Below are 46,154 nucleotides of genomic sequence, written 5' to 3'. Positions count from 1 at the left end.
GATCTCGTCCCGCACCCGGCGAAAGACCGCCATTTGCTCTTCCTCGGTCCCGCTGGCGTGCGCCGGATCGTCAAAGCCCCAGTGGTGGCGGTGGCGCTGGCCGTTGAAATCAGGGCAGGCCTGGTCCGCGTTCCCGCATACCGTGATGACCGTGGTCACCCCTCTTGAACTCCGAAAAGTGCTTCGACCGGTGCCCGGAGATGTCGATCCCGATCTCAGCGAGCGCATCGATCGCCATGGGATGGACGTAGCCGGCGGGTTTCGATCGCGCGCTCCGCACCTCCACCAGATCGCCCGCGACTTCACGCAGGATCCCCTCCGCCAGATGGCTGCGGCAGGAATTGCCGGTGCAGAGGATCAGGATCAGGGGCTTGGCACGGGCGGATGTTGGCATGGGCCGGTGGGAGTGGGATATGCGGAGATGATACAGTGACGGCAATTTCCCCATGGTGGTGACAGAAGAAAGCGGAGGGCAGGGTGGGCCCGGAAACTGTCGGTCAATCGACGGCCGTCTCACGCGTCCGATGAAGTCCGTAGCTCCCGATGTCCGATTCCGCCGGGAACTTCCGCGCGAAGAAGCAGCCGCTCTCGCTGATCCGGGCCGCGACCCTGGGCGACACTTTGTTGAATTGGTTCGGGTGCCCCTCGCTCCGCTCCCAATCCGTCCAGGTCACGGAACGGTTGGCAAAGTGGCTCAGCGGCGCGTGCCCGGCCGCCGCCATGACGGTGGCGAAGTAGCACTCGTCCGGTGCGAAGGTCTCCTCGAAGGACTCCGTACGGTCGTCCGCCACCAGGATTTCCGCGTCCGCCCGGTTGAGAATCATCCATTGGTCCTGAAAATGGGCCAGCTCCTTGCGGATTCCCGGCAGTTTCTCGACCCGCTGGGCCTTGAGCAGGTCCCGTTTCCGCATGTCCTCCCACGGCGTCACCCGCAGGCGGGAGCGGGGATCGTATTTCAGCGACCGCAGCAGATCGTGTAGTGGGCGGACCGGCACGCAGCTTTCCGAAACCAGCGCGAAATGCGTTAGGTCGGGATGCTCCAGCCCGGCGCGCAGCATTGCCAACGTAGCCCTTACCAGCGAGACCCCGCCCCATTCCGTCGCCACCCGTTCCTCGATCCGATGGCTGGCGAGGAAATCCCCTCCCGTCAGCGTTTCGGGATGCTTGACGTGGGCGAAATGCCGGACCCTGGAACGGTCGCCGTTCACCCACTCGCGCCAGATCTCCGGGTGATGGACGGGGCCGCGGGTAAGATAGAGCAGGCCGACCACCGGATCGACGGGCTCGGGATCTTCGTCGTCGGCGTCGATTTCCGCGATCCCAAGCACCGGAGCTTGTCCGGCAGCCGGGCTTGCTTCCGGTCCGCCGCAGCATCGTCCGGCGGCAAAATACACCAGCTCGCTGCGGGGATTCCCCCAGGTCACGTATTCCACGTCCAGCGCCAGAAGTTGGGACCGGGCGGTCGACGGAACGAAGGTCAGCATGCCTTCCTGGGCCAGTCGGGGATAGGCGGCCACGGTCATGAAGAATTCATCGAAGCCGTAGCTCGGCCACTCGTGCGATTGGATCGGCAGCGGACCACAGTTCGGCATGATGACCATGTGCTCGGCGGTGCCACGGCGGGCGTGCCAGGTGAAGGCATCAAGCAAGCGCCGGACTTCAAGATGACCGCCTTGCACGCCGAACTGGCAGCCCATGAAGGGCAGATAACACACCTTTCGGTCGCCCGTCGTGTCCGTCGGCACCGGCACCCGCCACGCCGCGACCCCGGCTATCTCCATCGTGCGGGTCCGCTCCAGGTCGCCCTCCAGATCGTTCAGGCGGTCCACGTCGGTCACCGTCACGAGCTTGCCTTCCTCCTCGAAAGGCAGGAATCGCCACAAGCCGCCGGGCGCGAAGCGGAGGCTCGGGCTCTTCATCAGATGGACCTCGCAACCGGCGCCGGCCAGCTCGTCGGCGAGGAATTCGAGGTCGCTCGCGAGATGGACCCGGATCGAGAGTTCCGGGAACTTCTCCAGCAGGACCGGCGTCAGCTCCAGCAATGGTTTCACGTAGTGGTCCCACGGGTTGAAGCGCTTCGCCAACCCCAGCTCGACCGCGTTCATCATCAGCTCCCGTGTCGGCACCGGCAGGTCCGGGTCGCCTCCCCGCACGTTCTTCCAGAACAGTGAAAGGCTGACGATCTCGCGACATTCCGGCCGGGGGTTGATGACCCGGGCGATGCCGTACCATTCCTCCAGCTCCTGCCGCTCGGGCAGGGTCGCTTCGGCTTCGAATTCGTCCACCTGGTCTTCGGTGAACACGGGGAATACTTCAGTCCAGCTCATGGGTAGATGTTTGCTAGTAGATGGCAGTGCGGGGTCGGACTCGCTCGGCCGGCCGGGTCGACCGCTCCGTACTCGATCCACGCCCCACCAGAAGTTCAGCCCGTCACCAGTTGCTCCACGCGATGAGTCGGGCGCGGCTGGCCGGGCTGGAAGGATGCCTTGGCTTTGAAGTTCACTCCCGCTTGGGACCCCAGCACCCGGTCTACCGCCTCATCCAGCAGCTTCGGGTCGCCCTCCGCGCGCAGATTCACCAGCAGGCGGCCTTCCGAGACAGGGATTGCGTGGGATTCCGCGAGACTGACCTCGTCCTCATCCATCACCTGATGCGCCCGGCTGCGGCCGTCCGGGTGTTCGAGCGAGGTCTTGAAATGAGCCACCTTGCAGCCCGAACCCGCAAGATGTCTCGAGATCGCTGAACTCGTTTCCAGCAGCCAGGCATCCGCCGCCGTGGGATGTTCGAAGTCCACGGCGATCTCGGCATTGTACCAGCCCAGCATCGCCTCGCCACGCCCGTAGCGGTCGTAGTCCATCTCCATCAAGCCCGCGGGCAGGCTGGATTCGCTCATCAGTGCGCCGAACCACTCGTCCAGACCCTCGCCAGTCTTGCCAGAGACCACGAACACCCGCTTGCCGGGGAACTGGCCCTCCAAGCGATTGAGCAAATCGTTGAGTTGTTCCTTGGTCAGCAGATCGCGCTTGTTGACCACCAGCCACTCCGCCTCCTCTATCTGCTTGCGGTAGATGTAGCCGACGTCGCGGTGGAAATCCCGCGGGTCGCGCCGCCCGCCCAGCGAGGCAAGGGCACGTCTCCCGTCCAGCACCACGGATAACGGGCACAAGTCGAGCGGCAAGCCATAGACTCGCTCCAAGGGCTGCAACACTGTCGCCATCAGGTCGGTGCAACTCCCCACCGGCTCGGCTACGATCACGTCCGGCTTCGATTCATCACTCATTCGTTCGAGGATGTTAACCAGGTCGTCCAAGCGGCAGCAGAAGCACCCACCCGTCACCTCCGCGACAGCTTCCTGCGGTGACATGACAAAGGTCCCGGTGTCGATAAGTCCGGAACCTTGGTCATTGGACACGAGACCTAACCGGAAATCCCTGTAGCTCAGCCACTCCGAAAATTTCCGGATTAGGGTAGTCTTGCCTGCCCCGAGAAATCCACCGATCAGAGACAGCCGCCGCACACCGTTTTCACTCGTCATGCAAAAGTTCTTGCCATGCCCCCCCACCCATGTGTCAAACACTATGTGATCATAGAAAACCACCATGAACCAATCCATTACCCGCCGGTCCTTCATGAAGCGCAGCGTCGTTGCTGCGGCTGCAGTTTCCAGCCTAACAATTTTTTCAGGGCTTGTGAACGCATCAAGTGGCGGTAAATACAAAGTTCCGGTATTAACAAAAACTTGCAGCGTCTCCGAATGCTACACTGTCAATGTCGATGGGTTGGTGTGGATTGAGTGTGCTGTTGAGTGCTACATTAAGGATGATAGTGGGAATGTGGTGGATAATTTGAACGGATCGCTTGAATGTGACGTTTATGGTAATATTATTGATGATGTGCCGCCAAAGTTTTCTCCCTGTGATAATGCTTCAGGAAATAATATTTAATTGAAATATGATAAAGAGGCTCATTGGTGCGGGAGGTTTTTGCATCATGCTTGGATGTCTGTGTCTGTTGCTGCGAAACTCCGAGGATTCGAATTCGAATTCTGGAGGAGTGAGCAATGACGAATTGCATGACTTGCATAGCATGTCCACTCGCAACTTTAGTGACGCTAGCAATCATGAGAATCAGTCGCGGAGAAAAATTCGAGAGGTCTCTCGTTCTGCTTCAGACTTCTTGCGTAAGTTGAGCAGTTGGTCTGATCGCGATGATCCAATGTTGCTGTGGAAGGCGTTGGACACTCTTGAATTGTCTGAATTGCCTGATGCTTTAGCTGCTCTTGAAAGTGCATCGCTGAATCCAAATCTTCGCCTTTCGCTGATGAAGGCAGCTGTAGCCAAATGCTCGAATCAGGGAGAAATTGGGAGCGTTTTGGAAATAATCGAAGGGGGGAATTACGAAGGCGATCTGCTTCGAGAACTAACTCTCGCTGCATTCTCCGGGTCTAGCAGTTCGATGGATGAACTATTTTATGCGGTGGGGACATTTACTGAATCAAAAGCTCGAGAAAGTGCATTGGCGGGGCTTCGTTTTAGGCTGATTCGCGATAAGTTTGTTGATTTGAAATTTCTGGATTTTTCTAAAACTCCCGCCGATGTGGCGAGAATTGCGATTGACGCTGTTGGAACGAATTTGGCTTCACTATCCAGCTTTGACCAGAGGCGAATTTTCAAGGAGGTTGTGGAAGTGGGGATGGCTATTGACGCGTCGAATCGAGACGAGGTGTCAGTATTAGATGTTTTTTTGTGGAAGTCGGCCAAGTCGGTTCCATTTGATGTTTCCTGGGAAATATATCATAACAATATCGATGTTTCGACGGAGATGAGGAAGATGATTGCCGTGGAAATGGTTAAGGTGGATCCCCAAAAGGCAATTGAGGCGGTGATTGAACGCAACGATAATACTGAGGATCTTTCCTTGATCATAAATGCGTGGAGATCAGGCGACCCGGAGGCTTTTGCAATGTGGGCCTCGGCTGATCCCGTTGCGCAGACGGGGATTATTCGCGATTTACTACTTACCCACAAGGCGTCGACGGCGGGTATTGCTGATTCTTGGGATCTTGTCAGTCAAATAGAGGATCCTGTTCTTAAGAAGACTATTGAAGGAAAAGTCTGGTCTCGGGAGCGGAATCTCTTGCATCGCGCAGTTGAAGAAAATCCAGAAGGCGCATTGATGGACATTGTGGCTGGCAAGTCTAGTTTTAAGGACTACTGGTTGGAAGAGGCAATGACTGTTTGGATGGATTCTGATTCTCAGAGAGCTTCAGACTGGTATCAAAATATTAGGAACTCAATTCCACCGTCTAAATCTCAGTATATTTCAGCTTCTTTTGCGAAGATCGCGGCGTCTCAAGGTGACATGTCTTCTGCGCGGGAATGGGCGAATTCGATATATGACGCCAAGACAAGAAAGCGAATTGAAGCGGAAATCGAGAAAGCCGGCGCAGCGGCGAATTGACGGCTCGCGGGCCAAGTTCCTCATGCGCACCGTCTTTGTGGATTCTGAATTGGGATACGGCATCGCCGTTGCCCCGAAGACCGGGACCTTGAGTATCATCCGCATGCTTTTCGAGATGCGCTGCGGACACCCGCCCGAACCGGGGGAGACGGAATGGTTGGAGGAACTGGGGATGGCCCATCCGGCTTCGGAGGCATTCGCGGCGGGGATCCCGATGATCGCGGTGCACCGGGATCCGTACGAGCGGATCCGCTCGGCCTACCAGCACCGGGTGGTGAGGGAAGGTGAAGCGCCGGCTCGGTCGTTCCGGGCTTTTTGCGAACGCTTGGATTATTACCGGGGCTATCCTTCGATCGCCTGGCACACCGACGCGCAGACACATTGGCTCGGTGACAGCGCGGAGCCCTATGCCGCGGTTTTGACGTTGGAGCAGCTGGATCAATTGCCAGCGGTCGTGAGCGGGTTGATCGGCCGGCCCGTACCGGCGATGGGCCGGGCCCACCGCATGGACGAAAAGCCGGAGTGGGAGGAGGGCTTGCAGGGAATGCTTGCACCCTGGGTCGCCGGCGACCTGCGGGCGGGCTGGAACGGAAAGACCTCGCGGGGTCTGCCGGAGGGAGCTGCCCGATGAAGGAGCGCTTCCTGATCCTCTCCCGCCGTCCGGGTGTCGTCACGGTTGGCTTGCAGGCCATGCTGGAGGGGCTCGGCGAGGTGGAAGTGGTCGCCGATGAGCCGGGCCACGACGCCGTCCGGTATTCCGACGCGGAAATGGCTGGATATGAGCATCTTTCCGGTTTTTCCCGCGGTGCCGGCCGCTGGCCGCGTGGGCGCGGGCGTGGATGCACTTGAATCGGACCATGGGCGGAAACCCGGCCAACGTGTGGTTCATCGAGGACGATGTGGCGGGCGGTAGAGAGGATTTCTCCAAGCTGGCCGACGCGACGGTGGCGATCGACGCCGAATTTTCAGCTCGCGCGGTGAAGTCGCGGCGGACGATTGGGGCTGGCACCACTGGGGACATGCGCGCGACGTCTTCCAGCAGGAGTGCCGGTCCTTCAATCCGCTCTGCCGCTAGAGTGCGCGGCTGCTGGCCACCGTGCTGGAGTTCCGGCGCTGCCACGGGCGCTTCGTGTTCCAGGAAGTCCTGTTCGCCATCGCTGATGGCGGAACACGGCCTGTCCTGTCTGGACTGGGCCGAGGCCCCCGAGACGGCGGGACTTTTGGGGGACACCGGGTGGAGGTGTTCGAATACTCGCGGGAACCGAAACGGCTGCATTTCGAGATCAACGAATGCAACCGGGTGAACGCCTGGACCCGGGCGGTGGATCACTCTCACTGGCTGGAGCAAGATGTGGAGATGGCGGTGATCGGCCGCAAGTATCCCTGCGAGTGGGACGGGACGAACGTGAGGTTCTGCCCGAAGCCCTTCGGTGGAAACCCGGAGCTGTTCCGGCGGTACTGGGAGGCGGCGAAGGCGGAGCGCGGGGTGACCTTCGTGGGCCGTCTGGCGACCTACAAGTATCTGGATAGGGATGATGTGGTCGTGCAGGTGGTGGCAAAGGTTGTAGCGCACCCGGGACCGCCGGTCCTCAGGCCGGCTCGAAGGGCCCTTCAATACTCGCTCTAATCCTCACTGCCGGTCTGAGGACCGGCGCTCCCGGGGAACGAAATGCCGGGGCGGTGGCGTTGAAGCTTTTCGTGAACTGAAAGCTTCCTTGTCGGGCTGATAGATCTCAGCATCCGAACCGGTAAAAGTCGCCAACAACGATCACTTTTCGCTATGAAAACCACCGAATTTAACCGTCGTCGATTTCTCGGGCTGGCAGGTAGCACGCTGGCTGTCACCGGCTTTCCGGCCATTGTCCGCGGCGAGGACGCGTCCCGCCAGGTGCTGAAGATCGGCCTCATCGGCTGTGGCGGCCGTGGCACGGGGGCCGCCAGCCAGGCGCTGTCCGCGGACCCGGACGTCAAGCTCTGGGCCATGGGCGATGCCTTCGCCCCGGCGATCACCAGTAGCTTGCAGCAGTTGGCCTCCTTCGGCGGCAAGGTCGAGGTGCCGGAGGAACGCCGATTTGCCGGTCTCGACGCCTTCAAGGCGGTGCTTGAGAGCGGAGTGGATGTCGTTCTGCTCGCGTCGCCTCCCGGGTTCCGTCCGCAGCATCTCCGTGCAGCGGTGGAAGCCGGCAAGCATGTCTTCGCCGAGAAGCCGATGGCGGTCGATGTCGCCGGCGTGAAGTCGGTTCTCGAGTCGGCCAAGCTGGCGAAGGAGAAGAACGTGGCGATCCAACACGGCTTTTGCTGGCGTTTCGCACCGGGCGTGCGGGAAGCCTATGGCAAGATCACCTCGGGCGAACTCGGCCGCGTGGTTTCCCTCTACGGGACTTACCTCGGCTCGCCGCCGAAGCCGTTGCAGCCCGGCATGACCAAGCCGGACGGGATCGGCGACGTGGAATGGCAGGTCGCATGGTGGAACAATTTCGAGTGGCTGAGCGGCGGTCCCTTGCTGGAGCAGGCGATCCACACCGTGGACAAGGTGGCTTGGGCGATGGGCGACGTGGCGCCGGTCGCGGCGGTCGCCAGCGGCGGCCGGGCGATGCGCAAGGACATCGGCAACGTCTACGATCACTACAACGTGGCTTACGAGTATCCCGGCGGCGTCTTCTGTCAGGTCGGCGAGCGTCAGTACCCGGGGCTCCACGGCGAGGTGATCGACCGGATCTTCTGTGAGAACGGCACCGTGATTTGCCCCGGCTCGCCGATGGTGCTCGGTCCCGACGGCAAGAAGCGCCAGTGGATGTACCGCGCCAAACCGGGCACCCAGCAGAACATGTATCAGGTCTGCCACAACGAATTCTTCGCCGCCCTGCGCAAGGGTGAGATCATCAACACGGGCGAATACATGGCCAACAGCACCATGCTGGCGATCCTCGGCCGCGAGGCGGCGCATACCGGCCAACGCATCACCTGGAAGCAGCTGTGGGAGGCGGATCAGGACCAGGCACCGGACAGCCTGGCATTCCCCGACTCGTTCCCGATTGCTCCGGTGCCGGTGCCGGGGACCTACAAATTGGCCTGAAACACCATCGTGATGCTGAGACCACTGCTGGTTTGCTTGCCGCTCGCCGTTTGCCGCGCGGACGATGCCCTTCCGAAGCCTGATCTGTTGCCGACCACCCGGGCGATCCACGAGGCGATCGCGAAGGCTGCCGACCCGGCGGCGGAGGCGATGAAGCCATACACCGAGAAGGTTCCGCAGACGGAAGACGCGACCTTGGATCTGGTCGTCATTCCGGGCGGCGAGTTCACCATCGGTTCACCCGAGGCCGAGGAAGGACGGCTGCCCGACGAAGGGCCGCAGAGGAAATTGAAGATCGAGCCGTTCTGGATGGCGAAGGTGGAGACGACCTGGGCGCTCTACCAGCCGTTCATGGAGAACCAGAAGTCGCGCAACAAGGACGGCACGCTCAACCGCGACGGCAACATCACCACCTCCGAGCCGCCGGAACGAAAAGACGGCGAGACCCTGGTCGACGTGGTGACCCAGCCGACGCCGCCGTATGTTCCGATGAATTTCGGCATGGGCGACGGCTATGCCAAGGACTGTCCCGCGGTGGGCGTGACCCAGCATGCCGCCAGCAAGTTCTGCGAGTGGCTGAGCGCCCAGACCGGTCACTTCTACCGGTTGCCGACGGAAGCCGAGTGGGAATACGCCTGCCGCGCCGGGACGACCACGGCCTATGGATTCGGCGACGATCCGGCCCAGCTCGGCGACTACGCCTGGCTGGCGGAGAACTCGGATTTCCAGTATCAGGCGGTGGGTGGCAAGAAGCCGAACGCCTGGGGCTTGTTCGACATGCATGGCAACGTTGCCGAGCTCTGTCTCGGGCAATACGCGCCGGATGCCTACGCGGCGCTGAAGGACGGCGACATCAATCCATGGACGGTCATCACCAAGCGTTATCCGACCGTGGTTCGCGGCGGGAGCTGGAACGACGATCCGGACCGGCTCCGTTCCGCGGCCCGCCTGGGCAGTGACCCGGCTTGGAAGATGATCGATCCCCAGCTGCCGAAATCGCTGTGGTATTTCACCAATGCCCCGTGGCTGGGCTTCCGCGTCGTCCGCCCGCTGAAGACCCCGCCGGTGGAGGAGATGCACCGCTACTGGAACATGGACGGCGACACCGAATGAGGGCCGTCCTCCGGCACTTGGTTGCGTTGCAAATGATCGCCGCGCTGTGGGCCGCACCGTCGAGGTTCACCTTCGAGCGCGGCCTGATGGGAACCCGTTTCGCCATCACTTGTCACGGCGAGGACGAGGCCGTGGCGAAGGCGGCGGCGGATGAGGCGTTCAAGCTTGCGGGCGAGATCGAGGCGGTCGCTTCCGACTACATCGCCGACAGCGAGTTGCTGCGCTTGTCGCAAGGCACCGCCGGGCGGCCGGTGGCACTGTCGCCGCGCCTGTTCGACCTGTTGGAGAAATCCATCGGCTTCGCCGGACGGACCGACGGGCGTTTCGATCCGACGATGGGACCGCTCACCCGCCTGTGGCGCGAGGCCCGCCGGCGGGGGGAACTCCCGGAACCTGCGGTTTTGGAGAGCGCCAGGTCGGCATGCGGGTGGAAGTTGTTGGAACTCGACGAAGGAACGCGGACCGCGACCTTGGGGCACGACGGCATGCGGCTCGATCTCGGGGGAATTGCCAAAGGCTACACGGCCGACGCGATGTTCGAGTTGATGCGGTCACGGGGCTTCGCCTCGACCTGCATCGCGGCGGGAGGCGACCTGCGGCTCGGCGATCCGCCCCCGGGCAAGCGGGGCTGGTCGGTGGGCGTGAGGACTTTGCAGAAGGATGATCTTTCCGGACAGCTGGAGTTGTCCAATTGCGCGGTCTCCACGTCGGGTGACCTGCAGCAGCGGATCGAGATCGATGGCGTCGGCTACTCCCACATCATCGACCCGTCCACCGGGCTCGGCCTGACCCGTCACCTGGCGGTGACGATCGTGGCGGCCGATGCAACCACCAGCGATGCCCTGGCCACCGCGGCTTGCACCGTGGATGGATCGATGGTCGAGGCACTCGCAAAGCAGTGGGGGGCGAGGGAAGTGATGGCGGAGGGGACCGTCCGGTTCATGTCATGGAACCTTCACCATGGGGTGGGGGAAGACGGCAAGCTGGACCTCGAGCGCATCGCCAGCGTGATCCGGGCCCAGGCACCGGACGTTGTCGTCCTGCAAGAGGTGGACAATCGCTGCCGGCGCAGCGGCAACGTCGACCAAGCAGCCGAGCTCGCACGGCTGACCGGCATGCACGGTGCCTTCGGCAAGGCGATCGACCACGACGGTGGCGAGTATGGGCATGCGATTCTTTCAAAGGGGAAGCTTGGCGCGACCGCGGTTCACCGATTGCCCGGTGACGGCGAACCGCGCATCGCCTTCGAGGCGACGGCGTCGGTCGCGGGGAAGCCGGTGCGGGTGGTTTCCGTCCACCTCGACCACCAGGACGAAGAACGCCGGCTGGGTCAGGCCGTGGCCTTGGCCGGGATGCTGGGAGACACCACCGGACCGATGATCGTGGGAGGGGATTTCAATGACATTCCCGGTTCAGAAACCTTGAAGAAAGTCGGGTCGCTTGGGGCTGCGGTCGACAAGAGCGGTGCACGCCTGACCCAGCCGGCGCGGGCCCCCAAAGTGGAAATCGATCATGTCTTCGTTCGTCGGCTCAAGCCCGTGGCTCCGGCGCGGGTGGTCCCGGATGCCATCGCTTCCGATCACCGGCCGGTGGTCGTCGAGTTGATGTCAGACCCGTGACGGACGGCGACGTGCAAGGCGGAGGCAAGGGCCGCGGACAGAGCCTCGACATTCTCCTCGTCGAACAAGGTCAGGTGTTGGCCCGGCACGGGGATGATCTCAAGGCCGCGGCCCGCCAGTTCCGACCACCCGTAGTCGTCCGGCCATTCGACCTTGTCGCTGGGAGTCTGCGCCTTGAACAGCGTGATGGCGCCCGGGAAGGGATGCGGATGGTAAGCCTCCATCGCCCGCCAGTTTTCCTCTCGGACCTGGACACGGCGCAGGTCGCTGTGGGCTTCGGCCGGACCTTGTGACATCGCCGCCGCGACTTCTTCCTTCACCCGCCGGTGGGTGCCGATGCCTTCCGCGATCCGCTCGCGCAGGCGTTCAAGCTTTGCCGGCAGCGGCAGGTCGTCCTGCTGTTGCCAGAAGGCTCCCAGCCGTCCCGGCAGCGACAGGCGCTTGCAAGGGGCGGCGGGGTTGTGGGTGTCGAAGAGCCCGAGGAACTCGACCTCGCGACCTTGCCCGGTGAGAAGGCAGGCCATTTCATGCGCGACGACACCGCCGAAGGAATAGCCGGCGAGGCGGATGGGCCCTTGCGGCTGCATGGCCAAGAGCTCCCGGACATAGTCGGCGGCGGTCTCCTCGACGGTCGCTTCCTGGATCGGCTCGCTGCGTCCCAGGGCAAGCGCCTCGATCGCATACAGCGGGAAGTCGCCCGGCATGCGGTCGGCGAGAGATCGATAGAAAAGGACGCCTCCGTCGCCGCCGTGGATGCAAAACAAGGGCGGACCGCCCCCTCCGCGCAGGGTGACCACCTGGCCCTTTTTGCCGCCCGTGAACTCAAGGGCAGAGGAGGGCGAGAGCGCGGCCCCCAACCGGGCGATGGTGGGGTGGGTGAGGAGGGCGGAGAGCGGCAGGGACCGGCCGAATTCGCGGTTGATCCGCGAGAACATGCGCAGCGCCATCAAGGAGTGGCCGCCCAGCGCGAAGAAGTCGTCGTCGCGGCTGATCTCCTGGATCTCCAGTAGTTCGCGCCAGATGCTCGCGAGCTTCAGTTCCGTCTCGCCGATGGGGGCGGCAAACGCTTTCGATCCGCTGGGTTGGACCGTGGGCTCCGGCAGCGCCGCCGCGTCGATCTTGCCGTTGGCATTGACCGGGAAAGACCCGACGGGGATCACGGCGTCGGGCCGCAGGAAGGCGGGTAGACGGGCGGAAAGCCAGGACTTGAGCTGATGGCCGTCCAGCAGGCTGCCCTGTTCCAGCAGGATCCAGGCGAGGATGCGCTTGTCCTCGGCGCTGTCGCCGCGCACGGCGACCTTCACCTGGCGGACCTCGGGGTGACTGGAGAGGGCGGCTTCGATTTCGCCCGGTTCAACCCGGAAACCCCGCACCTTCACCTGGTGGTCGATGCGCCCGGTGAATTCGATCGTCCCGTCGGGCAACCAGCGGCAGAGGTCGCCGGTGCGATAGAGCCGGCCGAATTGCGGATGGGTGATGAATTTCGCCGCCGTCAGGGCTTCATCGCCGAGGTAACCGACCGCGAGGCCGTCGCCGCCGGTGTGAAGCTCCCCGGGGACCCCGGTCGCGACGGGCCGTCCCGATTCGTCGAGGATGAACACGGAAGTGTTGGCAATCGGCCGGCCGATCGGAATGGACGGACGCTCACAGTCCGCCGCGGTGATGGCGTGGCAGGTGGTGAAGGTGGCGTTCTCCGTCGGGCCGTAACCGTTGATGAGCTGCGTGCCGGGCAACACTTCAATGGCCCGCCGGACGTGGGCGACCGACAAGACGTCCCCCCCGGCGAGCAGGTAGCGCAGGCCCCGCAGGTCATCCGCGTGTTCCTCGATCATCACTTGGAACAATCCCGCCGTGAGCCAGAGCGTGGTGACCTGCTTGTGACGAACCGTGGCCGCAATCTCGTCGAGCCCGGTGCCGTGGCGCGGGATCACCAGTTTTCCCCCGTTGAGCAGGGGCGCCCAGATTTCGAAAGTCGAGGCATCGAACGAGAGGGGCGCCGCCTGGAGGAAGACGTCGTCGGCTGAGAGGTCGATGTAGTCGCATCCACGGACCAGGCGGATGATGCCACGCTGGGGAACCAGCACGCCCTTCGGTTTGCCGGTCGAGCCGGAGGTAAAGAGCAGGCAGGCCGGATGCTCCGCGCTGGTGGGAAGCAGCGGGATGGGCCCGGACGGGGAGTCGGTGCCGCCCAGCTCGACGACCGTTCCCGGCCAGGCACCGAAGCGGTCGCGCAGGCCGCTGCCACAGAGTCCGTGGCGAGCGCCGCTCTCGTCGAGCAGGAGCTTGATGCGGTCATCCGGGAAGTCGGGATCCAGCGGGACGTAGGAGCCGCCGGAGAGGACGATCCCGATCAGTCCGGTGATGGTTTCCAGCGACGGCTTCGCGCACAGGATCACGGGATCGCCGGGGTTGACCCCGGAATCGATCAAACGCTTTGCCACCGTCGTTGCCGCGGCACGCAGCTGGGCGTAGCTCAGCGATTCGTCGCCGAACTCGATGGCGGTGGTGGCGGCGTGGCGGTTCGCCGTTTCAACGAACAGCTCCGCAAGGGACGCATCGCGGGGATAGGGGGACGTTGTTCCCGGCCATTCGCCGGTGATGCGCTGCTCTTCGTCCGCCGTGAGGATCTGCAAACTGGAAATCGGTCGGGAAGGATCGTCGGCGAGTTCTTCCAGGAGCCGCTGGTAGTGGCCGATCATCCGCTCCGCCGTCGCGCGGTTGAAGAGGTCGGTGCTGTAGTCGCAGGACAAGCGCCAGCCCTCCGCGCGTTCGATTACGAAGAAGTGGAGGTCGAAGATGGTTCCGGGCGAGGGGGCGGGGAGCGGGGTCATCTCCACTCCGTTGAAGCTTCCCGCCTTCGAGAAGGCCCGCTGGTGGGTGAAGTTCACCTGGAAAAGGGGGTTCCGGCTCGCATCGCGCTCCGGGCGGAGCTCGCGGACCAGGTACTCGAAGGGCAGGTCCTGGTGCTCCACAGCCTCCAGGGCGGAGTCGCGGACGCGGCCGAGCAGGGTTTCGAAGGAGGGATCTCCTCCCAGATCGGTACGCAGCACCAGGGAATTGATGAAGACGCCGATCAACGGTTCCATCTCCGGCCGGGTGCGGCCGGTGATCGGCGAACCGACCGCGATGTCGGAACTGCCGCTGTAGCGGTGCAGCAGCACCTTGTAGGCGGCGAGCATCAGGTGGAAAAGGGTCGCCCCGTTGCGGGCGGCGATGGCTTGCAGGCGGCCGGTCAAGTCGCGCGGCAACAGGGCGGAAACCAGTTCACCCCGCCATGACTTCGCCGCGGGGCGCGGCCGGTCGGTCGGGAGGTCGAGCTCGTTCATCCCGGCGAGCTTCTGCTTCCAATACTGCATCTGCCGGGCAAGGGCGGGGCTTTCGAGGTGTTCCCTCTGCCATACACTGTAGTCCCCGTACTGGATCGGGAGTGGATCGAGCGGGCAGGCACGGCCTTCGTGCAAGGCCTGGTAGATTGCGGCGATTTCCTCGGTCAGGACCGTCATCGACGATCCGTCGAACAAGGCGTGGTGGACCGACATGTGCAGGTGGTGCCGGTTCGCCGAGAGGCGCACGAGCTCCGCGCGGAACGCAGGGCCGGTGGCCAGGTCGAAAGGACGCTCCGCCTCGAGCCGGCTGAGATTGACGACCTCGGCTTCTTGTTGTTCCCCGGGCAGGCCGGTGAGATCGATCCGGGCGAGCTCGAAGCCGGTGTCGGGGACGATCACCTGCAACAGCTCCCCGCCGTCTTCCTCAAAGTGGGTCCGCAGCGCTTCGTGGCGGTCGATGATCGTGCGCAGCGTCTGTTCCAACAGGTCGGCGTCGAGCGGGCCGTCGAGACGGAAGCGCATCGGGATGTTGAAAGCGGTGACGCCGGGTTGCAGGCATTCGAGGTACCAGAAGACCTGCTGGGCGACCGAGGCGGGGAATGCGAGCACATCGCCGGCGCCGTCCGCAGGAGCGGGCGTGGAGTCGTCGAGGTGCGGGGAGTCACTCATCGGCTCAAGGTTTGCGGCGGTAGGCATCGCGGTTCACTCGCTGGATGGGGGCGGGGGCAGCCGTGGTGTCCGGGCTGCCGGTTAGCTCGGCGGCGATCGCGGCGATGTTCCGGTGGCGGAAGACCATGGCAGGCGTCAGCGCAAGACCGGCGCGGGACGCCCGGGTGGTGATCTGGAACACCAGGATGGAGTCCCCGCCGAGTTCGAAGATGTCGTCGCGAGTGCTGATTTCCGGCAGTCCGAGGACCTGCTTCCAGATGGCGGCGAGTTTGTGCTCGGTCTCATTTCCCGGTGCGACAATCTCGCGACCGCATGCTTCGCGAGCGATCTCGGGGTCGGGCAGCGCCTTGCGGTCGACCTTGCCATTGGGCGTCAGCGGGAAAGCGTCGAGCATCACAAAGACGGCCGGAACCATGTATTCGGGCAGCCGCTCCGCGAGATGCTGGCGAAGCTGGCCGGCGAGATCCGGCGTGGCGGTCGAGGGGTCCTGGAACGGCTCGTTCACCAAAGGGCCCGGCGAAGCCTGGATCGGCCAGTTTGGCAGTTGCCCGGCTGCCGCGGGGAGGAAGATCACGTCGAGCAAGCCGCTTGTGCCATTGCCGCGCCAGCGGACGTGGGCCCGGTAGCCGTTGTTCTCGGCCGTTGAAAACAGGTCTTCCGCGGTGAGGGCCGAGGCCACCGGATGGACCGCAGCGGGGAGCGGGTCGGAAGACTGCGCCTGGGTGAGCGCACCGGCCAATGCCAGGGCCGGGCCGAGGCGGGCGTCGGGGATGCCGGCGATGCCGAGTTCCTCCAAGCCTTCGGCAAGCACCGCCTCGAGTTGTTCGAGGTTGAGGCGGTCCCACTCGCGCCAGTTGGTCACGGACCGGAGGGCGGGGCATTCGCCGGCGTGAAGAATGACGTCGTAATGATAAGCGGTTGTCTCGTTGGTGAGCCGGCCTCGCCTCAGCTGGACCTCGACGTGGCTGATTCCGGGGATCTCAAGCCGCCCGAACCAGGCCGGATCGATCGACAGTTCCGTCTCACGGGAGATTCGCTGGGCCAGCTTCTCGCGCAGCATGCCGCAGGTGGTCCCGGAGGGAACGCGGTCGAGGAGGATCCCGGCGTGGTGGGCGGTCAGCAGGGCGTTGCCCTGGATGTCGCCGAGGAAGATCCGTCCACCGGGCTTGAGGGTTCTCGCGGCTCCCCGCAGGACCTTCTCCAGGTAGCCGGCGGTTGGGAAATACTGGGCCACCGAATTGATGACCACGGTGTCGAAATACTGGAGCGGGATATCCGAGAAGTCGTCCGCCGGGCGATGGAACAGTTTCACCTGGGGCAGCGGATGGCTCTTCTCCAGGGCATCGATGGCGACCCTCGAGATGTCGGCGGCCCAGTAGCACTCCGATTCGATCGCGAAGCGAGACAGGATCTGGCCGGTGCCGCAGCCGATCTCGAAGATACGGTGTGGGGCGTACTTTCGCAGGCGCTCGCAGGTGGTGTCGATCCATTCGGCGACCTGGTCGCCGACGTCCGCGGCTCCGGCCCATCCCGCGATCACCGAGTCGAGCTGGTCCAGCTTGCCGGATCCGGTCTGGGCGATGGCCTCCTGGTAGAGGAGGTCCCATTGGTCCTGCCAGATCGCGGTGTCACCGGCAGGCATGGCGGCCGCCTTGACGTAGGCGGCGAGGCGACCGTCGTGGACGCTGGCGACGGCCTGGCTGACGGCGGGATGCTGCTCGAGATGGGACTCGATGTCGCCCAGTTCGATGCGGAATCCGCGGACCTTCACCTGGTGATCCATCCGGCCGAGGCATTCGAGGGTTCCGTCGTGATTCCAGCGCGCGAGGTCGCCGGTGCGGTAGAGTTTCCCGGGACAAAGCCGGGTCGAGACGAAGCGATCCTCGGTGAGGTCGGGCCGGCCATGGTAGCCGGCGGCGAGGCCGTCGCCTCCGATGAGAAGCTCGCCCGGGATGCCGACGGGTTGCGGTTGCATCGCGTCGTTGACGACGTAGATCCGGGTGTTGTCGATGGGTTTGCCGATGCTGACGGGCCCGCTGCCGGCGTCGATCCGGGTGGTGGTGGACCAGATGGTGGTTTCGGTGGGACCGTAGACGTTCCAGATTTCCCCGCACAGGGGGGCGAGCCGGTTGACCAGGTCGCGTGGCACTGCTTCGCCGCCAACCAGGGCCCTGAGGTTTCCCTTGCCCGCCCAGCCCGCCTCGAGGAGCAAGCGCCAGGTCACCGGGGTCGCCTGCAGGCAGGTGACCCCGTGGGCGTCGATCATTTCCGCGAGCCGGTTCCCGTCGATGGTGGCGTCACGGCCGGCGATCACGACCCGGGCACCGGTGGTGAGCGGCAGGAAGATTTCCAGCCCCGCGATGTCGAAGGAGAGGGTGGTGACCGCGAGCAGGACGTCATCCGGCGTGAGACCGGGCTCGCGTCGCATGGAGTGGAGGAAATTGACGACAGCGCGATGCGGGATGCGGACGCCCTTCGGACGACCGGTGGAGCCCGAGGTGAAAATCACGTAGGCAAGCTCCCCGGGGTCGATCTCGACCGGCGTGAGGCCGCCGCCGTCGCCCTGGACCTTGTCGATGAGCAGGATGCGGGCGCCTGCGGCAGGCAGCTCACGGTGCAACGCGGTGTGCGAGACGATGACCGGCATGTGGGCGTCCTCGACCATGAACTTGAGGCGTTCTGCCGGGAAGGTCGGATCCATCGGGACATAGGCGGCACCGCATTTCAGGATACCAAGCAGGCCCGCGACCATGTCGGCGGAGCGCTCGAGGTGGATGCCCACGAGATCCCCGCGGCCGATGCCGGCGGACTGCAGGCGCTCGGCCACGGCATTCGCCCGGACTTCGAGCTCGCCGTAGCTCATTGAGATTTGGTCGCAGACGATCGCGATGCGGTCGGGGGCGCGGCGGGCGATGTTCGAAATCAGGCAAGGCAAGCTGGCTGTCCGCGGGTATTCGCGGGCGGTGTCGTTCCAGTCGTTGAGAACGGTCGTGGCTTCCCGGCGGTTCAGGATCGGCAGTGTCGCAAGGGCGGCATCGCCGTTGTCGAGGATGGCCGCGATCAGCTGTTCGAAGCATCCCAACCAGCGCCGGATGGTGGCGGCGTCGTGGAGGTCGGTATTGTATTCGCACTCGACGACCATCCGCTCGTCGGTCTGGACCAGATTGAAGAAGAGCTCGAAGTTGACGTGCCGCTTCGGGTTGGTGCGGACGTCGAAGCCGAGGCCGTCAAAGGCGATCCGGTCGCTTCCGGACTTGTCGATGTTGAACATGACGTTCACCAGTGGCAGCCGGCTGGTGTCGCGGGGCAGGGTCAGCTGTTTCAACAGGCTGCCGAAGGTGCATTCCTGGTGGTCGTGGGCTTCGAGCACCTGCTCTTTCACCTCGCCGGCGAAGGTGCGGAAGGATTGGCCGGCCGTCGGTTGGAGGCGCAGCGGCAGGAAGTTGAGGCAGTGTCCGACAAGTTCGTCGCGACCGATGCGGGTCTGCCCGGCGGCCGGCACGCCGATGACGAGATCCTCCTGGCCGGTGAGCCGGTGCAACAGGGTGGCAAAGTTGGCGAGCAGGGTTGCGAAGAGCGTGCCGCCCAACCGGGGCGCCGCCTGTTTCAGCCGGGAATAGAGCGCGGCATCGAGCACCAGCGATTCCATCGCACCCGCGTGGGTCTTCACTTGGGGGCGCGGGCGGTCGGTGGGCAGTTCGAGCACCGGCGCACCAACGGCGAACTTCTCGACCCAGAATTGCTCGGCTGCGCGGCGGCGGTCCTGATTGGCTTCGGAGAGCTCGTGGCGTGCGTAGTCGGCGAAGGACATCGCCGGCGGGAGCAGGGGCAAGCGGTCGGCCTTGCGGGCATTGTAGGCTTGCGCCAGTTCCATCAGGCACATGCCAAACGACCAGCCGTCGCAGACCAGGTGATGCGCCGTGAAAAGCAGTTCGTGTCGGTCGGGCGCGAGCCGCGCGAGGTGGAAGCGAACCAAGGGACCGCGGGTTAGATCGAACGGGGTTCGCGCCTCCGCCTCCCGGACCCGGTTCCAGCGGTCGTCGCGGGCGTCGGCGGTGAGGGACGAAAGGTCATGTTCGATGATCTCGAGTTCGCGCGGGGCGGCGTGGAATACCTGGCGGTCACCCTCGGCGGAAAAGGTGCTGCGCAGGGCCGGGTGGCGGACCACCAGGTCGAGCAGGGCGGCGCGCAATGCCGGAAGGTCGGGCGCGCCGTCGAAGGCGATGAGGTTGGATTCATTGAACGCGCAGTTCGCGTCGTCTCCCATCATCAGCGAGTGGAAGATCTCCCGCTGAGCCTCGGTGGTCGGCGTGACGTCCTGGCGGGGGAAGACCACGGGCGGATCGAGGTCAGCCGATGCGGGTGGAAGGAATCCGGCGGCCTGCATTTCCGCGACGGCACCGGTGAAAGCACGGACGACGCGATCCAGGTCCTCGTCGTTGTGGGCGGTGGTGAAATAGATCGGGCGGCCTTCCCAGATATGGATGCCCTGCTCCCTGAGGTGATACCACAGGAGACTGGCGAATTTCAGGTCCGGAGCATGCTCGATCACCGCATAGGCGCTGAAGCGGGCCAGGCGGATCGGCACGCCGGTCGCTTCGAAATGACCGTTGAGCGTGCGGCAAAGGCGATCGACGCGCTCGGCGACGTCGATCTGCAGGCGCGGGCCCTCGTCCAACAGGTGCTGGACCACCCGCCAGGCGGCGGCGAGGGCGAGCGGGTGGCGCACGAAGGTGCCGGCGAAGAAGGTCACGCCGACTTCCGGGAAACTGTCGTCGCCGTAGTTCCAGCTGCCGCCATCGAGGGCGTCCATGAATTCGCGCTTGCCGGCGAGCACGCCGATGGGAATCCCGCCGCCGATGACCTTGCCGTAGGTCGCGAGGTCGGCCTCGACCCCGAAAAAGGCCTGGGCACCGCCGGGGTGGCAGCGGAAGCCGGTGACCACTTCGTCAAAGATGAGGGCGGTGCCGGACGCCCTGGTGATGGCGCGGACCTGGTGCATGAACTCGCGCGGCTGGAGGTCCGGGGCCCGGCTCTGGACCGGTTCGACCATGACCGCGGCGAGTTCGTGGGCGTGGGCCTTGAGGATGTCGATGGAGGCGGGGTCGGCGTAGTCGAGGACCAGCATGTTCTCGACCAGCGATGAAGGGATGCCGGGTGCGATCGGTTGTGCCTTGTAGACGCCGTCGACCCATGAGCCGCGGACGAGGACTTCGTCGAACATGCCGTGGTAGTCGCCGGTGAAGTAGGCGATGCGGTCGCGGCCGGTGACGGTGCGGGCGAGCCGCATGGCTGCCATGACCGCCTCGGAGCCGGTGTTGCAGAAGGTCGCGCGGTCCATTCCCGTCAATTCGCAGAGGGCACGGGCGAGCTTGCCGGCAATCCGGGATTGCGGGCCGATTTCAATGCCGGTTCGAAGTTGCTCCTCGAGGGCCGCGGTCAGCCAGTCCGGCGAGTGGCCGAACAAGTAGGTCCCGAATCCCATGGTGAGATCGACATACTCGTTGCCGTCGAGGTCCCAGATTTTCGATCCCTTGCTGCGCTCCGAAACGATGGGGTAGACCATCTCTTTCCAAAGGGACTTGAACCCGGACACGGCGCGCGGGTCGGCGAAGTGGTTCCGGTGCTCGGCGGTGTAGGCCTTGGATGAGGCGGTTTTGCGGACGTAACGGGCAACGAGGTCATCGAGCGCTGCTTGCTGGCGCGGGGTGAGCCCTCCGTCGGAGCCCTTGTCGATTGCCTTGTAGGGACCGAAGCGGGTGCCGGCGGTGGCGGACCGGGTGTGTCCTTCCGGCCAGGTGACGGCGGGCAAGCGGGAACTGGCTGCGGCGGTGGGGAGCCCGGCTGTGTTGGAGCGTCGGTCCGCGAGGATCGCCTGCATCAGCTGGATCTGGTCGGTCATCATCCGCTCGAGGTCCGGGGTCCCGGATTCGGGGAGCGGAGCAGGTGCTTGTACGGCAATCGTCGTAACCGGAGGGACGGGGGGCAGCTCGGCATCGAGGTGCCGGGCCAATGCCGCGACCGAAGAAAGATCGCCGAGCATTTGCCGGAAAGTGACTTTTACTCCGAACTGCTGCTGGAGCGCATGGCTGGCCTGGGTGAGGAAAAGGGAGTCCAGACCGAGTTCGGCGAAGGTGGCGGAATCGTCGGTGATCGGGATGCCGGACAGATCGAGCACGATCTCCCGCAGGCGGGCAGTCAGGTCGGGTAGGCGTTCCATGGGGGGAGTGGAGGGAGGGGCTGGGGGAGAAGACGGGGCTACCGGTGCCGGATCGGATGCCGGGGCTGACCGGTCGATCCAGTATCTCTGGCGCTCGAAGGGGTAGGTCGGCAGATGAACCCGGGCGCGGCTTTGGCCGGCATGGAATGCGGCCCAATCGACGGTGGCTCCGTTCTTCCAAAGCTCTCCGGCGGCGTTTAGCAGGTCGGCGAGATCGTCCGCAGAGTGGGGAAGGCTGGAGATGACCGGGCTGCTGCCGCGGGATGGATGCTGGCGGGCGAAGGGTGCCAGCGCCTGGCCGGGGCCGACTTCAAGAAACACAAATTCGCCGATGGAAAGAGCCGCCTCGAGGGCATCGGTGAAGCGGACTTCGTGCCGGAGCTGGCGGGCCCAGTAGCCGGGGTCGGCCAGCGTTGCTTCATCCATTTGCCGGCCGGTGGCGGTGGAGATCCACGGGATGACGGGGGCCTTGGCGGTGACCTTCGCGACTTCGGCCGTGAAGAGGCCGGTGATCGGGTCCATCATCGACGAGTGGAAGGCGTGCGACGTCTTGAGCGGCCTGCAGGCGATCTTGAGGTCCTCCAGTTCGCGTTGATAGGCGGCGATGGCCTCGTGGGAGCCGGCAACCGTGGAAAGTTTCGGGCTGTTGACCGCGGCCAGGTCGATGCCCCGGGGGAGTGCGAGGTCGGCGGCGCTCTGGCGGACCGCGAGCATGCTCCCGGACGGCAGGTCCTGCATCAGGCGGCCGCGGACGGCGAGCAAGCGCAGCGCCTCGGGCAGGGTGAACGTTCCGGCAAGTACGGCGGCGACGTACTCACCGATGCTGTGGCCGATTAGCAGCGACGGCAGGATGCCCCAGGACATCCAGAGTTTCGCGAGTGCATACTCGACGACGAAGATGCAAGGCTGGGTCAGCCAGGTCTGGTGAATGCGGAGTTCCGCGTCGTCGCGGTCGCTGTCCTTGGGATAGAGGGTGGGACGGATGTCGAGATTGAGGTGCGCGTGGAGCAGATTCGCACATTCGTCGACGGCATCGCGGAAGGTTGCTTCGGTCGCGTAAAGTTCGCGTCCCATGTCGAGGGTCTGAGGGCCCTGGCCGGGAAAGAGGAAGGCGACCCGTGACTTCGTAGGAGCGGAGGCCGGGTTTGCGTCACCGCGGAGCTTGGCGATCGCCTCTTGGGGGTCGGCGGCAACCAGTTGTCGGCGGACCGGGAAGTGCTTGCGGCCGGTGGCAAGGGTGTAGGCGGCGTCGGCGAGATCCACGCCGGATTCCAGGTGATCCGCCAACCGGATCGACATCGCATCGAGTGCGGTGGTGGTCCGCGCGGAGAGGACGATGAGTTGCTGCTTGCGGCCGGGAGAAGTCGGAGCCGCCACCGGGGCTTCCTCCATCACGACATGGGCATTGGTGCCGCCGACTCCGAAAGCGCTTACGCCGGCAATGCGGGGGCGGTTCCCGGCCTTCCATTCCTGCACGCTGGCAACCGGGGAAAAGGGGCTTCCGGCAAAATCGATGCGCGGGTTCGGCGCGTTGAAATGCAGCAAGGCGGGGATCTTGCCGTGGCGGAACTGCTGGATCACCTTGATCAAGCCCGTGACGCCGGCGGCGCAGTCGAGGTGGCCGACATGGGTCTTGGCGGTGCCGAGATGGCAGTAGCCCTTGCCGTCGGCGCCACCCGTTCGGAAGGCCTTGGTCAGGGCAGCCACCTCGATCGGATCGCCGAGGGGAGTTCCGGTTCCGTGCGCCTCGATGTAGGAAACGTCCGCCGGATCGACTCCGGCGGAGGCTTGGGCCTGGGCGATGACATCCGCCTGGGCATTGAGTCCGGGGGCGGCGAAACCGATCTTGTCGGATCCATCGTTGTTGACCGCCCAACCCTTGATCACCGCGAGGATGGGATCGCGGTCGGCAACCGCTTCGCTGAGCCGCTTGAGCAGCACCACGCCGCAGCCGTGGCTGAAGACGGTGCCGTCGGCGCCTTCGTCGAAGGCGCGAACCGTGCCGTCACTGGAGACCATGCCTTCTTCCGTGTAGCGATAGTCACGCTGCTGGGGAAAGCTCAGCGAGACGCCCCCGGCGAGGGCCATGTCGCATTGGTAGGTGAGCAGCGAGACCGCGGCCTGGCAGATTGCGACCAGCGAGGTCGAGCACGCCGTCTGGATGGTCATGCTCGGACCGCGGAGGTTGAGCTTGTAGGAGACGCGGACCGGCAGGAAGTCCTTGTCGTTGCCCAACATCGTCTGGTACTCGCCGACCTGGTAGTTCTGGGCGAGGTCAGCACCATTGCCGAGGTTATGGAGAAGGTAGGTGTTGAGGCTGAGTCCGGCGTAGACGCCGATCATTCCCGGGTAGGTGCCGGGGTCGTAGCCGCCGTGTTCGATGGCTTCCCATGCGCACTCGAGGAAGACGCGGTGCTGCGGGTCCATCAGTTCGGCATCCTTCGGCGAGATGCCGAAGAACGACGCGTCGAAGAGGTCCGGGTTGCCGACGATGCCACGTGCCCCGACGTGTTTCGTCCCGTCGCCATCCGTGCGGCTCCCGAAGCGGGTGATGCTGTCCTTGCCGGCAATCAGGTTCTCCCAGAACTCGTCGGGGTTGGCGGCATCCGGAAATCGGCCGGACATGCCGATGACGGCAATGGCTTCGGGGGCTTCTTCGTTCATCGGGTCGGGGGGCGGCGGAATCGGGCGAACCCGGCTTGTTGCAGGCGGGCCCGGTCATGGGTCGGCGCGGCGGCACCGGAGACGGGCGGGGGGGAGATGAGGAGGGCCAGGGCGCGGGCGCTCGGGCGGGCGAACAGATCGGTGATGGCGAAGTCGCGGCCGGTCATTTCATTCAGGCGCACGTGGACCACGGCGAGGTGGATCGAGGTGCCGCCCAGGTCGAAGAAGTTCGCGGTCGGGTCATCGACGGGGCGCTTGAGGACCTCGGACCAAAGTCCGAGAATCCGGGACTCGAGCTCATCCGCCGGAGCGGCGCTGGCCGGCTGCTCCCGCGGCGCCGGGTGACCGGCGAGTGCTTTGCGGTCGATCTTGCCATTGGGGGTGAGCGGGAAGTCGTCCACGAAGACAAATTCCCCAGGCAGCATGTAGGATGGCAGTTTTCCCGCCAGGAATTCCTTGAGCTCGGCAATCGGGGCGAATCCCTGGATGTGGGCGGTGAGCGTGTTGTCGCGCGCGGTCACCACGGCTTCTTTCACGCCCTCATGCTTCGAAAGGGCAATTTCGATTTCACCGGGTTCGATGCGGAATCCCTTCACTTTCACCTGGTGGTCGAGCCTGCCGCGGAACTCCAGCCGCCCGCATGGCAGCCGCCGGGCGAGGTCGCCGGTCCGGTAAAGGGCGCCAGCCAGCGCAAAGGCCGCCGCGGTGCGTTCGGGATCGTTGAGGTAGCCTCCGCCGAGGCCTGCGCCGCTGATGCAAAGCTCGCCGGGCGTGCCGTCGGGCGCTTCCGCGAGGTCCTCGTCGCGGATGGTCACGGTGACGTTGGGGATCTCCCGCCCGAGGGGGACAAAGTCGAAGGCATCGAGATTGCCGGCGGTCAAGCGATGGTAGGCGCAGATGTCGGTGCACTCGGTCGGTCCGTAGGTGTTGAGGACCTCCGCCCGGCAAGCCGGGTGCTCGAGCCACGGCCGTAGGCGGGGGATCGAGACCGGTTCTCCGCCCAGGACCACGTGGCGCAGCGAAGAAAGGGCGGAGTAGCCGGTCGCGGCTGCTGCTTCAACCAGCGGGTAGAACGCGCTGGGAGTGCAATTGATCACGGTGATGCCATGGTCACGGACCAGGGACGTGATACGGGAGATATCGTAGATACTCCCGTCGTCGAGCACCAGCCGGCCGCCCGTCAGCAAGGGGGCGAAAAGGTTTTTCTGCGTCAGGTCGAAGCTCGGGGAGCTGATCACCAGCGTCGCGTCGCAGGGGCCGAGGTCGAGTTCATCGACATACCAGTCCAGCAGGTTGCTGAAGCCCTTCCGGTAGACGGAGGCGGCCTTCGGCAGGCCGGTGGATCCGGAGGTGTAGATCGCATACAGCGGCGCCAGCGGATCGCTGTGGGGAAGCACTTCGCTGGAGGTATTGATACCAGTTTCATCGATCTCGATCACCGAGCTGGCGCCGGCGTTGGAGAACACCGCGGCGAGGTTGGCCCGGGTCAGGACCGAACGCAGGCCGATGGAGGAAATCATGTGGGCAAGGCGCTCGCGCGGATAGGCGGGGTCGAGCGGCACGTAGGCTGCGCCTGATTTTGCCACCGCGAGCAGGGCGACAACCAGCTCGCACGAACGGCTGATACCGACGCCCACCAAGTCTCCGGAGCCGATCCCGAGACGCCGTAGCCTGGCGACGAGTTGGTTCACCTTGAGATCGAGTTCGCCGTAGGTGAGCGAAGCTTCCGAGGTCAGCACGGCAGGCGCGCCGGGGTGGCGGCGGGCGCAACGCTGGAAACCGGCGAGCAGCGTATCGGCCTGGAGGTGGTCGTGCATCAGGGGGGATGCGTTCATTGGGGGCTAAATGTTGAGGAAGACCGAAATATTTAAAAAAGTTAACCAATGGCAAGCTTCAAGCTCCAAACTGCGCGGAGGACCGCCGGGGATCGAGGCATGACAGCCGTGTGTTGAAGGTGCGGGGGATTTATGGCTACGCTGTTTTTATCAGCATCTTGGAAACTCGGCATTACGTGATTTCGTAAGGTTAGGTGTTTTGAAATTCCCTTGTCCGCGGGTTCAAGTTTTATTAGTTTTCGCCCGCTGCCCCCCGAAATGTCCCACCGAGATCCACGTTTCCCCCGTGTGGTTCCTCTGCTGCTGATGGCGATTGCTGTCGGCGCTTTGGCCCCCTCGTGGGGTGAAGAAGTATCCACTGCCGTTCCAGGCCGATTGGAGACCGCCGTGGATGACCGGATTGTTCCGCGCAGCGGATTGCGTCGCGACGAGTTGGCGGGAATCGTGCGGGAAGAGGAGTTGGAACTGGGGATCGCGATCTCCGCGGCTTACGACGACAACATTTTCCTGAGTGCCAACAATCCGGAGTCGGATCTCGTCATGAAGCTGACGCCCGCCGTCGCCTGGAGGAAGGGCAACAAGCTGGATGGCGAAGGCGGCTATCTCAGCGTGGCCTATCGGCCGAGTGTGGTCGATTACGCCGATCACAGCGGCAATGACCGGATCGACCACGTCGCTGCCTGGGAGGCCGGTTGGCGCGGCAAGGCGATCACCTTGGCCTACAGCGGGAATTTCGCGAAGCTCGGGGACGCCACGGCCGACACCGGAACCTTGACGGACCGGAAAGAGGTGGCGAACGAGGGCAGGATCGCCTGGGCGGTCGGGGAAAAGGTGGCACTTGAGGTTGCCGGCGGCCAGACGTCGACGACCTACGATTCACCGTCCTTCGCCGATTCGAGTTTGACCTATGGTGAGGTGGCCCTGCGCTACGCCTATTCGCCGAAGACGCGCCTGTCCGCGGCCTACCGGTTCGGGCGCTTCGAGGTGGACGGGGCGGGGGACCAGACGGTGCATCGCACGACGGCCCGGATCGAGTGGCAGCCGACGCGCAAGATCGCGGTGGATCTGGAAGTGGGTGCGGAGCACAGGACCTTTGATGCCGGTTCGGATACCAGCCCCGTCGTGGAGGCACGGATCGGCTGGATGCCGCGGGAAGGCACCGAGATTTATCTGAATGCCTACCGGCGGGAACAGGCTTCGGCCTACTTGCCGGGCCAGAACTATACCGAAGGCGGGGTGGCGCTGGGGTTGGTCCAGAAACTCGGCGAGAAGTGGCGCGGACGGCTCGAAGTCGGTGTGGAGCGCGCAAAGTACAGCCGGGTCTCCGGGACCGGGGTTGCGGGCCGGGTCGATGACATCCGTTTCATCCGCCCCGCCTTGGAGTATCGCTTCACCGACGACTTCAGCATGGGGCTCTTCTACCGCTATTCCGAAAACTCCTCGAATAACCCGGCCTTTGGATACGAAAGCCACTCCGGTGGCGTCGAAATGGGTTACCGCTTCTGATCCGAAAACTCCACCCGACCATGAATGTCAGACTGCTCCTCATCGTTTGTGCCCTGCTCGGGCTCGTGGCAACCTTCCTGCCGGCACAGACCACGGAAACCCGGCGTGCGTCAGGGATCATCGGCAGCCACGATACCGTCGAAATCCGGGTGTTCCGGGAAGACGACCTGACCACCACCGGACAGCTGTCGCCCAATGGCACCATCACCATGCCGCTGATCGGAGCGGTCCGGTTGGCCGGTCTCAGCACCGACGGCGCGGCCCGCGTCATCACGCAGAAACTCAAGGATGGTTACCTGGTGAATCCCGAGGTCAGCGTTTCGATCGAAGGCCGGGTTCGGCGCACCGTCACCGTCCTCGGTCAGGTGCAGAGCCCCGGGGTCTTCGAGTTGCCGGCGGACCGCAAGCTGACCGTCGTCGAGGCCATCGGCATGGCCGGTGGAGCGACCCGGATCGCCAACACCAAGAAGATCACCCTGAAGCGGACCGTGCGCGGACAAGCGCAGGTCTACCAACTGAACCTGAAGGACATCACCCGCGGGAAAGCCAGTGATACGACACTGCGCGAGGGAGACGTCATTTCCATTCCCGAAAGCCTGTTCTAACCCCCACCCCCATGTCTTCCCCCCGAAAACCGGAATTTCACCTTCCGCATCCCCAGACCTTGTCGGCGGATCTGGCGCCGGCGCAGCCGACGCTGTACCTGCCAAAGGTGGAACTCGGTAGACTGTTCGGCATCCTGTTGCGCCGCGGCTGGCTGATCGTGCTCGGCATGGTGCTCGCGGTTTCCGCGATGTGGTTTTACCTGAAGAAGGCGCCGAAGTTCTACGAATCGACCGGCTCGGTGGAAGTCCGCAGCCATACGCCGAACCTTCTGAACATCGACGGCCTCGGCCCCGAGGATTCCAAGGATCTCGAGCAGCTGCGGACGATCGAACGCAACATGCGCTCGACGGCGCTGCTGCTACGGGTGGCCAAGGCGAACCAGTTGCTCGAGGCCTCGGACTTCGCTCCGCCCGGTGCGAGCGAGCAGGGGGTGGTCGAGCTGTTGGGCAAGCGAACCCGCGTCGAACTCGACCGCGGCACCCGCGTGGTGATGCTCACCGTTGAGGACACCGTGCCGGAGCGCGCCAAGCGATTGGTCGAATCCCTGGTGACGGAGTATGACCTCTGGATGAAAGATCGCCGCGAGGAGCTGGCGCGGCAGGCGAGCGGCGGTCTTGCCGCCGAGGAGGGGAAATTGAGGGCCGAAAAGCTCGAGGCTGCGGCCCGCTTGCAAAAGTTCCGCGAGGAGCACCCGGTTCCGGGACTGGGCGGAGGCGACGGGGCAGGTTCCGTGGGCGACCAGCTGGGCGCCTTGAACACCCAGCTTACCCAGGCAAAGTCCGAGCGGCTGCGCCTTGAGGCGGAGTATGAGGCCTTCAAGAAGTTCGACCCCGAAGATCCCGACTCGCTGGCGGGTATCGCCACGGGAAACCGGGCGGACGAGGTGCAATCGCAGCTTCGGTCCCTGCAGGCCGCGGAGCTTGAGTTTGCCGCGATCAAGGAGCGCTACCTCCACAAACACCCGAAGTACAAGGAGAAGGCCTCGGAGATCGGCGTCCTCAAGGCCAACCTGGCGGAGGCGGTGAGTTCCGCCGGCCAGGCACTTGAGAAAAAGTATCATGTCGCGAGGGAGAACGAGACCAAGTTGGTGGGCGAGGTGACGCGGGCCCGCGATGTTGCCATCGGCGTCGAGGGCGTGCGTGCCCAGTTCGATGTCCTGAAGCAGGAGTCCGATGCCGCCCAGGAGCTCCATGCCTCGGTCGACAAGCGGCTCCGCGAAACCATCCTCGCGAGTGCGGTGGCAGCCTCTTCCCTGAGCTGGGCGGAACCGCCGTTCGTTCCGGAGAAGGCGTCGAAGCCGTCAAAGAAGGTGCTGCTCCCGGTGGCTGCCTTTGCCGGCATGATGGGCGGAATGTTGCTGCTGGTGGGACTGGAACTCGGCGACAGCCGGATCAGGGATTCCGCGGCGGCGGCGCGTGCGACGGGGGTTCCCTTGCTGGCGACCTTGCCGCAGATGGAACCCGGCGGTGAAGGGGACATGGTGCTCTTGTCGAACCCCGGCTCCCAGGTTGCCGAGGCCTTCCGCCGGCTGCGCGCGGTTCTCCTGCCCCCGGCGTCCCGCCCGGGTTCTCAGACCGTTCTCTTTGCCAGCGCGATGCCGGGAGAGGGCCGGTCGATGTGCGCCCTGAACCACGCCGTGTCGCTGGCTCTCAAAGGGCAGCGCACCTTGCTTCTGGACGCTGACATGCGCCGTCCGGGGCTCAGCCGTCATCATGTCAGCCACGAGTTCGGCGGACTGGGCGATTGCCTGGCCGGTGAATCGGACCCGTCCAAGGCCTGTTTTCCGACGGCACTGCCGAATCTTTACCTGCTCTCGTCCGGACCCATTCGCAGCGACGCTTCCGAATTGCTTTCAGGAACAAGATTCCCTGCTTTGTTGGAGGATGCCTACCGCTGGTTCGACGCGGTGGTGATCGACAGCCCTCCCGTGATGGCGGTCAGCGATACGCTGGCCTTGGCCCGCTACGCCGACAGGACCTGCATGGTGGTGCGGCAGGGCGCCTCAGAGCGCAAGAGTCTCCGCAAGGCCGCCGACCTGATCCGCTCCGCCGGTGGCAATCTGATGGGCTTTGTCTGGAACGACCTGCCGGCCCGCTCGTCGGCCCGGCAATCCCCGGAGCCCGTGGTTCCCTTCAGCCGTCCGTCCCTCTCCCAGGCAAGCCAAACTGCGAATCACGGGGAAAGCCCCAGGGTTTCTCCCCCGGACCGGCCGACCCACGCGATACCGTGATGGACAGCTTCATGAAAACCGCCTTAGGCTCCGAGCACGATCCGTCCCCCCGGATCGTGGCGGAACCTCGGGTTCCCATCTCCCCCCACCCCCAAATCCCCCCGACCCATGAACAGTGCACCCCCTGCACCTGCCGTGGAGAAGCCCGCTCCGGACGACTCCTCGGAAAGCCCCGCTGATTTCCCCCGAACCTACGCGCTCCGCCACCGCCACCGGCCGTGGGTGGCCCACCAGAAGTTGATTGCCGTCAGCTTTCTGGGAGATGCTGCCGTCGTCTTCATGGCAATGATGGTGGCGTATTTGTTGCGCTTCGAATCCCACCTCAAGGTCATCGGGGTCGATGATCCCGAAATCGACCTGCGGGCCTATGTCGGGCACGTGGTTTTCGGTGGCGTGTTGATGCTCGCCCTGCTCGCGAACTTCCGCGTCCACGACCCCCGGAATTACCTGGCCATCCGCCGGACGGTCACGGTGATCATCAAGACCTGCGCGATCTGGCTGGTGGCTTTCCTCGGGATTACCCTGGTTCTCAAACTCGATCCCGCCATCAGCCGGGTCTATTGTGTGCTCGCGGGCCTTGTATCGATTGCAATGCTCTGCGGCTGGCGCTGGTTCCTGTACTGCGTCTTGCGCCGTGAATCCTTCGCCAATGCCCTCCGGCAGAAGGCGGTCTTCGTCGGGTGGAACGAGGAATGCAGCCGTTCGATCGAGCGCTTCTCGGATGGCCGTGCCCATCAGATCAATGTCCACGGCGTGATCGTTCCTCCTTCCGGCGATCTCGATTCCACGCCGCCGGAGCATGTCCCGGTCCTCGGCGGCTACGATTCGTTCCGCGATATCGTCCGCAACTCCGGCGCCGATCTCATCATGGCGGTCGACGGCTGCATGGAGCGGCACGAGATGCTGATCCTCGCGGAGACCTGCGGGAAGGAGTTCGTCGATTTCAAGCTGGTGCCGAGCTGCTTCCAGATCCTCGTGTCCGGCCTCCAGCTGGAAAACTTCCACGGCATGCCGGTGCTCGGCATCGGGAAATTGCCGCTCCACTACGCGTTCAACAACGCGATCAAGCGCGCGTTCGACATCTTCGGGGCGATCGTTGGCCTGGTGCTGTTCGCGCCCTTGATCACAGTCTTCTGCATCCTGGTGCGGATGGAGTCGCGCGGGCCGGTTTTCTATCGTCAGCGCCGGATCGGCCTGAACGGCCGGCCCTTTGATATCTACAAGATCCGCTCGATGAAACTGGATGCCGAGGCCAACGGCCTCCCGGGATGGACGGTCCGGGACGACCCGCGCCGTCTCAAGGTGGGCTCTTTCATGCGCGAGTGGAACATCGACGAGCTGCCGCAGTTCCTGAACGTGCTCCGCGGTGAAATGAGCCTGGTGGGCCCGCGTCCGGAGCGTCCCGAGCTGATCGAGAACTTCAAGGAAGACATCCCTCACTACAATGTCCGTCACAACATCAAGCCCGGTGTCACCGGGTGGGCCCAGGTGAACGGATTGCGTGGCGACACCTGCTTGCGCGAACGGATCAAGTTCGACCTCGATTACATCGAGAACTGGAACTTCTTCCTCGATGTCCAGATCATGGTGATGACCTTCTTCAGCCGCAAGGGGGCTTGTTAGAGTTGGCGTTTGCAACGTGACGGCTATGACCGGTGCGACAGCCATGCCCGAAGCCGCGGAGGAGAGCCATTCAGCGCGCCGTGATCGCTCGATCAAGCTCGCGGTGGTGACGTCACTTGTCTCGAAGGCAGGCACGGCGTTGCTCCAGCTGTATTCGATCCCGGTCGCGATGCGGGTTCTCGGGCGGGAGGAGTTCGGGCTCTATGCCACGGTGAACTTCACGCTCGCGACGGTCGCGTTGCTGGAGGTCGGGATCGGTCCGGCTCTCGTCCACGGCTTGTCGTCGGCCAGGGCGAAAGGTCAGGGCGAAGAGGCGCGCCGCTTGTCTTCCAGTGCGTTCTTCCTGGTCGCCGGAATGGCCCTGGTCGCCGGTTTGTTGCTCTCCCTGGTTCTCGCCCGCGTGCCGCTGCCGATGATTTTTGGAGCCGACTACGCGGGCAAGGAAGCCATCATGAGGCCGGCGTTGTGGACAGGGCTTGCGCTCTTCCTCCTGCTCTTCGTCCTGAACCTCACCGACCGGATGAGGGAAGGCTTGCTCGAGACTTCGAGGAACAACCTCTGGGGAGCCGGCGGGAATCTCGTCGCCGCGGGCGCCGTGGGGATCGGTGTTTGGTTCATCCCCGAGGTCTGGTTCCTGGTGCTGGCCGTGCACGGATCGCTGGTCCTCGCGAAGCTCGGCAACACGATCTCACTTTGGCGCGAACATCCCGAGACCCGGCCATCGTGGACGAGGTTCCGCCCGGAGGTCGCCAGGTTTCTCGTTTCCGACGGAATCGCCTTCTCCAGCTGCACGCTGGTAACCGGGGTGGTGGAATACAACCTCTGCGGCTGGATGGTCGGCCGTAGCGGTGGCCCCTCGGCAACCGCCCTCTATGGGGTTCTGGTCTCGATCACGGTCCTGCAGCTTGGATTTGTGATGATGGTCAGCACCCCGACCTGGCCGGCGGTGGCCGAGGCCCTGGCGCGCGGCGACCTCCCTTGGGCGCGGCGGGCGGCTCGCAAACTGTATGCGTTCGGCGGCGCGGTCTCTCTGGTAGCAATTGGGGGCCTGGTGCTGCTCGGCCCCTGGGTCTTCGGCTGGTGGCTGGGTGGCGATTTCGCGCAGACGCCGCGGGTGACGTTTGCATGCTACGGGTTCTACTTTGCGGCGCATGTCTGGCGGCACGTGAACCACGTGCTGATGTTCGGCACGGGCCAGGTGGGAAAATTGGCCCGGGTCCAGTTCGCCGAGTCGGCCCTCGTGGCGATGGTCGCGATCGTGGCCCTGAACACCGGTGGCGTCGGCGCGATGCTGGCCGCCATGGGTGCCGTCATCCTGTCGATCACCGGGGTAATCTTGCCCCGCCAGGTTGCACATGGCTTCAAGGTGTCGACTTGAGCGCAGAGTGCCCGGGTCTGGATTTGCCTCGGCTGGCTGAATCCGGGACTCGACGTTTTCCCGGGTTGGACTAGCTTCCCGGGTTGAAATCCGCGCCAATGTTGCAACGTCAAATCCTGCGATCCGGCCCATGGGTCATTCTGGTCCTTCTGGCGGGCGTGTTGTTCTTCTTCCACCACCGCGACCGTCCGTCCGGTGAATTCCGAGATGCGATGGCCAAGGTGGACGAGCAACAAGGCCGGGCAACGGAATCATCTTCCGCCACCGGGGGCGCGGACGTGCTACCCGCCCTTTTGGTTTGCGATGACCGGGGCATGAAGCGGAACTTCGAGATTTCGTTGGATGAGGCGGTTCGCCGGGAAGCCGACGGAAACGACGTCACCCTCCGTCTCGATCCCGCCGCGACTCTCGAAACCTTGCAGGCGAGGCTTCTGGAGCTTTCCGGGGAGGGTGAAGTGTATCCGGTATGCTACGAAGCGGATGGTCCCCACACCCGGTCGGGACGGCGGCTTATCACCCCCGATATTACCGTGCAGTTGCCGCCGTCTGGGCAGTTGCCCGCTTTGCCCGCAGGGCTCGTCCTGAAGGAACTTCCGGACTACGCCCCGGGATTTGCCATCGTTGCCGCGGCAAACCCCTTTTCGGCAATGACTTTGCTCGGTCCCCTGCGGCAGCGGACGGGAATCGTTGCCGCCAATCTCCAGTTGGCCTCGTTGAGGAGCTTGAAGGCAATGCCCAACGACCCGCTTGTCGGCAACCAGTGGCACCTCAAGTACCAGGGGCAGACAGGGGCGGTGAGTGGTTCCGATGTGAACGTTGAAGGCGCCTGGCAGTTCGGCGGTAGCGGGGGAGTCAGGGGGGGCGGGATCAGGATCGGCGTTGTCGACGATGGAATCCAGCTCAGCCATCCCGACCTCCTCGCCAACGTCGACACCGCCAACGACAAGGATTGGATCGGCAATGACAACGATCCGAGTCCGGGCAACGGGGACTATCATGGCACCGCGTGTGCCGGGAACGCCGCGGCCCGCGGCAACAATGGTGTCGGGGTCACCGGAACCGCCCCGGAGGCCACCTTGGTGGGGATGCGCCTGATCAGTGGCACCTTTGCGGTGACCGACGCCCAGGAGGCGGAGGCGATGGGCTATCTTCCGCAGCTCATCCAGATCAAATCCAACAGCTGGGGCCCGGACGACACCAGCCATGTGGTCGAGGGACCCGGGCCCTTGGCTCGAGCGTCGATCGCCAATGCGGCGGCAACGGGTCGTGGCGGACTCGGGACCATTTTCGTGTGGGCCGGGGGAAACGGCAGGGAATACGACGACAATTCCAATTACGACGGCTACGCCAACGACATCCACACCATTGCCGTGGCAGCCAGCGATTGCCAAACGGGCCAGTCCTACTACAGCGAGCCGGGGGCCAACCTGATCGTTGCCGCACCGTCGGATGGAGGAACGCTGAGCATCACCACCACCGATTTGGTGGGGAAGTCGGGTTACAACCGGTCGAGTTCGGCAGCGGGCGGAGACTACACCAGCAACTTCGGCGGAACTTCGTCGGCGACTCCCAGCGTTGCCGGAATCGTCGCTCTGATGCTCCAGAAGAACCCGGCGCTGGGGTGGCGCGACGTGCAGGAAATCCTCATCCGCAGCGCGGTCAAGGTCAGTCCCGGGGACGGGGATTGGTCGGACAATGCCGCCGGGTTCCATTTCAACCACAAGTTCGGCGCAGGGCGGGTCGACGCCGCTGCCGCGGTTGCTTTGGCCGGTGGCTGGACCAATCTCGGCGCGGCCGCCAGTCAGTCGGTGGCGATGTCGGGTGGCGCGGTCAGCATCCCCGACAACAACCCCACGGGAGTCACACGGACCTTCGGGTTCACCGGCACCGAGCTTCGGGTGGAACAGGTGGAAGTCCGGGTCGATATCACCCACACCTATCGCGGCGATCTCGAGATATTGCTCACGTCGCCCTCGGGCACCGTCAGCCGCCTGGCGGAGGCGAGAAGCGATTCCGCCGACGATTACCAGGCGTGGACTTTTTCGAGCGTCCGCTGCTGGGGGGAAAGCTCCACGGGAAACTGGACGCTCCGGGTCATTGACGAGGAAGCAGTGGATGTCGGGTCTCTCACCGGCGCGACGTTGACCGTTCATGGCTCGGTGGTCCTGCCGGAAAACCCCGGCCCAACCGTTCAGATCACCTCTCCGGCGACGGCATCCGTCTTTGCCTCCGGCGCAACGGTGGCCGTCTCCGTTGCGGCGAGCGATTTGAATGCCGACGGCTCGGCGGGAAGCATCGCATCGGTGCAGTTGCTCGACGACGGCGCCGTGATCGCGACGGATGCCAGCGCGCCGTTCGAGTTTTCCTTTGTCGGCGACGTCGGAGAGCATCAGCTCACCGCGGTTGCGACCGATGGCGAAGGTGCCTCCGCGGTTTCGGACCCCGTGTCCATCTCGGTGGCCGTCGGTGGATATGACGGGTGGATCGCCGGGTTCCCGGCCTTGCAGGACATTTCGCAGACTGGGGATCCCGATCACGACGGCTTGGCGAACGTAGTCGAATACTACCTCGGTTCCTTGCCCGACACCCCTGATCTGGAAGGGGTCCAACCGGTGATCGAGCGGGACGGCACGAACCTCACCCTGACCTGGTGGCGCTCGAAGTCGGCGGAGGGCGTCACGGGTAGCGCCGAGTGGTCGGACGGGTTGGGGGCCTGGCAGACCATTGGCGTCGTGACCGGGGTCGTCGCGGAAACCGCCTCTCATCAACAGATGCGCGCTGTCCTCACCCTCGCACCGGAGGACTCGAGGAAGTTCCTCCATTTGCGGGTGGAGGAAGTGGCCGAGTGAAGGCAGTATCCCGGGGTGCCTCCCGATTGTCTCCGCATCCGCACTCCGTGGGTTGGATTCCACGTTTTGAAGGACGCCGACGGACTCTATCTGTTGGATGGCGGTTTTATCGGGGGCGTTGGGCGACTGAAAGCAACGCTTGCCCGTCAGCACTGGCAAAACGAGCGGATCCGCGGGATCATCCTCACCCACGGGCATCTCGACCACATTCTCAACGTGGCGGCGATTGCGAGAGAGACGGGAGCTTGGATCGCCGCGCCGCGGCAAGATGCCGCCCATTATGCCGGGCGGGCGGAGTACCGGGGATGGTCGAGGGTTGCCGGCCTGCTGGAAGGAGTCGGCAAGCCCTTGCTTGGTTTCGAGCCGTTCACCCCGGATCGTTGGATTGGAGATGGAGACCGGCTGGATCTCTGGAAAGGACTGCGGGCGGTGCACCTGCCCGGGCACACCGACGGTCATACCGGCTATCTTTGCGAAGATCTTGGCCTGCTGTTCTGCGGGGACTTGTTCGCCAGCTACCGCCGGTTTTCCCACGCTCCACCCGGCATCCTGAACTCGTCGCCCGAATTGATGCGGCTGAGCATGATCCGGGCGCAATCGCTCGACCTGAATGGAGTGCTTCCCAATCACGGTGACGAGGCTTCGCCTGCCGAACATCTAGGACGTCTCAGGAACCTGTCACATTAAGGCACGGTCCTTCAAACTCCGCGGAGAAAACCGGCTAGCAGCGCCTCCAGCCGGGGCAAGCCATGGTCAATCCGGAAGCGGGCGAAGTCGCTTGCCAATGGTTCGTCGTTCCAGTCCCGGCCTTGCAGGATCCGCTCGATCGCCGCGAAGGCCTTTTCGCTGTCACCTTCGGCGATGGTCAGGCCGGTGCGATACGTCTCGACGCGATGGCCGATGCATTCGCCGGCGCTGGCCAGGCAGGGAATGTCGAAAGCGGCCGCCTTGCCGAGGGCACCGCTGCTGCCTTGGAAGTTTTCATAGGCGGCCCAGGCGACGTCGAAGGTCTTGAAGATGGAATTGAAATCCGCCTCCTCCGGAATGCGGGTGGCGGCGGGATTGAAGTGGACGTTGTCGATCTCCCCGGCAGCGATCTGCTCCGAGATGCGCTGGATCCGCTGTTGTTCGGTCGGGCTGTACTCGTCCTTCTCGTAGCGACCGGCTGCGACGAAGAACCAAGGGCGATTCCCGTTCCGGGCCTTCTCGGCGACATTCAGCAGGTTGAGCAGCCCCTTGCGGCGTTCGAGTCCGATCAATCCGATGATTTTTCTACCTGCAGCTTTGCCGCGGATTTCCTCGGCAAGTGCATAGGGTGTCGCCGGCAGCCCGGAGTCCGTGACGTCGGGGAAGGGATGCACGGGCTTCGCCGTGTATTGCTCCAGCGGTTCGGCGAAGCGCTCGTCAAGCACGCCGATCCCGCGGCAGAGCGGGCTGCGCATCAGGGCGTCGCCCTTGGCGAGCATCCGCAGCGATTTCTTCAATGCCGGCACCTCGCCGTGGTGGTGGTTGCGCAAATAGAGTCCGCACCACGGGCGTCCCAAGGTGGCCCCCGGAACCCAAGGGAAGGGCAGGAATCTCAGGTAGCTGTCGAGGTAAGGAAAAAACACCAGGTCCGTTCGCCTGCCGGAGGATAGTTCGGCTTCAAACAGAGCATCCGCGCAGCGCTTCCAGCGCTGGAAGGTCCGCAACGGATCTCCCTCGAACCGCCCCCGGAACCAACTCCGCTTTCCGGAAGGCAGGAAATGGGTGGTGACCTTGGCGTCGAAGTCGGGGATCGCGCCGAGCGTTGCAATGCGGGCACCGGCCAGCGCTTCAGCGGGATCCGGGCAAAGTCCGATGACATTCGCCCCGAGCCGCAGGAAGGCCGCCGTGAACTGGGAGAAGTACATCGGATGATGGCCGATCCAGAGTGGATCGATCAACGCGACGGTCTTCGCCGGCGGGGGGGACGTCATGGGAGGGTGGGGCGAAGTCGCGCGTGGATCCAGGAAGCGCGCACGAGGAAAGCTTGGGAGAGGCCGGCCATCACGCCGAAAATCATGGCCGCGAGCCTTTCGTCGAAAGGGTTGGAGGTCAGGGTCTCGCTAAGCAGGCAGCAGGCCGCGATGAAGGGAAGAAACGCCAGCCATTGGTCCGGCCCGGGATCGGACGCGTTCGATCTGGCCGCGGAGATCGATGCCACCATGACCCCGCCGATCAGGGCGACATGGGCCAGCAGCCCGAGAACCCCGCCGGAGAAAAGCGAATAGGTCCAGGTCGAGTGGCCGGCGAACCAGACGTCGTCGCCGATCTCCTCGTCGGGTGGGTAGACCAGGTGAATCGCCGGCATGTACGAGGGATGCCAGTAGTAGGATGCACCGATGCCACGGCCGTGCAGGTAGTGGACCGGGTCCCGGTTGAGGATTTCGACGATGCCGTCTGCTTCCGCACGGCGGGTCAAATACGAGATATCCTCGGTGGTGTTGCGGTCCTCGGCATGGTGGAAGAGGCGTTCGTTCCAACGTTCCAACAGGAGAGGTTCTGCCACCGCAGCCACTCCGATGCCGAGCACTGCGACGAAAGTCAGGGCGAAAACCGGGAGCAGCCGCCACATGGCATCGACCGGCCTGAAGAGTCCCCAGCGGCTGCCCAGCAGGAAACAGAGGCTGCTGGCCAAGGCCGATGCCATCACCGGGAAGAGCAGCGAGCGGGTGATGGTGATGAAGATGCCGATGAACAGCACCGAGGTCGCGACCAGCAGTGACCAGTGGAAGCGCTTGCGCAATAGCAGCGCGCAGCCGATCCAGCCGGCGATCCAGTTGTTGGCCGAACTTTGGACCTCGACCCGCGCGGTTTCCAGGGTCACGCCCTTGAACACGAAACCGTGGAAGATCCGCCAGATCACGTTGACGCAGGCCGCGGTCAGGACCGGCGCGACGATCCTCGACGGCCGGACACCCATGCAGCCGGCGATGTGGGCGTTCATGATGCCCGCCAGGCAGAGCACCAGCGGCAAGATGATCCGCAGGGATCGGCCGGGCGACACGCCTTGCAGGAAGGCATTGGCGAGCATGAAAGCGAGGAACGCACCCCAGCCCAGGATGAACCAGGCGCCAGGACGAACCAGCAGGTAGCGCCAGCCGAGGTAGAGGATCCCCAGGGTCGAGAACACCGACAAGGCGAGGAAGACCAACTGGTCGATGCCCGCACCTCCGGCTGCCTCACGGGCCTGGGAAGCCCGGTAGTCGAAGGCGAAAGAGGCCATGAAGACCCACAGCAGCTTCTCCACCCATGGTGCAGCGGCGGTGGCGGGAACCGAGACGGGATCTGGCCCGGTGGCACTCATGACCGGAACGAGTCCGGGTTGCCCAGCGCCTTGGCGAGGGTTTCGCCACGATCCTGCCAATGAAATGCATCGCGGCAGGCCTCCAGCGCGCGGGAGGCCGCGAAGTTGAGGAAAGGCAGGTCGTCGATCTTTGCGGCGATCGCCCGCGCCAGCGTCTGCGGATCCGGGGCGGCAATCGCTTCCGTCTGTGGGTCGACCGGCACTCCGCTCAAGGCTGCTTCCACCGACGCCAATGGCAGGCCGCGGAAGATGTAGTCGAGTGCCTTGAGCTTGAAGCCGCCGCCGAGGGCCTCGGGGATCAGGCCGATGCGGGCCTGGTCGAGGAAGGGCGACACCGACGGCACATTGGCGGTGAATTCGGCCCAAGGATACTGGCTGGCCAAGGAGGCAAACCAATCCGGATTGGCCTTCCCCACGACTTGGAAGCGGATGTCGGCCTGTTGGAAAGGAACCGCGGCGGCCTTGAGGAATGCTTCCAGGTTGCGGCGCTTGGCGAGCCATTCGAAGGCGCCGGCGAGGACCACCTGGCGGGGCATCGCGGCGGTGATCTCGCGCGGTGGCCCCGGCGGGATTTCACCGCTGTATCCGGGTGGCAGCATGCAGACCGGCGTGCCGGGCGCTTCGCGGCGGAAGGCGTCGGCGTCGCGCGGGGTGATGGCACTGATCAGGTCCGCCCGCTGGCAGAGGTTCGATTCCAACCGCCCGTACTTCCAGGCATCCCACTTCAACGCCAAGCGCATCGCCGGCGAGCCGGTGCCGTCCGCAGCGACTTGCCGGCGGACTTCCGCTTCGTGATTGTGGGCGATGTAGGCGACTTTCACGTCGTCGGGAATCATCGGCGCAGCCCAGCCACAGGCGGCCTGGTCGATGACGACCCAGTCCCATGATTCCTGCAGCAAGCGGGTGAGGGTGTTGCGCTGGGGCCTATTGCCGAGCCGGAAAGCATCCGCCGGAAGTCCGGAAGCGAGGCTCTTCAGGCGGCTGGTGGGAATCTCGCCATGGATTTCCCAGCGGACCGGAAGGGCGGCTTCTTCGGGCCGGGGTGCCTGATGACAGAGCACGGTGATCTCGATCTCCGGGCGCGCGGCCAGCGATTCGAGCATGCCGAGCGAATAGATCAGCTCCCCGCTGTTGGCGGGGCGGGGGTCTTGGCGGGTGATCCAGAGACAGCGCATGGCGTGCGGTTGATGCTAGGCCGGCACACCCGGTGTCGAGGCCAGGATCTTCTCGAAGGTCTCCGCGGTCTTCTCGATCGGGAAGGTCGCTTCGGCGTAGGCACGGGCTTTGCGGCCGAACTCCGCGCATTCGGTGGGCGAGTCGCGGAGAAACTTTGCCGCGGCGATGAACTCCTCCATCTCGCGCGGAGCCACCGTGAGGCCCGCCCCGTGTTCACGCGTGATCCTCGCGGCGAGGTTCTCCTTCGGCACGGCCAGCAGCAGCGGCCGGGCGGCACAGAGATAGCTGAGGGTTTTCGACGGCACCGAGAACACCCCGGCTTCCTGTTCCAGGATGCCCACCAGGACGTCGCCCGAGGCCAAGACCGAGGGAAGGTCGGCGAAGGGTTGGTAGGGGAAGATCAGCAGGTTGGTCAGGCCGGCGGCTTCTGATTCCCGTCGAAGCCACTCGGCCCCGATCCCTTCCGAGACGATGACCACCCGGACGGAATCGTCCTCCTTGAAGCGTTTCGCGAGTTCCAGGAGCATGGCCGGATTGTGCTTCATGCCAATCGTCCCCGAGTAGAGGAAGACGAACTTGTCCTGGAGTTCGTGCCGGCGCGACCAGGTGTTGGCTTTCGGCAGGACGGGGATGTCCTCGATGACCGCCCAGTTCGGGACGACGGAGATGCGCTCGGGGTCGACCCCGAACTCGCTGGCCAGGATCGGGGTGAAGTCGGCGGTGATGGCGACAATGCCGCTGCTGCGCTTGAACTGCCGCGAGTCCAACAGGCGGTACCAGGCACCGATCAGTCCTCCGGCGACGGGGATTTTTTTCCGCAGCAACTTGTCGACGGCGAGGCTGTAGAAATCCTGGACCCAGTAGTAGAAGCGCCCTCCGCATTCCACGGTGGCGCGGGTGATGGGTTCCTGGGTTTCGGTCGGTGTGTTTCCGGACAGCACCGCGTCGGGCTTCCATTCCCGCACGAACTCTGCGGCAGCATGGCCGTACTGCACCTCCATGTTGCGGCGGCGCCGGAACGAGTATTTGTATCGCGGGTAGTCGGGGTCCATCGGGATCTCCTGGAACTCGAGCGTGCCGGCGTCCCCGGGATGGTGCCGGAGGTCCCCGCGTGGAGTTTGCAAGCTGCCGGCAAAGGCATGGACCACTTCGTGTCCCCGCGCCGCGAGTGCGCGGCTAAGCGAGGTGGGAAAGGCGTGGCCGGCGTAGTCGTGGACCAGGATTCTCATGGGGGGAGGCGCCGGGGGCGGCGGCCCGATGCTAGCAGCCCCGGGGCCATGGTCAACGTGAGGGCTTCACGTGATCGCGTAAGGTCGACCGTGACGGCAGGCAGGATTCCGTCCGGTCACCCAGGGGGCCGGGCCTCGTATCAAAACGGATCGTCCGGATTCGCCCATGACGGCCCGACTCGCCACTCCTCGACCATTTCCTTCGGGAAGTCGTCGAGGAAGCGGGACGGACGTTGGATGATATCGCCGCTGTACGACTTCGGGTTGATCAGGGGGTAACTCAGGTAGAGCTCGTCCTTCGCCCGGGTGATGGCGACGTAGAACAAGCGGCGTTCCTCCTCGAGCTGATCGGCGTCGTCGGCTTCGAGGATCCGGCCGTTGGGGAACTGGCCGTCGGCGAGCCAGATCAGGAACACGACCTTCCACTCGAGGCCTTTGGCCTGATGGATCGAGGAAAGGGTGACCTTCTCGTCGTCGCGCTCCGAGGTGTCGCCGGTCGGCTCACCGTCGGCGGACCCCAGCAGCGAGAGTTGGGAGAGGAACTCGAGCACGTCGTCGAAATTACCTGCGTAGGCCATCAGTTGCTCGATGTCGCTACGGCGGTTCTCGTAATTGTCGAAGGAGGCCTGGAGGAAATCGGCGTAAAGCCCTTCGAGTACACTGAAGACCATTTCGGCGGGCTTGGCAAAGACGCCGCCCGGGGTGAGTTCGTCGAGAACGTAGCCGAGCTGCTCCCAGTGCTTCGCCGCCTTCTTGGGCGGCTTCATCGCGGCGAGGACCTCCGACCAGACGGGAGTTTCGTCGCTTTGCGCGGCACCGCTTTTCAGCCAGTCGCGCCACAGCTTGTCGGCGCCGATCGCCCCGATGCCGGGAAGCAGCAGCACCAGCCGCTTGAAGCTGGTTTCGTCCCTGCGGTTGGTGACGAAGCGCAGGAAGGACGAGATGTCCTTGATGTGCGCCTGCTCGAAAAAGCGCAGACCGCTGGTGATCGCGAAGGGGATGCCGCGGGTGGTGAGCTCCATCTGGATTTCCAGCGACTGGAAATGGGCGCGGTACAGCACCGCCATCTCCTCGAGCGGGATGCCCTCGTCGCGCAGCTCGAGCATCCGCTGGGCGACGAAGGCAGCCTGGGTCGACGGGTCCTCCAACGGCACCAGTGCCGGCTTCACGCCTGTTTCCTGGCGCGACGACCGCAAGTCCTTGTCGAAGCGCGCCCGGTTGGCCCGGATCGCGGTGTTGGAGAGATTGAGGATCTCCGGGACACTTCGGTAGTTGGTCTCGATCTTGAAGACGCCACACCCGGAGTGGCGCTCGGGGAACGACAGGATGTTGCCCATGTCCGCTCCGCGCCAGGAGTAGATCGACTGGGCGTCGTCGCCGACGGCCATCACGCTGGCCCCGTCGCCGGCGAGCAGGTCGATCAGCTCGCTCTGGACCGCGTTGGTATCCTGATACTCGTCGACGAGGATGTGACGGAAGCGTTTGCGGTAGAGGGCGAGCAGCTCCTCGTTCTGTTGGAAGAGCCTGAGGGTCAGCACCAGCAGGTCGTCGAAGTCGACGGAGTTGGTGTCGAGCTTGCGCTTCGCATAGCCTTCGTGGACGCGGTGGATTTCCGCGCTCCAGTCGTCGAAATAGGGGTAGCGGCCGCTGATCACGTCGTCGAGCGACTCGCCGGTGTTTTCCACCAGGCTGAACATCGAGGCCAGCACGTCGGCTTTCGGGAAGCGCCGGGTTTTGGTGTCGATGTCGAGCGCGGCCACGACGCCGGAGAGCAGCGACTTCTGGTCGTCGCGGTCGAGGATCGAGAACGACTTCGTGAATCCCAGTTCTTCGGCATGGCGCCGCAGGATGCGGTTGCCGATCGAGTGGAAGGTGCCGCCCCACAGCGCCGAGACATCGTGCGGCACGAGGCTGCGGACGCGCTCGGTCATTTCCCGGGCGGCCTTGTTGGTGAAGGTCAGCAGCAGGATGTGGCGGGCATCGACGCCCTGGTCGAGCAACCAGGCGACCCGGTAGGTGAGCGTGCGGGTTTTCCCCGAGCCCGCGCCGGCGATGACCAGGGTCGGGCCGGGTGGCGAGGTGACGGCGGCGAATTGCTCGTCGTTGAGCTCCGCCCGGTAGTCGATGCCGGAGGCCGGTCCCGAGGTCCGTCGGTTCAGCGTGTACTCGCGCGCCATGCGGGGCAGCTTCGGGGTTTTCGCGGCGGGTTCAAGCACCGGGGAAGGCTTGCCGAGCATTCGGCTTGTCCCCGTCGGCTGGACCCATATGCTCGCGAGGATGAGGAAAAAGACGACCCTAGCAGTCTTGTTGTCGCTCGGACTGTTGGTGCTGTGGTTGGCAAGGCAAGCTGGTGGGGAGGCTGACGGGCAAGCGGGCGCGGAGAGTCGGTCGGGCCGGAGCGCTCACACCGGGCTGTCCGGAGATCCGCAAGAAGGGCGGGCAACCAAGGTGACGGCGCGCAATCGCGAACCCCGGCCGCCCAGCCACAGTCCAGCTCGGCTTGTCGAGTTCTACCTGCCGGCCTTCGAGATCCGTGGAATGGCGCTTTCCTCGGCGCTCAAGGAATTGAACAACCGCTACAAGCAGGCCTGCCACGAGTCCGGCGAGTCGCCGGTGGCTCTCGACTTCGAGTTGCCGCCCGGCATCGATCCGCTGATGCAGTTGAAACTGAGGCCCGGGACGCTGGACGGGATGATCCGCATGCTGGCCGCCATGGCTGGCTTGGAGTGCCGGAGGGAGGGCGCGCGGTTCGTTTTCGAGAAGCCGACGGGCGAGGGCGGGGAAACGGAGCTGAAGGTGTCGCCGGATTTCCTGTCCCGGCTGGCAAGCCTGGCGGGGCGTGAATTCCCCTCGGGATTCGGCCCCAAGGAGAGGCTGGCGGCGCTCGGCCTGCCGCTGGATCCGGAAAGCCGGATCACTTTCAGGGCGTCGAGCAGCAGCCTGGATCTGGGGGCCGCGACTGCTGCGGACCAAGCCCGGGTAGCTGGATTCGTTAAGGCGCTGGCCGACGAGCAGCCGGTTCAACACAAGCTGCAAACCAAGCTGATCCGTATTTCCCCGGGCTTGGATTGGGAGCCTGAAGATCATCCGGTGGTCGACGGGGTTGGGGTCGATCTGATGCTCCGCAAACTCGCCCAAATGAAAGGCGTGGATCTGATCAGCATGCCTTCGGTCATGGCCCGCAGCGGTGAGGAAGCGACCGTGACGATCGACCGGCTGAGCATAGGCATCACTTCGGAGCTGCTCGGATTCGGGGAAAAGATCGACGCGACCTATGTCGAGCGCGAGGAGCTGCCTGAAGCTTCCGGGGGAGAGGTGGAACCGGCGGAAAGAAGCCGGATCGAGTTGTCCGGCTTCACGGCGGACGCGGCCACCCGCATGAAGTCTCAGCCGAACCCCGACGGATCGCGCACGCTGCTGCTGGTCACTCCAACAGCGGTCGATCCCACGGGACGACCGTTCCGGCGGCCCCGGTAGCTTTTTGGTCGGGGGCAGGGTGGCGCTGCGTTCAGCCGAGGGTCAAGGTGACCGGGCAGTGGTCCGAGCCGGTGACATCGGGGAGGATCGCCGCATCCTTCATCCGGTCGAGGAGCTTGCCGGAAACCCCGAAGTAGTCGATGCGCCACCCGATGTTGTTGGCGCGGGCGTTGGCGCGGTAGCTCCACCACGAGTAGGCCCCGGTTTTGTCCGGATAGAGCTGGCGGTAGCTGTCGTGGAATCCGCTGTCGAGGAGCTTGCCGAAGCCCGCGCGCTCCTCGTCGGAGAAGCCGGCATTGCGGCGGTTTTCGCGCGGACGGGCGAGGTCGATCTCCTGGTGGGCGACGTTCAGGTCGCCGCAGAAAATGACCGGCTTGCCCGCTGCTTCGAGCGACAGGAGGTAGAGCCGGAAGGCCTCGTCCCAGGACATGCGGTAGGGGAGGCGGCGAAGCTCGTTCTGGGCGTTCGGGGTGTAGACGTTGACCAGTTGGAAATCGGGGTATTCCAAGGTGAGGACCCGGCCTTCCCGGTCGTGCTCGTCGATGTCCATGCCGTGTTTGACCGCGACCGGCTCGTCGCGGGTGAAAACCGCCACCCCGGAGTAGCCCGCCTTGTCGGCCGAGTTCCAGTAAGAGCGGTAACCGGCGAATTCCAGCGGCAGCTCGACCTGTTCCTCACGGGCCTTGGTTTCCTGGAGGCAGAGGATGTCAGGGCGTTCCGAGGCGACGAATTCGGGCAGGCCCTTGCCCAGGGTGGCGCGGATGCCATTG

General features: G+C 64.4%; 27 protein-coding genes and 1 pseudogene. 16 read left to right on the top strand and 12 right to left on the bottom strand.

The genetic code is table 11. The annotated features are described in order from the left end of the window. The 3 genes and pseudogenes from IG178_RS08120 to IG178_RS08110 all read right to left on the bottom strand — a co-directional run. Nucleotides 1-394 (bottom strand): annotated as a pseudogene (locus IG178_RS08120) (arsenate reductase ArsC); the annotation flags it as partial. A 103-nt stretch (nt 395-497) separates the two neighbouring features. After that, nucleotides 498-2,327, bottom strand: a complete 1,830-nt coding sequence (locus tag IG178_RS08115; RefSeq protein ID WP_193212036.1) for a beta-1,6-N-acetylglucosaminyltransferase — start codon at nt 2,325-2,327, stop codon at nt 498-500. 95 nt (nt 2,328-2,422) lie between these two features. Continuing rightward, a complete protein-coding gene (locus IG178_RS08110; RefSeq protein WP_193212035.1) occupies nt 2,423-3,631 on the bottom strand; it encodes a GTP-binding protein in 1,209 nt (402 codons plus the stop codon). Here IG178_RS08110 and IG178_RS08105 point away from each other — a divergent pair. The 8 genes from IG178_RS08105 (at nt 3,630) to IG178_RS08070 (ending at nt 11,268) form a co-directional block, all read left to right on the top strand. After that, a complete protein-coding gene (locus tag IG178_RS08105; RefSeq protein WP_193212034.1) occupies nt 3,630-3,944 on the top strand; it encodes a hypothetical protein in 315 nt (104 codons plus the stop codon). The two genes, IG178_RS08110 and IG178_RS08105, sit on opposite strands and share 2 nt — an antisense overlap. Before the next feature lie 109 nt (nt 3,945-4,053). Further along, a complete protein-coding gene (locus IG178_RS08100) occupies nt 4,054-5,460 on the top strand; it encodes a hypothetical protein (protein WP_193212033.1) in 1,407 nt (468 codons plus the stop codon). Nucleotides 5,461-5,482: 22 nt separating this feature from the next. Beyond that, nucleotides 5,483-6,091, top strand: coding sequence for a hypothetical protein (locus tag IG178_RS08095; protein WP_193212032.1), 609 nt, complete (start codon nt 5,483-5,485; stop codon nt 6,089-6,091). After that, on the top strand, nt 6,088-6,309 hold the full coding sequence (locus tag IG178_RS08090) for a hypothetical protein (protein ID WP_193212031.1): 222 nt from the start codon (nt 6,088-6,090) through the stop codon (nt 6,307-6,309). The genes IG178_RS08095 and IG178_RS08090 overlap by 4 nt, the downstream gene beginning before the upstream one ends. 385 nt (nt 6,310-6,694) lie before the next feature. Further along, nucleotides 6,695-7,087: a UDP-galactopyranose mutase gene (locus IG178_RS08085; protein ID WP_193212030.1), complete on the top strand. Its 393-nt coding sequence runs from the start codon at nt 6,695-6,697 to the stop codon at nt 7,085-7,087. A 153-nt stretch (nt 7,088-7,240) separates the two neighbouring features. After that, entirely contained in the window at nt 7,241-8,536 is a 1,296-nt protein-coding gene (locus IG178_RS08080; RefSeq protein ID WP_193212029.1) for a Gfo/Idh/MocA family protein, read from the top strand. Between the two features lie 12 nt (nt 8,537-8,548). Then, nucleotides 8,549-9,649 (top strand): formylglycine-generating enzyme family protein, encoded by a 1,101-nt coding sequence (locus tag IG178_RS08075; RefSeq protein WP_193212038.1) that lies wholly within the window; start codon nt 8,549-8,551, stop codon nt 9,647-9,649. Beyond that, nucleotides 9,646-11,268, top strand: a complete 1,623-nt coding sequence (locus tag IG178_RS08070) for an FAD:protein FMN transferase (protein WP_193212028.1) — start codon at nt 9,646-9,648, stop codon at nt 11,266-11,268. Before IG178_RS08075 ends, IG178_RS08070 begins: the two co-directional genes overlap by 4 nt. Here IG178_RS08070 and IG178_RS08065 read toward each other — a convergent pair. Genes IG178_RS08065 through IG178_RS08055 form a run of 3 tightly spaced genes read right to left on the bottom strand, consistent with a single transcriptional unit; the run spans nt 11,229 to nt 25,982 of the window. Next, a complete protein-coding gene (locus tag IG178_RS08065) occupies nt 11,229-15,263 on the bottom strand; it encodes a non-ribosomal peptide synthetase (protein WP_193212027.1) in 4,035 nt (1,344 codons plus the stop codon). The two genes, IG178_RS08070 and IG178_RS08065, sit on opposite strands and share 40 nt — an antisense overlap. Before the next feature lie 4 nt (nt 15,264-15,267). Then, entirely contained in the window at nt 15,268-24,147 is an 8,880-nt protein-coding gene (locus IG178_RS08060) for a hybrid non-ribosomal peptide synthetase/type I polyketide synthase (RefSeq protein ID WP_193212026.1), read from the bottom strand. Then, the gene (locus tag IG178_RS08055) at nt 24,144-25,982 is read right to left on the bottom strand and encodes a non-ribosomal peptide synthetase (RefSeq protein WP_193212025.1); all 1,839 of its coding nucleotides are present in this window, start codon (nt 25,980-25,982) and stop codon (nt 24,144-24,146) included. The genes IG178_RS08060 and IG178_RS08055 overlap by 4 nt, the downstream gene beginning before the upstream one ends. 387 nt (nt 25,983-26,369) lie before the next feature. On the opposite strand from IG178_RS08055, the gene IG178_RS08050 reads away from it, so the two are divergent. The 7 genes from IG178_RS08050 to IG178_RS08020 all read left to right on the top strand — a co-directional run bounded on the left by IG178_RS08050 (nt 26,370) and on the right by IG178_RS08020 (nt 36,861). Next, complete coding sequence (locus IG178_RS08050) at nt 26,370-27,488, top strand: outer membrane beta-barrel protein (RefSeq protein ID WP_193212024.1); 1,119 nt, start codon at nt 26,370-26,372, stop codon at nt 27,486-27,488. A 20-nt stretch (nt 27,489-27,508) separates the two neighbouring features. Then, nucleotides 27,509-28,093, top strand: a complete 585-nt coding sequence (locus IG178_RS08045; RefSeq protein ID WP_193212023.1) for a polysaccharide biosynthesis/export family protein — start codon at nt 27,509-27,511, stop codon at nt 28,091-28,093. Between the two features lie 11 nt (nt 28,094-28,104). Continuing rightward, nucleotides 28,105-30,324: a GumC family protein gene (locus tag IG178_RS08040; protein WP_193212022.1), complete on the top strand. Its 2,220-nt coding sequence runs from the start codon at nt 28,105-28,107 to the stop codon at nt 30,322-30,324. A 108-nt stretch (nt 30,325-30,432) separates the two neighbouring features. Then, complete coding sequence (locus tag IG178_RS08035) at nt 30,433-31,947, top strand: sugar transferase (protein ID WP_193212021.1); 1,515 nt, start codon at nt 30,433-30,435, stop codon at nt 31,945-31,947. A gap of 43 nt (nt 31,948-31,990) precedes the next feature. Continuing rightward, a complete protein-coding gene (locus IG178_RS08030; protein ID WP_193212020.1) occupies nt 31,991-33,325 on the top strand; it encodes a lipopolysaccharide biosynthesis protein in 1,335 nt (444 codons plus the stop codon). A gap of 98 nt (nt 33,326-33,423) precedes the next feature. Further along, the gene (locus IG178_RS08025; protein WP_193212019.1) at nt 33,424-36,174 is read left to right on the top strand and encodes a S8 family serine peptidase; all 2,751 of its coding nucleotides are present in this window, start codon (nt 33,424-33,426) and stop codon (nt 36,172-36,174) included. 66 nt (nt 36,175-36,240) lie between these two features. Then, the gene (locus tag IG178_RS08020; RefSeq protein ID WP_193212018.1) at nt 36,241-36,861 is read left to right on the top strand and encodes an MBL fold metallo-hydrolase; all 621 of its coding nucleotides are present in this window, start codon (nt 36,241-36,243) and stop codon (nt 36,859-36,861) included. An 11-nt stretch (nt 36,862-36,872) separates the two neighbouring features. Here IG178_RS08020 and IG178_RS08015 read toward each other — a convergent pair whose 3' ends face one another. The 5 genes from IG178_RS08015 to IG178_RS07995 form a co-directional block, all read right to left on the bottom strand. Further along, the gene (locus IG178_RS08015; protein ID WP_193212017.1) at nt 36,873-38,132 is read right to left on the bottom strand and encodes a glycosyltransferase; all 1,260 of its coding nucleotides are present in this window, start codon (nt 38,130-38,132) and stop codon (nt 36,873-36,875) included. Further along, complete coding sequence (locus IG178_RS08010; RefSeq protein WP_193212016.1) at nt 38,129-39,502, bottom strand: O-antigen ligase family protein; 1,374 nt, start codon at nt 39,500-39,502, stop codon at nt 38,129-38,131. Before IG178_RS08010 ends, IG178_RS08015 begins: the two co-directional genes overlap by 4 nt. After that, nucleotides 39,499-40,677, bottom strand: a complete 1,179-nt coding sequence (locus tag IG178_RS08005; RefSeq protein WP_193212015.1) for a glycosyltransferase — start codon at nt 40,675-40,677, stop codon at nt 39,499-39,501. The genes IG178_RS08010 and IG178_RS08005 overlap by 4 nt, the downstream gene beginning before the upstream one ends. Before the next feature lie 15 nt (nt 40,678-40,692). Next, the gene (locus IG178_RS08000; protein WP_193212014.1) at nt 40,693-41,907 is read right to left on the bottom strand and encodes a glycosyltransferase family 4 protein; all 1,215 of its coding nucleotides are present in this window, start codon (nt 41,905-41,907) and stop codon (nt 40,693-40,695) included. Nucleotides 41,908-42,047: 140 nt separating this feature from the next. Further along, nucleotides 42,048-44,123, bottom strand: coding sequence for an ATP-dependent helicase (locus IG178_RS07995; RefSeq protein WP_343225947.1), 2,076 nt, complete (start codon nt 44,121-44,123; stop codon nt 42,048-42,050). 322 nt (nt 44,124-44,445) lie between these two features. Here IG178_RS07995 and IG178_RS07990 point away from each other — a divergent pair, with 322 nt between their 5' ends. Then, a complete protein-coding gene (locus IG178_RS07990; RefSeq protein ID WP_226895138.1) occupies nt 44,446-45,384 on the top strand; it encodes a hypothetical protein in 939 nt (312 codons plus the stop codon). Nucleotides 45,385-45,415: 31 nt separating this feature from the next. Here the strand turns inward: IG178_RS07990 and IG178_RS07985 are convergent. Then, nucleotides 45,416-46,154 (bottom strand): exodeoxyribonuclease III (locus IG178_RS07985; RefSeq protein ID WP_193212012.1); only part of this gene is annotated, 739 nt, incomplete at its 5' end.

This window comes from Neoluteolibacter marinus, from assembly GCF_014904755.1.
GTDB lineage: Bacteria > Verrucomicrobiota > Verrucomicrobiia > Verrucomicrobiales > Akkermansiaceae > Haloferula > Haloferula marina.
The sequence above is the reverse complement of the archived record's forward strand: the minus strand, read 5'-3'. Positions and strand labels throughout refer to the sequence as shown.

What these genes read in the sequence shown, in the direction of transcription:
- IG178_RS08115 (WP_193212036.1), bottom strand. Translation starts at nt 2,327, where the DNA reads ATGAGCTGGACTGAAGTATTCCCCGTGTTCACCGAAGACCAGGTGGAC.
- IG178_RS08105 (WP_193212034.1), top strand. Translation starts at nt 3,630, where the DNA reads ATGAAGCGCAGCGTCGTTGCTGCGGCTGCAGTTTCCAGCCTAACAATT.
- IG178_RS08110 (WP_193212035.1), bottom strand. Translation starts at nt 3,631, where the DNA reads ATGAAGGACCGGCGGGTAATGGATTGGTTCATGGTGGTTTTCTATGAT.
- IG178_RS08095 (WP_193212032.1), top strand. Translation starts at nt 5,483, where the DNA reads ATGCGCACCGTCTTTGTGGATTCTGAATTGGGATACGGCATCGCCGTT.
- IG178_RS08090 (WP_193212031.1), top strand. Translation starts at nt 6,088, where the DNA reads ATGAAGGAGCGCTTCCTGATCCTCTCCCGCCGTCCGGGTGTCGTCACG.
- IG178_RS08080 (WP_193212029.1), top strand. Translation starts at nt 7,241, where the DNA reads ATGAAAACCACCGAATTTAACCGTCGTCGATTTCTCGGGCTGGCAGGT.
- IG178_RS08075 (WP_193212038.1), top strand. Translation starts at nt 8,549, where the DNA reads ATGCTGAGACCACTGCTGGTTTGCTTGCCGCTCGCCGTTTGCCGCGCG.
- IG178_RS08070 (WP_193212028.1), top strand. Translation starts at nt 9,646, where the DNA reads ATGAGGGCCGTCCTCCGGCACTTGGTTGCGTTGCAAATGATCGCCGCG.
- IG178_RS08065 (WP_193212027.1), bottom strand. Translation starts at nt 15,263, where the DNA reads ATGAGTGACTCCCCGCACCTCGACGACTCCACGCCCGCTCCTGCGGAC.
- IG178_RS08060 (WP_193212026.1), bottom strand. Translation starts at nt 24,147, where the DNA reads ATGAACGAAGAAGCCCCCGAAGCCATTGCCGTCATCGGCATGTCCGGC.
- IG178_RS08055 (WP_193212025.1), bottom strand. Translation starts at nt 25,982, where the DNA reads ATGAACGCATCCCCCCTGATGCACGACCACCTCCAGGCCGATACGCTG.
- IG178_RS08045 (WP_193212023.1), top strand. Translation starts at nt 27,509, where the DNA reads ATGAATGTCAGACTGCTCCTCATCGTTTGTGCCCTGCTCGGGCTCGTG.
- IG178_RS08040 (WP_193212022.1), top strand. Translation starts at nt 28,105, where the DNA reads ATGTCTTCCCCCCGAAAACCGGAATTTCACCTTCCGCATCCCCAGACC.
- IG178_RS08035 (WP_193212021.1), top strand. Translation starts at nt 30,433, where the DNA reads ATGAACAGTGCACCCCCTGCACCTGCCGTGGAGAAGCCCGCTCCGGAC.
- IG178_RS08030 (WP_193212020.1), top strand. Translation starts at nt 31,991, where the DNA reads ATGCCCGAAGCCGCGGAGGAGAGCCATTCAGCGCGCCGTGATCGCTCG.
- IG178_RS08025 (WP_193212019.1), top strand. Translation starts at nt 33,424, where the DNA reads ATGTTGCAACGTCAAATCCTGCGATCCGGCCCATGGGTCATTCTGGTC.
- IG178_RS08015 (WP_193212017.1), bottom strand. Translation starts at nt 38,132, where the DNA reads ATGACGTCCCCCCCGCCGGCGAAGACCGTCGCGTTGATCGATCCACTC.
- IG178_RS08010 (WP_193212016.1), bottom strand. Translation starts at nt 39,502, where the DNA reads ATGAGTGCCACCGGGCCAGATCCCGTCTCGGTTCCCGCCACCGCCGCT.
- IG178_RS08005 (WP_193212015.1), bottom strand. Translation starts at nt 40,677, where the DNA reads ATGCGCTGTCTCTGGATCACCCGCCAAGACCCCCGCCCCGCCAACAGC.
- IG178_RS08000 (WP_193212014.1), bottom strand. Translation starts at nt 41,907, where the DNA reads ATGAGAATCCTGGTCCACGACTACGCCGGCCACGCCTTTCCCACCTCG.
- IG178_RS07990 (WP_226895138.1), top strand. Translation starts at nt 44,446, where the DNA reads ATGGCGCTTTCCTCGGCGCTCAAGGAATTGAACAACCGCTACAAGCAG.